This is a genomic window from Rhizorhabdus sp. GW822-FHT03C02 (assembly GCF_058801765.1).
This window is the reverse complement of record NZ_JBXANN010000009.1, coordinates 1-57671: the sequence shown is the minus strand read 5'-3', so window position 1 is coordinate 57671 and position 57671 is coordinate 1. Positions and strand designations below refer to the sequence as shown.

At 67.4% G+C, this 57671-nt stretch carries 48 protein-coding genes, 1 pseudogene and 1 riboswitch (1 of these 50 running past the window's edge); of the genes and pseudogenes, 18 read left to right on the top strand and 31 right to left on the bottom strand.

Annotated features, from left to right (window positions below; translation table 11 throughout):
- Both AC1RM6_RS20650 and AC1RM6_RS20645 read right to left on the bottom strand, forming a co-directional pair.
- On the bottom strand, positions 1–637 hold the 5' portion of the coding sequence (locus tag AC1RM6_RS20650; RefSeq protein WP_493104677.1) for a nucleoside hydrolase. Its footprint begins 380 nt before the window's first position; only the first 637 of its 1017 coding nucleotides appear in the window; it begins with the start codon at positions 635–637; its stop codon lies beyond the left edge, outside the window.
- Between the two features lie 99 nt (positions 638–736).
- A complete protein-coding gene (locus tag AC1RM6_RS20645) occupies positions 737–1657 on the bottom strand; it encodes a M14 family metallopeptidase (RefSeq protein ID WP_493104675.1) in 921 nt (306 codons plus the stop codon).
- 117 nt (positions 1658–1774) lie between these two features.
- Here AC1RM6_RS20645 and AC1RM6_RS20640 point away from each other — a divergent pair, with 117 nt between their 5' ends.
- The 3 genes from AC1RM6_RS20640 (at position 1775) to AC1RM6_RS20630 (ending at position 4934) form a co-directional block, all read left to right on the top strand.
- A complete protein-coding gene (locus AC1RM6_RS20640) occupies positions 1775–2458 on the top strand; it encodes an REP-associated tyrosine transposase (RefSeq protein ID WP_493104673.1) in 684 nt (227 codons plus the stop codon).
- A gap of 182 nt (positions 2459–2640) precedes the next feature.
- On the top strand, positions 2641–3468 hold the full coding sequence (locus AC1RM6_RS20635; protein ID WP_493104671.1) for a PEPxxWA-CTERM sorting domain-containing protein: 828 nt from the start codon (positions 2641–2643) through the stop codon (positions 3466–3468).
- Between the two features lie 317 nt (positions 3469–3785).
- Positions 3786–4934, top strand: coding sequence for a vWA domain-containing protein (locus AC1RM6_RS20630; protein WP_493104669.1), 1149 nt, complete (start codon positions 3786–3788; stop codon positions 4932–4934).
- A 118-nt stretch (positions 4935–5052) separates the two neighbouring features.
- Here AC1RM6_RS20630 and AC1RM6_RS20625 read toward each other — a convergent pair whose 3' ends face one another.
- From AC1RM6_RS20625 to AC1RM6_RS20570, 12 genes are all read right to left on the bottom strand, one after another.
- Entirely contained in the window at positions 5053–5370 is a 318-nt protein-coding gene (locus tag AC1RM6_RS20625) for a hypothetical protein (protein ID WP_493104667.1), read from the bottom strand.
- On the bottom strand, positions 5367–6362 hold the full coding sequence (locus AC1RM6_RS20620; RefSeq protein WP_493104666.1) for a chemotaxis protein CheB: 996 nt from the start codon (positions 6360–6362) through the stop codon (positions 5367–5369). The genes AC1RM6_RS20625 and AC1RM6_RS20620 overlap by 4 nt, the downstream gene beginning before the upstream one ends.
- Before the next feature lie 33 nt (positions 6363–6395).
- The gene (locus AC1RM6_RS20615) at positions 6396–6836 is read right to left on the bottom strand and encodes a chemotaxis protein CheW (RefSeq protein ID WP_493104665.1); all 441 of its coding nucleotides are present in this window, start codon (positions 6834–6836) and stop codon (positions 6396–6398) included.
- A 17-nt stretch (positions 6837–6853) separates the two neighbouring features.
- Positions 6854–7219, bottom strand: coding sequence for a response regulator (locus AC1RM6_RS20610; protein ID WP_493104663.1), 366 nt, complete (start codon positions 7217–7219; stop codon positions 6854–6856).
- A 32-nt stretch (positions 7220–7251) separates the two neighbouring features.
- The gene (locus AC1RM6_RS20605) at positions 7252–7821 is read right to left on the bottom strand and encodes a chemotaxis protein CheD (protein WP_493104661.1); all 570 of its coding nucleotides are present in this window, start codon (positions 7819–7821) and stop codon (positions 7252–7254) included.
- Complete coding sequence (locus AC1RM6_RS20600) at positions 7818–8846, bottom strand: protein-glutamate methylesterase/protein-glutamine glutaminase (protein WP_493104659.1); 1029 nt, start codon at positions 8844–8846, stop codon at positions 7818–7820. The genes AC1RM6_RS20605 and AC1RM6_RS20600 overlap by 4 nt, the downstream gene beginning before the upstream one ends.
- Positions 8846–9709: a CheR family methyltransferase gene (locus tag AC1RM6_RS20595; RefSeq protein WP_493104656.1), complete on the bottom strand. Its 864-nt coding sequence runs from the start codon at positions 9707–9709 to the stop codon at positions 8846–8848. Before AC1RM6_RS20595 ends, AC1RM6_RS20600 begins: the two co-directional genes overlap by 1 nt.
- Complete coding sequence (locus AC1RM6_RS20590; protein WP_493104655.1) at positions 9706–12018, bottom strand: chemotaxis protein CheA; 2313 nt, start codon at positions 12016–12018, stop codon at positions 9706–9708. The genes AC1RM6_RS20595 and AC1RM6_RS20590 overlap by 4 nt, the downstream gene beginning before the upstream one ends.
- A 13-nt stretch (positions 12019–12031) precedes the next feature.
- Positions 12032–12304 (bottom strand): STAS domain-containing protein, encoded by a 273-nt coding sequence (locus AC1RM6_RS20585; protein ID WP_493104653.1) that lies wholly within the window; start codon positions 12302–12304, stop codon positions 12032–12034.
- A 29-nt stretch (positions 12305–12333) separates the two neighbouring features.
- A complete protein-coding gene (locus AC1RM6_RS20580) occupies positions 12334–14244 on the bottom strand; it encodes a methyl-accepting chemotaxis protein (RefSeq protein ID WP_493104651.1) in 1911 nt (636 codons plus the stop codon).
- 57 nt (positions 14245–14301) lie between these two features.
- Positions 14302–16239 carry a methyl-accepting chemotaxis protein gene (locus AC1RM6_RS20575; protein WP_493104649.1) on the bottom strand — a complete coding sequence of 646 codons (1938 nt, stop codon included), beginning with the start codon at positions 16237–16239 and terminating at the stop codon, positions 14302–14304.
- Positions 16240–16584: 345 nt separating this feature from the next.
- Positions 16585–17709, bottom strand: coding sequence for a carbohydrate porin (locus AC1RM6_RS20570; RefSeq protein ID WP_493104648.1), 1125 nt, complete (start codon positions 17707–17709; stop codon positions 16585–16587).
- A gap of 196 nt (positions 17710–17905) precedes the next feature.
- Here AC1RM6_RS20570 and AC1RM6_RS20565 point away from each other — a divergent pair, with 196 nt between their 5' ends.
- The 5 genes from AC1RM6_RS20565 to cobJ all read left to right on the top strand — a co-directional run bounded on the left by AC1RM6_RS20565 (position 17906) and on the right by cobJ (position 23313).
- Entirely contained in the window at positions 17906–19672 is a 1767-nt protein-coding gene (locus AC1RM6_RS20565; protein WP_493104646.1) for a methyl-accepting chemotaxis protein, read from the top strand.
- A gap of 86 nt (positions 19673–19758) precedes the next feature.
- Positions 19759–19969, top strand: a riboswitch (cobalamin riboswitch).
- Between the two features lie 177 nt (positions 19970–20146).
- On the top strand, positions 20147–21229 hold the full coding sequence (locus AC1RM6_RS20560) for a ferredoxin-like domain-containing protein (RefSeq protein ID WP_493104644.1): 1083 nt from the start codon (positions 20147–20149) through the stop codon (positions 21227–21229).
- A complete protein-coding gene (locus AC1RM6_RS20555; protein ID WP_493104642.1) occupies positions 21219–21848 on the top strand; it encodes a precorrin-8X methylmutase in 630 nt (209 codons plus the stop codon). Before AC1RM6_RS20560 ends, AC1RM6_RS20555 begins: the two co-directional genes overlap by 11 nt.
- Entirely contained in the window at positions 21845–22570 is a 726-nt protein-coding gene (gene cobI, locus AC1RM6_RS20550) for a precorrin-2 C(20)-methyltransferase (protein WP_493104640.1), read from the top strand. Before AC1RM6_RS20555 ends, cobI begins: the two co-directional genes overlap by 4 nt.
- Entirely contained in the window at positions 22567–23313 is a 747-nt protein-coding gene (gene cobJ, locus AC1RM6_RS20545) for a precorrin-3B C(17)-methyltransferase (protein WP_493104638.1), read from the top strand. The genes cobI and cobJ overlap by 4 nt, the downstream gene beginning before the upstream one ends.
- Here the strand turns inward: cobJ and AC1RM6_RS20540 are convergent.
- On the bottom strand, positions 23292–24038 hold the full coding sequence (locus AC1RM6_RS20540; protein ID WP_493104636.1) for a cobalt-precorrin-6A reductase: 747 nt from the start codon (positions 24036–24038) through the stop codon (positions 23292–23294). The genes cobJ and AC1RM6_RS20540 overlap by 22 nt on opposite strands.
- Here AC1RM6_RS20540 and cbiE point away from each other — a divergent pair.
- From cbiE to AC1RM6_RS20515, 5 genes are read left to right on the top strand one after another with little or no spacing between them, the layout of a single operon-like run.
- A complete protein-coding gene (gene cbiE, locus AC1RM6_RS20535) occupies positions 24037–25245 on the top strand; it encodes a precorrin-6y C5,15-methyltransferase (decarboxylating) subunit CbiE (protein WP_493104635.1) in 1209 nt (402 codons plus the stop codon). The genes AC1RM6_RS20540 and cbiE overlap by 2 nt on opposite strands.
- Positions 25242–25598: a cobalamin biosynthesis protein gene (locus tag AC1RM6_RS20530; RefSeq protein WP_493104633.1), complete on the top strand. Its 357-nt coding sequence runs from the start codon at positions 25242–25244 to the stop codon at positions 25596–25598. Before cbiE ends, AC1RM6_RS20530 begins: the two co-directional genes overlap by 4 nt.
- Complete coding sequence (gene cobM / locus AC1RM6_RS20525; protein WP_493104631.1) at positions 25595–26380, top strand: precorrin-4 C(11)-methyltransferase; 786 nt, start codon at positions 25595–25597, stop codon at positions 26378–26380. The genes AC1RM6_RS20530 and cobM overlap by 4 nt, the downstream gene beginning before the upstream one ends.
- 4 nt (positions 26381–26384) lie before the next feature.
- Positions 26385–27161 (top strand): precorrin-6A synthase (deacetylating), encoded by a 777-nt coding sequence (gene cobF, locus AC1RM6_RS20520; RefSeq protein WP_493104630.1) that lies wholly within the window; start codon positions 26385–26387, stop codon positions 27159–27161.
- 16 nt (positions 27162–27177) lie between these two features.
- Positions 27178–27786: a hypothetical protein gene (locus AC1RM6_RS20515; RefSeq protein ID WP_493104628.1), complete on the top strand. Its 609-nt coding sequence runs from the start codon at positions 27178–27180 to the stop codon at positions 27784–27786.
- A 211-nt stretch (positions 27787–27997) separates the two neighbouring features.
- On the opposite strand, the gene AC1RM6_RS20510 is transcribed toward AC1RM6_RS20515, so the two are convergent.
- Positions 27998–29098, bottom strand: a complete 1101-nt coding sequence (locus AC1RM6_RS20510; protein ID WP_493104626.1) for a Fic family protein — start codon at positions 29096–29098, stop codon at positions 27998–28000.
- A gap of 286 nt (positions 29099–29384) precedes the next feature.
- On the opposite strand from AC1RM6_RS20510, the gene AC1RM6_RS20505 reads away from it, so the two are divergent.
- Positions 29385–31208, top strand: coding sequence for a DUF885 domain-containing protein (locus tag AC1RM6_RS20505; protein ID WP_493104624.1), 1824 nt, complete (start codon positions 29385–29387; stop codon positions 31206–31208).
- A 62-nt stretch (positions 31209–31270) separates the two neighbouring features.
- Here AC1RM6_RS20505 and AC1RM6_RS20500 read toward each other — a convergent pair whose 3' ends face one another.
- Positions 31271–32329 (bottom strand): aldo/keto reductase, encoded by a 1059-nt coding sequence (locus tag AC1RM6_RS20500; protein WP_493104622.1) that lies wholly within the window; start codon positions 32327–32329, stop codon positions 31271–31273.
- Between the two features lie 157 nt (positions 32330–32486).
- Here AC1RM6_RS20500 and AC1RM6_RS20495 point away from each other — a divergent pair, with 157 nt between their 5' ends.
- On the top strand, positions 32487–33389 hold the full coding sequence (locus AC1RM6_RS20495) for a LysR family transcriptional regulator (protein WP_493104620.1): 903 nt from the start codon (positions 32487–32489) through the stop codon (positions 33387–33389).
- 241 nt (positions 33390–33630) lie between these two features.
- A complete protein-coding gene (locus AC1RM6_RS20490) occupies positions 33631–37320 on the top strand; it encodes a M10 family metallopeptidase C-terminal domain-containing protein (RefSeq protein WP_493104619.1) in 3690 nt (1229 codons plus the stop codon).
- A 186-nt stretch (positions 37321–37506) separates the two neighbouring features.
- Here the strand turns inward: AC1RM6_RS20490 and AC1RM6_RS20485 are convergent, their stop codons facing one another.
- The 13 genes and pseudogenes from AC1RM6_RS20485 to araD1 all read right to left on the bottom strand — a co-directional run bounded on the left by AC1RM6_RS20485 (position 37507) and on the right by araD1 (position 53721).
- Entirely contained in the window at positions 37507–38577 is a 1071-nt protein-coding gene (locus AC1RM6_RS20485; RefSeq protein ID WP_493104617.1) for an alpha/beta hydrolase, read from the bottom strand.
- 151 nt (positions 38578–38728) lie between these two features.
- Positions 38729–39703, bottom strand: a complete 975-nt coding sequence (locus tag AC1RM6_RS20480; protein ID WP_493104615.1) for an alpha/beta hydrolase — start codon at positions 39701–39703, stop codon at positions 38729–38731.
- Positions 39704–39981: 278 nt separating this feature from the next.
- Positions 39982–40653: a nucleotidyl transferase AbiEii/AbiGii toxin family protein gene (locus tag AC1RM6_RS20475; protein WP_493104613.1), complete on the bottom strand. Its 672-nt coding sequence runs from the start codon at positions 40651–40653 to the stop codon at positions 39982–39984.
- 3 nt (positions 40654–40656) lie between these two features.
- Positions 40657–40923: a hypothetical protein gene (locus AC1RM6_RS20470; RefSeq protein WP_493104611.1), complete on the bottom strand. Its 267-nt coding sequence runs from the start codon at positions 40921–40923 to the stop codon at positions 40657–40659.
- A 96-nt stretch (positions 40924–41019) separates the two neighbouring features.
- Positions 41020–41331, bottom strand: coding sequence for a polyhydroxyalkanoic acid system family protein (locus AC1RM6_RS20465; protein ID WP_493104609.1), 312 nt, complete (start codon positions 41329–41331; stop codon positions 41020–41022).
- 131 nt (positions 41332–41462) lie between these two features.
- Complete coding sequence (locus AC1RM6_RS20460; RefSeq protein WP_493104608.1) at positions 41463–43454, bottom strand: MGH1-like glycoside hydrolase domain-containing protein; 1992 nt, start codon at positions 43452–43454, stop codon at positions 41463–41465.
- Between the two features lie 85 nt (positions 43455–43539).
- Complete coding sequence (locus AC1RM6_RS20455) at positions 43540–46359, bottom strand: TonB-dependent receptor (RefSeq protein ID WP_493104607.1); 2820 nt, start codon at positions 46357–46359, stop codon at positions 43540–43542.
- Between the two features lie 195 nt (positions 46360–46554).
- Positions 46555–47907: a glycoside hydrolase family 27 protein gene (locus tag AC1RM6_RS20450; RefSeq protein ID WP_493104606.1), complete on the bottom strand. Its 1353-nt coding sequence runs from the start codon at positions 47905–47907 to the stop codon at positions 46555–46557.
- Positions 47908–47909: 2 nt separating this feature from the next.
- A pseudogene (locus tag AC1RM6_RS20445) lies at positions 47910–48953 on the bottom strand (glycoside hydrolase family 43 protein); the annotation flags it as partial.
- Between the two features lie 2 nt (positions 48954–48955).
- Entirely contained in the window at positions 48956–49987 is a 1032-nt protein-coding gene (locus AC1RM6_RS20440; protein WP_493104605.1) for an arabinan endo-1,5-alpha-L-arabinosidase, read from the bottom strand.
- Between the two features lie 191 nt (positions 49988–50178).
- Positions 50179–51738 carry an alpha-N-arabinofuranosidase gene (locus tag AC1RM6_RS20435; protein ID WP_493104604.1) on the bottom strand — a complete coding sequence of 520 codons (1560 nt, stop codon included), beginning with the start codon at positions 51736–51738 and terminating at the stop codon, positions 50179–50181.
- A 58-nt stretch (positions 51739–51796) separates the two neighbouring features.
- The gene (locus tag AC1RM6_RS20430; protein ID WP_493104603.1) at positions 51797–52726 is read right to left on the bottom strand and encodes a Gfo/Idh/MocA family protein; all 930 of its coding nucleotides are present in this window, start codon (positions 52724–52726) and stop codon (positions 51797–51799) included.
- A gap of 2 nt (positions 52727–52728) precedes the next feature.
- A complete protein-coding gene (gene araD1 / locus AC1RM6_RS20425) occupies positions 52729–53721 on the bottom strand; it encodes an AraD1 family protein (protein ID WP_493104602.1) in 993 nt (330 codons plus the stop codon).
- 262 nt (positions 53722–53983) lie between these two features.
- Here araD1 and AC1RM6_RS20420 point away from each other — a divergent pair, with 262 nt between their 5' ends.
- Positions 53984–54763 (top strand): FadR/GntR family transcriptional regulator, encoded by a 780-nt coding sequence (locus AC1RM6_RS20420; protein WP_493104601.1) that lies wholly within the window; start codon positions 53984–53986, stop codon positions 54761–54763.
- 159 nt (positions 54764–54922) lie between these two features.
- Here the strand turns inward: AC1RM6_RS20420 and AC1RM6_RS20415 are convergent, their stop codons facing one another.
- Positions 54923–56236: a sugar MFS transporter gene (locus AC1RM6_RS20415; RefSeq protein ID WP_493104599.1), complete on the bottom strand. Its 1314-nt coding sequence runs from the start codon at positions 56234–56236 to the stop codon at positions 54923–54925.
- 134 nt (positions 56237–56370) lie between these two features.
- Here AC1RM6_RS20415 and AC1RM6_RS20410 point away from each other — a divergent pair, with 134 nt between their 5' ends.
- Complete coding sequence (locus AC1RM6_RS20410; RefSeq protein WP_493104598.1) at positions 56371–57519, top strand: aldose epimerase family protein; 1149 nt, start codon at positions 56371–56373, stop codon at positions 57517–57519.
- The last annotated feature ends 152 nt before the right edge of the window (positions 57520–57671 follow it).

Here is a 57671-nt window from a genome sequence, read left to right as displayed (position 1 = left end):
AGATCGGCAGTCGGCTTTCCTCGATCACATGACCCGCCGCGGCGAGATCGGTGGACAGATTATATTCCTGTCCGCCATCGGGATAAGCGGTGCCGCCGATCCAGACGAGGGTCATCCTGCCGGCGATCGATGGATCGAGCCGCAGCGCCGCGGCAATATTCGTCAGCGGCCCCCCGCAGGTCACGAACAGCGGCAACGGGTCGGCGCGACGGGCCTCGGCGACGATCGCCCGGGCCGCGGCGGACGCGGACACGGCATCGAAATCCTCGGCGCCGGCGACGATGACCGGAGCCTGAGATGGCGCCGTGACATGCCCTGCCATCGCCACGAGCTCGCGGGCAAGATCGGCCCCCGCCGCCGCGGTCCGCCCCGGCGCGATCTTCCCGACCATCTTCGCGAGCCCGGCATCGAGCGCCGATGCGGTCACCAGCACCGTCCGCGTCGTCGGCGACAGCAATTGGTGGGCCAGCGCCACCAGCCCGTCGGGATCGCCGGCGAAATCATTGTCGACGATCACCCGGGCGAACGGCGCCTGCGCGACGGGATCGGCCGCGGCCGCGAGGCCGGGCCGGGTCAGCGCATAGGCCGCCGCCATCCCCAGTCGGGCGCAAAAGCCTCGCCGCGAAACCTTGTCCATCATCCGCTCCCTCGTCCCGGCCGACCTTGTCGGCGGTCCGGCCGGGCCTGTCGAATAATGAATAGGAGGAACGCCATAGCCTCTTGCTATGGCCCAACCTCACCGATGCGCCAGCGCATGGTCCAGCGCTGCGCAGACCGCCATCACCTGGGCCCGGATACAGTCTTCGGGGGTGGTGCGTGCGCTGTCGGGATAGACCTCGGTCGTCGTCGTGTAGCGCGCGCCGGTGATCGAGGCGGCGAGCCCCAGGCGCGCCAGCGGATAGGCGATCACGCCATGAGCGATGACCGGCGATCCGATGATCTCGCCATGGCTGTCCGGCGGCGCGATGTGGGTGACCCGCTCGACCGCGGCGATGATCGCCTGCTGGAAGGCCGGCTGCGGGTTCGCGCGGTCGTCGACCAGATAGAAGCCGTCGGGAATGTCGCCGGGTTCATGGGTCTTGCCGTCGCGGGCCGCCAAGGCGGGGCCGAACTCCTGCTCGTCGCTGTCGGTGGTCTCGTGCAGATCGATGTGCAGCAGGAAATCCTCCTGCACCCCGGCGACGAGTTCGATCAGCGCGACCGCTTCGCGCGCCGGACCATCGGCGCGGAAATTGCGGTTGGGGTCGATCGCGTCATGGTTCCAGCGATTAACCCGCTCATAGGCCCATGGGCTCACACAGGGCGCCACCAGCAGGTTGACCCTGCCCGCATAGGCCGCCGCCCGCGTTTCGAGGAAGCCCAGCGCCCCCAGCACCCCGCTGGTCTCGTAGCCGTGCACCCCGCCGGTCACCAAAGCGGTCGGCAGCGCCGGGTCGAAGACCGGGTCGCGCAAGGCCAGCAGCGTGTAGCTTTCGCCGGCATAGTCGATCCGGCCATAGGCGACCTGCTCGTAGCGATCGGCCAGCGCCGCGATCCGCGGCACCACATCCTCGTCATAGCGGCGGTGTCGGATCTGCCGCGCCCGCCACAGCGCGCGCTCCTCCTCGCCCCAGGCCTTGCCGGGCTTGCCGACGGGATAGCTGCTGGTCTGTGTCATGTTCGACGATCTCGCACCCGACCGCCGCCCAGGCAATAGCCGAACCTCGGCTGTCGCTCCAATTCGGTGACAGTGCACTTTATTGACATGCCGCCGCCGCGCGGCGATGCAGGGGCCATGGCACGGCTCGCACGCATCGTCATTCCCGGGGTTCCGCACCACGTCACCCAGCGCGGCAACGGCCGCCAGCGGACCTTCTTCTCCGACGGCGATTACCGCCTTTATCTCGACCTGCTCGCCCGCCACTGCGCCGATCACCGGGTGTCGATCGACGGCTGGGTGCTGATGCCCAACCATGTCCATCTGATCCTGACGCCCGCGCATGAAGACGGCATCCGCGCGGCGATGTCGAAGGTCCATCGCAGCTATGCGGGCCATATCCACCTCCGCGAAGGCCGCACCGGCCATTTCTGGCAGGGCCGCTTCGGCTGCGTCGCGATGGACGAGGCCCATCTCGCCGCCGCGATCCGCTACATCGTCCTCAATCCGGTGCGCGCGCGGCTGGTCGCGCATGCCGTGGATTGGCGCTGGTCGAGCCTCCACGCCCATCTCGATCCGGCGCGCAGCGACGGCGTCACCGACATCGCGCTGATCGCCCAGACCGTGCCCGACGTCGCCGCGCTGGTCGCCGCCGGCGAGGACGAGGCGCTCTCGCTCGCGCTGCGCCGATCGGAGACGATCGGCCGCCCGCTCGGCGACGACGCGTTCCTCGATCGCATCGCGGCGCAGACCGGCCGCACGGTGAAGCCGGCGAGGCGCGGACGCAAGGCGGGCGCTAAAAGTGCACTGTCACCGAATTGATGGCCGAGGTCACGCCGAGTCCAAAACTAAGTGCAACAGGATCACATTGTCCTGAACCGCGATCCCGGGCTAAGGCACAGAGCCGGCCTTAGAAAGTGCTCCTACAAGACGGGAGCGGTTCGCATTTTCCTTTACATCGAGCGCAGCCCTCAAGAAATAGGGTTAACTTGCCGGGGGGCCATATGCGATTCTTTCCGATGTTTTTGGCTGCGATAACGGCGGCGATGCCGGCGCATGCAGCGTCGGTTCTCGTTCAGGCGAGGGCGCTACTGACCGACCCGGGCTATTTCATCTCGCACGACTGTTCCGGTGCAAGCTGTTCAGTCACAACCCAGGATCAGACCGAGTTTGCGACAGCGGCCGTCACTGGTTATGCGAGCGACCGGCGCCTGGAATTCTACTCTTCACATAGCGCGATCGGCGACAATCCCGGCACCGGTGGCATCGACACCGACACCATGGCGTATTTGTCCGTTGGAGACGGGCCGCTCATCTTCAGCGATCCGACGTGGGACGCGTCGAGTCCGACCCAATTCGATGTCTATTTCACCATCAAACGGGTGATTCCGGACATCGGATCGGGCTATGGTGGAGGCGCAGCGAAGTTCGGAGATTTCCTGGCGTCGGTCGCGTTCTCGAATAGCGGAGCTGTCCAGTACAGCGTGACGCAGGGAACTGTCGATGTCGCCTCGATTACCGAATTTGTTGCCCACGCCGTCTACACGATGCAAAGCGCGACCGACACGATCCCCTATTACATGACGGCGTCGGTGAGGGATGCCGTGGGCGTACACAGTTTCGGAGGCAGCTTGCGCTTTGATTTGCCGACGGGCGTCACGTTCACATCGGCGAATGGGTTTACGACCTCGAACAGCGTACCCGCCTATGGCGCCGCGCTGCCCGAGCCCAGTTCCTGGCTATTGCTTATAGTCGGGTTCGGCTTGGTCGGCGCCGCGCTGCGCTCGGGCGGCTGTCGCCCAGGCTTCAGAAGTGTCCGGCTCGGGCATTGACCCGCGGTAATCGCGCCGCTGTCGATCCTGACGGTCACACTGCGGCCCACTTCCTCGATGCGGATCCAGGAAATTCCTTACCTGATTCGGTAACAGTGCACTTTTAAGCCTGAGTCCGACGGCAACCGACACCGGCCCTGCGGCCAGGTGTCGATCGCCATAGGCCTGTCGCCCTGCGGCGCGGAACAGATCGTGCCCCGCCCGATCGGGGTGCCGCCTGCATCGACCATGGAATTACCCCAACCCGCTCTGCGCGGATCGGTCGCGGCATGTTTTGCGTTATCGCTTCACCGACGACGGGAAGAGGATCGAGGTTCATGCCGCTACGCCGGACCTGGCTTGCACTTGCGGTGGGCCTTGTCGCCCTTTCGGCATGTGGACGGGACGACAGCGAAGCTGGTCGGGCAAAGGCCGTCACTCCGGATCAGGCGCCGGGCAGCGCAGCCGCGACGTCCGCAGCGCGCGACTATGCCGCCCGGTTCATCACGGACGATCCAGACGCCTGTTTCCGGGAGGTCGGCCTGGAGCAGCCGAGGCCCGAATCGCAACCCGGAGGACCGGTGCGTTCCGGCGCTCCCGAGCGCGTCGTCATACTGATCGACGGATCGGGGTCGATGGCCGCCAGGATCGGTGGGCGCACCAAGCTCGCTTTGGCCCGCGAGGCGGCGCTGGCCTTCGTCGACGGGCTGCCGCCCAGCGTCGAAGCATCGCTGCTGGCCTTCGGGCAGCAGGGTGACAATAGCGAGGCCGGCAAGGCGCGCTCGTGCACCGGCGTCGATACGCTCGTTCCGATCACGCGCGATCGCGCGGCTCTGCGATCGGCGGTCGGCCGGCTCCGCGCGGTTGGCTGGACGCCGCTCGCTGCCGCCTTGTCGCGCGGACAGGAGGTGCTGAAGCCATCCGATGTCCGGGGCGAACAGCTCATCTACGTCGTGTCGGACGGCGAGGAGACCTGCGGCGGCGATCCGGTCGGCGTCGCAAGGCATATCAATGGCGGAACGACCCGGGCCATCGTCAACATCATCGGCTTCGGTCTGCCATCCCGCGACGCCGCGGCGTTGCAGGCGGTCGCCTCGGCCGGCGGCGGGACCTTCGTCAATCTGCAGACCGAACAGGCATTCGATCGGACACTGGCCGCGGTGCGCGAATCCAACCGCCGGGCAGCCGATATGGTTCGGGCGAGCGATGCGGCGAGCGGCAATGCGGTGCGCACGTCGGACGCCGCCAGCGACGCCGCCCTGTGCATCAGCAATATCGTGTCCAAGGAAGCGTTGCGACTGAGCGCCGATCTTTCGGCCCGTGCCAGACAGGGACGATATCCCCCATTCGCCGCGGATGCGCTGGCGCTGATGAAGCAGCGCCACGCCGATCTCACGCAACGCGAAGCCGCTTTCCGCAAGCGGCTGATGAGCGGCGAGCACAAGACGCGTGCCGAGATCGATCGCGCCAGCACGGCCGTGCGCTGACCATCCGTTCGCGTCGAAATGGGCAATAATTCGGTGACAGTGCACTTTTAGCGCGCCGCCGCGAACCGCCCCGCCCCCCAGTCTCCCCGCGCGGCGTCAGGACCGCGCGGGAAGGTTCCTACTGGACGATCCCCAGCGCTTCGCGCAGGCGGATCGCCATATCCTCGAGCGTGACCTCGTTGACCCGTTCCGCGATCGGCGCGGTCGAGCGCAGCATGTCGGCGACCGCGAGCTGGGTCTGGGTGATCCGGTCGACCGCCTGCAGGCTGCTCATATGCCGCCGCAGCGTGTCGGGGTCGCTGCCCAGCTCATAAGCGAGCTCGGACAGCGCCACGGTGAGCCCGACCAGCTCGTCGGCGAGCACATGCTCGAACGACAGCGGCTCCGCACCCTGCTCCTCGCCCAGGGCGGCCCCCACCGGCCCCATCGCGCTCATTTGCTTGCCAGCTTCAGCATGGCCGCGACGATCTTGTCGCCCGGCAGGCGCTGCTGATTGTCGCCGCGGGTCAGGGTGAAGCCGCCTTCGACCTGGGTCACGCCGATGCCGCCGGCGGCGAGCAGCGGGCGCATGCCCGGCAGGCCGTCCTCATGCTCGACCGGCAGCAGGATCGCGATCGCATCGGCCGCCGCGGTCTTCGCCAGCGACGCGTAGAGCAGCGAGATCGACGGGCGCTCGCCGCCGACCGGATCGCGCTCCATCAACCGGCACCGGCCCTGCGGCCAGGTGTCGATCACCATATGCTTGTCGCCCTGCGGCGCGAAATAGATCGTGCCCTGCTCGATCGGGGTGCCGTCGGCGGCGACCACGATCTTCGGCTGGATCTTGCCGTCCAGCCGCTCGACCAGGCTCTCGACCAGCCCCGGGCCCAGATGCTGGACGACCAGGATCGGCGGACAGTCCTTGGGCAGCGCCGCGAAGAAGTTGAACAGTTGCTGGGTGTTCGACGCCTCGGCGCCGATCGCGATCAGCCGGCCGTTCCATTCGCCGGGCATGGCGAGCGCGACCGAAGCCTGGAGCTTCTTCAGGTTGAGCCCCTTGGCCGACTTGATCCGCTTGCCCAGCCGGTCGAGCACCGCGTCGAATTCCGCCTGCGCCGCCACCTTCGGCTTCGGGAAACAGTCGATCGCACCCAGCCGCAGCGCCTCGATCGACGAGGCGGCCCCAGCCTCGGTCTTGGTCGAGAACATGATCACCGGCAACGGCGCGTTCGACATGATCTCGGCGAGATATTCGATCCCGTTGGTCACCGGCATCTCGACGTCGAGCGTCAGGACGTCGGGCTTGAGGTTGCGAACCATCTCGCGCGCCTCGGCGGCGCCGTTGGCGGCCCCGACGACATCGACATCGGGGATGCGTTCGAGAGCGCCCGAGATAAGCGCGCGCATCGTCAGAGAATCATCGACGACTAGGACCCTGGTGCTGCTCACGGGTATTTGCTCCTAAGAAAACATAGTGGGGGGTCAGGCGGCTTCAGCATGGGTGCCGGCGTCGACCAGCCGGTCCAGCGCAAGCACGAGAATCAGTCGGGAATCGATCGTCGCCAGTCCGTCGAGGAACCCCGCAGCGGGGGATTCGCCGACATCGGGCAGCGGCTGCATATCTTCGGCGGAAACCGTGACGATGTCGTTAACGGCGTCGACGATCAGGCCCTGGAGCTGATCGCCGATCCGCACGACGATGATCACATGGCGCACCGTCGGATCGGTCAGGCCCCAGCCCAGCCGATGCCGCAGGTCGAGCACCGGGAGCACCACGCCACGCAGGTTGACCACCCCGCGCACATGCGCGGGCACGTTCGGCAGCGGGGTCGCCGGCGACCAGGCGCGGATCTCGCGGATCGCCATGATGTCGACGCCCAGAAACTGGTCGCCGAGCTCGAAGGTGATGAGCTGTCGTGACATGGAGCGCTCCTGTCGGATCAGTGCATGACGCGACGGATCGCCGCGGCCAGCTTGTCCGGGTCGAACGGCTTGACGATCCAGCCGGTCGCGCCGGCATTGCGCGCCTTCTGCTTCTTCGCGTCCGAGCTTTCGGTGGTGAGCACCAGGATCGGCAAGGTGGTCAGGTCGCCCCGGCCGCGCAGCGCCTCGATCAGGCCGAACCCGTCGAGGCGCGGCATGTTGATGTCGGTGATCAGCAGATCGGGGCTATATTCGTCGATCTTCTCGAGCGCGTGGCGGCCGTCCTCGGCCTCCTTCACGACATAGCCGAGATCGGTAAGGGCGCCACGAAGCAGCATGCGCATGCTTGGTGAATCGTCCACGGTCATGATCGTCTTGCTCACGGAACCTCCTGAACTGGTTGTGAAAAGGGTCATCAAAAGAACTCCACGTCGCCGGTCGATTCCGGCACTGGTTTGGGCATCGGCCGGGGCGCGATACGGGGCGCCGCGGTCGGAACATGGGTGTCGGTCACCACCCGCGCACGGGCGAGGCCCAGCGCGGCGCGGAAGTCGACGCGGCGGGCGCCCCGCCCCCCGACATCCTCGCCGACCAGCGCGATCCGCTCGTCCTTGAGGAAGCGCCGGGCGAAGGCGGCATTGTCGCCGCCGATGTCGCGGAAGCCGTCGCGCATCGATGCGCCGCCATAGATGCGCGCCTTCAGCTGGTGGCGGCTCGCCCCCAGTTCGAGCATCGCGTTGATCAGCACTTCCATCGCATAGAGCCCGTAACGGTGCATCGACTTGGGATCGGTGTCGGTGCCCGGCTCGGCGAGCAGGAAATGGTTGAGTCCGCCGACCTTGACGATCGGATCGTAGAGACACGCCGCGATGCAGCTGCCGAGGATCGTCGTCAGCACCAGCGACGGATCGTCGGTGACGCGGGTCTCGCCCTGCAGGATGGAAACGCGGCGGGTGCCGTCGGCGGAAGGATTGCTGTGCATCATGCCTGGCACTCCTTGAGTAGTCGGGCGGCGATGCGCCCGAGCGGCAGTTGAACTTCGACCGCGCCGACCGAATGGGCGACCGCGGGCATGCCGTAGACCACCGAGCTTTCGCGATCCTGGCCGACGGTGAACGATCCGGCGTCGCGCATCGCCTTGAGGCCATGCGCGCCGTCCTGGCCCATGCCGGTCAGGATCGCGCCGACCGCGCGGCCGCCGGCGACCTTGGCGACCGAGCTGAACAGCCGGTCGACCGACGGGCGGTGGCCCGACACCTTGTCGCCCGGCACCAGCCGGCAGCGCAGTTCGCCATGGCCGACCAGCTCGAGATGATTCTCGCCGCCCGGCGCCAGATAGACATTGCCATGCTGCAGCGGCGCGCCGCTGCGCGCTTCCTGCACCTTGGGCGCCGACATCCGGTCGAGCCGCGCCGCGAAGGTCGCGGTGAAGCCCGGTGGCATATGCTGGACGATCACCGTCGGCGGGCAATTGGCCGGGAAACCCGACAGCAGCTCGATCAGCGCCTCGACCCCGCCGGTCGACGCCCCGACCGCGATCAGCGTGTCGGGCCGGGCGCGATAGGCGCTAGCCGCCGGCGCCGCGGTGCGCGCACCACGGGCCCCGGCCCGGCGGCTGCCCGCGGCGGCCTTGACGATGTCGGCCAGGGTCGGTTCGCCATGCTCGCTGGTCTCGGGGAAGCGCCCCTTGGGCTTGGCATAGCAATCGAATGCGCCGAGTTCGAACGCGTCCATCGTCGCCGCCGCACCCTTTTCGGTGAGCGACGAAACCATCACCACCGGCATCGGCCGCAGCTGCATGATCTTGGCGAGGAACGACAGGCCGTCCATCCCCGGCATTTCGACATCGAGCGTCAGCACGTCGGGGTTGAGCGCCTTGATCATCTCGCGGGCGCGGTACGGATCCTCGGCGGTGCCGACGACCTCGATCGCGGGATCGCGCGACAGGGCATGCGACACCAGGGCGCGCATCGTGGGTGAATCATCGACGACAAGGGCACGAATGGTCATCACGACACCTTCTGGAAAATGGTCCGGCCGACGCAGGTCAGCATGTGCGACAGCGAAGGCGCGACACGTTCGGAATGGCCAATGTAGAGGAAACCGCCGGGGACGAGCCGTTCGGCGAGCCGCCGCACGAGCCGTTCCTTGGTCTCTTCGTCGAAATAGATCATCACGTTGCGGCAGAAGATCGCGTCGAACTGCGTCTTGATCGGCCACTCGGTGAGCAGGTTGAGCTTCTTGAACGACACCATGTCGCGGCAGGCCGGATCGATCTCGATCTGGTCGCCGCTCTTGCGCAGCCAGGCGTTGCGCAGCGACCCGGGAATGTCGCCCGCCTGGTCGCCCGGATAACGGCCGGTGCGCGCCGCCGCCAGGATCGTGTCCGACAGGTCGGTCGCCAGGATCTTGACGTTGCTGCGCGCGATCTTGACCCCTGCCGCCTTGTCGGCGCCCAGCAGGGTCATCGCCAACGTATAGGGCTCCTCCCCGCTTGAACAGGCCGCCGACCAGAAACGCACCGCCCCGCCGCCGTTCAGCTTGCGCTGGAGCACCGGCCACAGCGTGTCGCGGACATGGTCGAAATGATGGTCCTCGCGGAAGAATTTGGTGTGGTTGGTGGTGAGCGCATCGATCGCCCGCCCCCGCTCGCCCATGTCGCTGTCGAGCAGTTCGACATATTGGGCGAAGCTTTCCAGACCGCAGGCGCGGACCCGCTTGGCCAGCCGTCCATAGACGAGCTGCGACTTGCCCGCGGGCAGCAGGATTCCCGCCTCGGCATAGGCCAGCTTGGAGATCGCCTCATGGTCGCGCGGTTCGAAGGCGAACTCCTGCGCGCGCGCCGCGGTGGCGCGAAGGGCCGAGCCGGTCATGCCGCGACGTCCAGGATCGGCCCGCCGGCACGGCCTTCACGCCGCCAGCGGTTGATCAGCCCGTCGACGTCGAGGATCAGCGCGACCCGGCCATCGCCGAGGATGGTCGCACCGGCCAGGCCGTGGATCGCCTGATAATTGGTCTCGAGGCTCTTCACGACGACCTGGCGCTGGTCCTGGATGCCGTCGACCATCAGCGCCGCCTGGCCCTTGTCGGATTCGACGACGATCAGCACCGCATTGGCCGGGTCGACCTGCGATTCCGGGATGCCCAGATGCTCGCCGACCTGGTGGACCGGCACATAGGCGCCGCGCACGTCGAGCACGGTCGCCCCCGGCCCCATGCCGCGGACCTGGGCTTCCTTGGGCCGCAGGCTCTCGACGATATGGCTGAGCGGGATGACGAACGTCTGCGCGCCGACGGTGACGATCATGCCGTCGAGCACCGCCAGCGTCAGCGGCAGGCTGAGGCTGAAGCTCGATCCCTTGCCCAGCGTCGAGGCGATGCCGATGCGGCCGCCCAGCGCCTGGACGTTTTTGCGCACCACGTCCATGCCGACGCCGCGGCCCGAGATGTTCGAGACCACCGCCGCGGTCGAGAAGCCCGGCGCGAAGATCAGATTGTCGATCTCCTCGTCGCTCAGCACCGCGTCGGCGGCGATGATGCCCTTTTCAACCGCCTTGGCGCGGACCCGGGTGCGGTCGATGCCGCGGCCGTCGTCGGCGATGGTGATCACGATCCGGCCCGACTGGTGGGCGGCGGACAGTTTGACCACGCCCTCTTCCTGCTTGCCGGCGGCGATGCGGTCGGCGGGGGATTCGATGCCATGGTCGACCGCGTTGCGGATCAGATGGGTCAGCGGCTCGCCGATACGTTCGACCACGGTCTTGTCGACCTCGGTCATCTCGCCCTCGACCTCGAGCCGGACCTTCTTGCCGGTGCCGGCCTCGAGCTCGCGGATGATCCGCGGCACCCGGCTGAACACCGTCTTCATCGGCTGCGCGCGGATCGCCATCGTGCTGTCCTGCAGCTCGCGGGTCAGATGATCGAGATCGGTCAGCTCGGACATGCCGTTCAGGCCGTTCTCCGACAGGCGCTGCGCGAGCATCGCCTGGGTGATCACCAGCTCGCCGACCAGGTTGACGAGGCGATCGAGCTTGTCGAGGTCGACGCGGATCGTCTGCGCGGCGGCGGGCGCGGGCGCCGCGGCCGGGGCGCGCGGCGGCTCGGCCGGGGCTGCGGCGGCGACCGGCTTGATCGGGGTGACCGGCGCCGGCGCGGCGGCGACCGGCGCGGCCGCCACGGATGCGGCGGCAACCGGGATCGGCGCGGCCGGAGCAGCGGCGACGGGCGCCGCGACCGCGGGTGCGCCGGACGGCAGCGTCACCGGCGCGGGCCGGATGTCGGCGGGTTCGTCGGCGCTGGTGGCGCGGTGGAGGTCGAGTTCGGCGACATCGCCGAATTCGAACACGTCGCGGATATCGGTCTCGCCGACCGTCGCCGGCAGGCTGAGCGTCCAGCCGACATAGGGCCGGCCGACGACCAGATCGTGGAGACCCGGGATCGCACCGGCATCGACCGCGACGACATGGCCGCCGAGCGTCGTCAGCTCGCGCAGGATCAGCAGCGGCTCGCCGCCATTGTCGAGGCCGCCATTGCCGGGGCGGAAGCGCACGACCCACGCCGCGGGCTCGGCCTCGGGGGCGGGCTCTTCCGATGACGGCAGGTCGTCGAAGCTGAAATCGTCGAAATCGTCCTTGGCCGCGACCGGGGCGGCCGAGGCCGCCTTGGGCGCATCGTCGAACATGCCGAGCAGATCGTCGACATCGGTGTCGATCACCGCGGCCGCCGGGGCCGGTTCGGCCGCTACGGCGACCGGTGCGGGCGCCGCCACGGGGGCCGCCACCGCCACGGGTTCGGGGGCCGCATGACCACCACCGCCCAGCGCGCCCTCGAGCCGGGCGAGCACCGCCGCGTCGTCGGGGAAGCTGCCTTCGCCGCGCGCCGCCGCGACATGGTCGGCGAGCATGTCGAACGCGCTCATGATCGTCGAGATCAGGTCGGGCGTCAGCTTGAGTTCGCCGTCGCGCACCTTGTCGAGCACGGTTTCGTAATGATGGGTGAAGGTCTGCAGCAGCTCATGGCCGAACGCGCCCGCGCCGCCCTTGATCGAGTGGACCGCCCGGAAGATCGTGTTGATCGTCTCGTCGTCGCCGCCGTCGCGCAAGGCCGCGAAATGCGACTCCATCATCGCCAGGCCTTCGTCGCACTCCTGGAAGAAGATCGCCTGAATTTCATCGAGATCCATGATGCGTCCTCCTTCAGGCGACGGGTTCGAGCAGGGTGTCGAAGCGGCCGAGCGCGACCATGCGGCGCAGCGGCTCGCTCGGCGCCTCGAGCGCGAAGCTCAGGCCGGCCGCCGATGCGGTCGCCCGGGCGCTGGCCAGCACCTGCAGGCAGGCGAGACCGGCACGCTCGACGGCGGCGCCGTCGATGCGCAGCGGGGTGCGCTGGTCGATCCGGGCGAGGAGCGCTGCATGCAGCGGCTCCGCGGCGGCGGTGTCGAGCACCGGGGGAAGCGAGTGAGACGTCATGTCTTTATCCTTGTCGCAAGGTCGATCGGTCAGAATTCCGACCAGTCGTCGTCACTGGGCGCCATCGCGACCGCGGCGCCGCCACGGGACGCGCGAGCGCTCCGGGCGAGGTCGCGGCCGGCCCGGGCCGCCCTCTCCTGTAATTCGTGAACCGGGGTGGCCGCGCGGCTCGGTGCCGAACGCACCGGAGCCGAACGGGCCGGGGCGGAGCGGCTGTTCGCCGCCAGTGCCGGACCGCCGAGCTTGAAGCGCGCGACTTCCTGCGCCAGCGCGTCGGATTCGACCGCCAGGCTGCGCGCCGCGGCGGTGGCCTGCTCGACCATCGCGGCATTCTGCTGGGTGACATTGTCCATCTCGGACACCGCGGTGTTGACCTGCTGCAGGCCGGTCGCCTGCTGCTCGGCCGAAGCGGCGATTTCCGACACCAACGTGCTGATCTCGGCGATGCGGCCGATGATCCGCTGCAGCGACTTGCCGGTCTCGCTGACCAGCGCGACCCCGGCATGGACCTGCTCGCCGCTCGCCATGATCCGCGCCTTGACGTCCTTGGCGGCGTCGGCCGAACGCTGGGCCAGCGCGCGCACTTCGGAGGCGACCACCGCGAAGCCCTTGCCCGCATCGCCGGCGCGCGCCGCTTCGACGCCCGCGTTGAGCGCGAGCAGGTTGGTCTGGAAAGCGATGCCGTCGATCACCGCGATGATCTCGCTGATCTCGGCCGAGGTCCGCTCGATCCCGCCCATCGCATCGACCGCGCGGCGGACGATCTCGCCCGATTCCTCGGCCTCGGTGCGGGTCACCCCGACGATCGAGTTGGCGCGGTTGGCGCCGTCGGCCGTCTGGCGGACGGTCGAGGTGATCTCGTCCATCGCCGCGGCGGTCTCCTCCAGGCTCGCGGCCTGCTGCTCGGTGCGGTGCGACAGGTCGTCCGAGGCCTGGCGGATGTCGCCGGCGCCCGAATTGATCCCGCTGGTCGCCTGGGCGACGTTCGACATCGCCGATCCGAGCTCGTTCATCGCATTGTTGAAATCGGTCTTCAGCTTGGCGAACGGCCCGGTCAGGTTGGCGTCGACGCGGGCGGTGAGATCGCCCTGCGACAGCGCGGCGAGGCCGGTGCCGATGCTGTCGACGATCAGCACCGTCTGTTCGGTCTTCGACCGTTCGGCGGCGTTGAGCTGGTCGCGCAGCCCGGTCATCGCGCCGACCAGGTCGCCAATCTCGTCGCGGCGATCGTCGGCCGCCACGACGACGTCCATCCTGCCGGTCGACAGCGCGCTCAGCGCGCCGGTGACGGTCGCGATCGGGCTGGCGATCGATCGCACCAGCATCGTCAGCAGCCCGACCAGCAGGCCGGCGACCGCCAGCGTCAGCAGGATCACGAGCAGCCGCGCCGAGGCATAGGTGTCGAGCGCCTCGGTCATCTTGGTCTTGGCGTTCTTGCTCTGCGCCTTGGCGAGTTCGACGGCATCGCCATTGGCGCGGTCGAACACGCCCTTTTCGGCGCTGAAGCTGGCGAGCGCTGGGGCGTCGAGGCCCTGTTCGGACAGCGCCTTGGTCTTGGCCGAGCGTGCGACCATCGTTGCCCAGTCGGCCTGGAAGGTCTCCAGCGCAGCGCGCGAGCCCTTCGACTTCAGCCCCTTGTCGAGCATGTCGACATTGTCATTGATGATGCCGAGCTGCCGGTCCATCTCGGTCGCGGCGGCCTGCATGTCCTGCGGCGTGCTCGACAGGATGTGGACCGCCTGGAACACGCGGAAATCCGAAGTCCCGGCCTTGATCGCATCGATCGCCGACAATTTGTCGCGCTGGTCGGTGCCCATATATTCGACCCGCTCGGCGAGCACGCCCAGCTTCTGGATCGAAAAGGCCCCCAGGCCGAGCAGAGCGGCGATCGCGACCCCAAACGCGATCGACAGCTTCACCCTGATCTTCAGATTTTTCATCAACCACACTCCACGCAAATGCTCGGGTCGGCGGCGCCCCACGCACCGCCGGCGGGATCAGAATTCGGACCAGTCGTCGTCGGCAGGCGCCACCGCCACCGCGGCGCCACCCCGCGACGAGCGGGCGCTGCGGGCCAGCTCGCGGCCGGCCTGCGCAGCGCGCTCCTGCATTTCATGCACCGCGGTCGGCGCGCGCGCGGGCGCGGCATAGGACGGCGCCGGCGACGGGCGGCTCTGCGCCGCCGCGCGGCCATTGCCGACCAGCTTGAAGCGGGCGACCTCGTTGGCGAGCGCATCGGCTTCGACCGCGAGGCTGCGCGCGGCCGCCGTCGCCTGCTCGACCATCGCGGCGTTCTGCTGGGTCACCCCATCCATCTCGGACACCGCGGTGTTGACCTGCTGGAGGCCGGTCGCCTGCTGTTCGGCCGACGAGGCGATGTCGGAGACGAGCGTGCTGATCTCGGCGATGCGGCCGATGATCCGCTGCAACGACTTGCCGGTCTCGCTGACCAGCGCCACCCCGGCGTCGACCTGCTGGCCACTCGCGGTCACCCGCGCCTTGACGTCCTTGGCGGCGTCGGCCGAGCGCTGCGCCAGCGCGCGCACTTCGGAGGCGACCACCGCGAAGCCCTTGCCGGCGTCGCCGGCGCGTGCCGCTTCGACGCCCGCGTTGAGCGCGAGCAGGTTGGTCTGGAAGGCGATGCCGTCGATCACGCTGATGATCTCGGAGATTTCCGACGAGGTCCGCTCGATCCCGCCCATCGCCTCGACCGCGCGGCGGACGACTTCGCCCGATTCCTCGGCTTCGGTACGGGTGATGCCGACGATGCTGTTGGCGCGATTGGCGCCCTCGGCGGTCTGGCGGACGGTCGAGGTGATCTCGTCCATCGCGGCGGCAGTCTCTTCGAGGCTGGCCGCCTGCTGTTCGGTGCGGCGCGACAGATCGTCGGAGGCCTGGCGGATGTCGCCGGCGCCGTTGGTGATGCCGGTGGCGGTGGTCGACACCGACGTCATCGCCTGCGACACCGCGTCCATCGCCTTGTTGAAATCGGTCTTGAGCTTGGCGAACGGCCCGGTCAGGTTGGCGTCGACCCGCGCGGTCAGGTCGCCCTGCGCCAGCGCGTCGAGCCCGTTGCCGATGCTGTCGACGATCAGCATCGCCTGCTCCTGCTTGGCGCGCTCGGCCCCGGCGAGTTGATCGCGCAGCCCCTTCATCGCGATGGCGAGGTCGCCGATCTCGTCGCGACGGTCGGACACCGGCACCTCGACATCGACCCGGCCACCGGCGAGGTCGGTCAGGCCCTTGGTCATCAGGCCGAGCGGGCGGGCGATGCCGCGCACCAGCACCACCAGCATCGCCAGGATGAGCCCACCGACCAGCAGCGTGACGATGATCGTCAGGTTGCGGCCCGATTCGTAGATGCCCTGGGCCTCGGCGGCGACGCCGTTCATCACCTCGGACTGCGCCTTGAGCATGCCATCGGCATCCCCGCTCGCCTTTTCGAATTGCTGATCGTTTGCACGAAAACGCGCAAGCGCGGCCTCGTTCTGCTGGGCGCGCGACAGCGTCTTCATCGCCTCCGAGCGCTCCTGATAATCGCGCCAGTCGTCCTTGAAGGTGTTGAGCGCCGCACGCGTGTCGGGCTTGCTGGTGCGCGGATCGAGATAGGCGAGCTTGTCGGCGATGAGCGCGGTCTGCGTCTTCAGCGCCTCTTCGGCCCTCTCCATATGCGCCGGCTCGGTCGACAGGACATGGTTCGCTTCGGCGATCCGGTAATCGGACATCGCGGTGTTGATCGCGGCAACGGCCTCGAGCTTCAGCCGCCGGTCGATCGCCAGTTCCTGCGCCGAGGCGCTGAGCTTGCTCTGATTGTAGAGCGCGAGCCCGCCGACCGCGAGGAGTGCCGCGAACAGCAGTGCGAAGCATGCCGAAAGTTTGCCGCTGATCCGGAGATTGTCCATTGCGTAACCGATTCGCCCAAAATTGATCTTCATTCTTCGACTTAGGGCGAAATGCTTAACGAGTTGTTTGCGGCGATTTTAAACCATGACGGTGAGGCCATGGGCCGGCGGGAACTGGCGGAAATGCGCGAATTTTGGCGGGGTGCGTTAAGGACGTTGCGGCGGCGCGGTGGCCCTTGAAGATGCGTCGCATCCAAACATGCGCGGCGCATGAACGCACAGCGCATACCCCACCCTCGTCATCCTGAACTTGTTTCAGGATCCACCGTGCGGCGGGGGAACGTTCCCATGTGGAAGAGTGGATGCTGAAACAAGTTCAGCATGACGGATTTGGTTATCGAACTTAGCCCAGCAGCAACCGATCCGGTTAGCCCGCCCCTACCGCTCGTAGCGCAGCCGCAGGCTCACCACCTTGGCGCTTCGCCGCCCGCGCTCGCCGGCCGGATCGAAGATCAACTGGAAATCGGGCTGCACCGTGAAGCCCGGCAGCAGCTGGTCGGCATAGGTCAGTTCGATCGCGCTCTCGGCATGTTTGGGCGCAATGCCCGCGTCGCGCAGATTGGCACGGTAGCGGTTCGACAGATAGGCCTGGTTGGCGCCGAACGAGAGCTGCGCGTCGGGGCGGCCGGGCACGAAGCGCGCAACCTGAACGCCCGCCTGCCAGCCGCCACGGAACGCGGTGGTCTTGCCGTCGGAGACACCGACCCGGACGAAACCGTCGAGCTTCGGCCCCGCCCCGCGCCTGAGCGGCGCCTGGACGATCGCATAGGCGCCGTGCGCGCCGCGGCGGCGCGGGGTCAGGTCGGGGGCCAGATCGCGCAGATCGTCCTGGCGCTTGGTATAGCTCCACACGCCGGCGGCGACCTTGGTGCGCTTCTCGAACCCGGCCTCGCCGATCACCAGCGCGCCATGGTCGAAGCTGAAATCGACCCCATGCGCGTCGCCGATCGTGCTGGCATTGGCGTTGAGCACCGCCGCGCGCGCATAGACATTGCCCGACAGCTTCGTGTCGAAGCGGATCGCGAGCGCGCTCGACGGGAAGATCGACGGGCCGTTGGTGCCGGTCGCGGCGATCTCCGATCCGACCCCGAACGCCGGCGCGATCAGCAGCCCGGCGGCCTCGTTCGAATAGAATTCGCTGTTGAGGTCGTAGAGCCCGACCCGCAGGCTCGACCGGCTGCCGATCGCCTGTTCGACCCACGCCTCGAACACCCGCAGCCGCTGGCTCGCGACCTCGATATTGTCGACGCCCTGGAGGGTGCCCGCGCCGTCGTTCGGCATGCCGCCGAGATTGTTGAGCAGATGGACATGGCCGGTGCCGCCCGACCAGCCGAGCAGCCGCGCGAAATCGAGATCGGCGGTGACGTCGAGATTGTCGAGATAATAGCTCTTGTCGCGGGCGTCGCTCGGCATCGCCCGCACCAGATCGGCGACATAGCCAATATGCAGGTCGACCGGGGGCGGCGTCGCCGCCTCCTCGGCCCGGGCCGGGGCGGTCGCCATTGCAGCCGCCGAAAATGCAATCGTTGCAAAAGCTTGTTTACGCATGACACTACACCACTCGATTATTTCCTCCAGACTATCGCCAAAAGACTAATATTTTGCGGTTCGCGGAAATCCGCCAATTCCATCGATTCGCCCGATTCATCCTTATTTTACGGGCTACCATTACTGTCGTGGATCGAACGGAGAGCGACCCATGACTTCATCCCTGAATCGCATGACGATGGCGGCAATCGGACTGATCCTGCTGCTGATGCTCGGCGCCGGCGGGGTGAGCATCTGGGTCAGCCGCGAACAGGCGGCATCCCTCGTGCGGATCAGCGAGGCGTCGCAGCTGCTGCGCAACCATATGACCGCCGACATGATGCACGACGCGATCCGCGCCGACGGCCTGGCGCTGCTCCAGGCCGCCGCCGACGGCGGTGCCGGCCTCGCCGAGGCCGGCAAGGCGCTCGACGAACATGCCAAGACGCTGCGCGACGATATCGCGATCGACAAGACCACCCCGGCCTCGGCGACGGTGCGCGATGCCGCCGGCGCGATCGACGCCGAGGTCAACGACTATATCGACATGGCCGGGCAGATCCGCAGCGCGGCGCAGACCGATCCGGCGAAGGCGCGTGCGCTGCTGCCGCGCTTCATCGAGCGCTTCGAGGCGCTCGAGGGCAAGATGAGCGGCGTGTCCGACGCGATCGAGGCGCATGTCGAGATGGTGCGCGCGGCGTCGGTGCGCGCCTCCGACACCGCCGAGATCGCGATCATGACCGCGATGGGGCTGTCGCTGCTGATGGTCGCGCTGCTCGGCCTGTTGTGCCGCCGCCATGTCGTCGCGCCGCTGACGACGCTGGTCGCGGCGATCCGGCGGATGACCACGGGCGACTTCGACGTCCAGGTGCCGGCGACCGGCCGCCGCGACGAACTCGGCCAGCTCGCCTCGGCGACCCTCCAGTTCCGCGACCAGCTCGCCGCGGCGGGCCGCGCGACCAGCGAGCAGGCCGACATGCTGGTGTCGAGCGTCGGCGAGGCGCTGTCGCGGCTGGCGCAGGGCGACCTGGTGTCGCGGATCGACGCCGATCTGACCGGGCCGTTCGCGCGGCTCAAGACCGATTTCAACGGCGCGCTCGACGCGCTCCAGCTCACCATCACCGAGGTCACCGCCGCCGCGCGCGAGATCACCAACGGCGCCGGCGACATCAGCCAGGCCTCCGACGACCTGTCGCGCCGCACCGAGCAGCAGGCGGCTTCGCTCGAGGAGACCGCCGCCGCGCTCGACGAGATCAGCGGCACCGTGCGCCGCACCGCCGAGGATGCGCTGCGTGCCCGCGCCACCGTCGCCAAGGCGCGCAGCGAGGCCGAGCATTCGGGCGAGATCGTCGCCCGCGCGGTCGAAGCGATGGGCGGGATCGAACGGTCTTCGAACGAGATCTCGGAGATCATCGCGGTGATCGACGGCATCGCCTTCCAGACCAATCTGCTCGCGCTCAACGCCGGGGTCGAGGCGGCCCGCGCCGGGGATGCCGGCCGCGGCTTTGCTGTGGTCGCCTCGGAGGTGCGTGCGCTCGCCCAGCGCTCGGCCGACGCCGCCAAGGACGTCAAGGCGCGGGTGACCGCGAGCGGCCAGCAGGTCGGCGCCGGGGTCAGCCTGGTCGGCGAGACCGGCGACGCGCTGCGCCGGATCGTCACCCAGATCGTCGAGGCCAACCAGATCGTCGAGGCGATCGCCTCGGCCGCCGAGCAGCAGGCCTCGGGCCTCCAGCAGGTCAACGCCGCGGTCGGCGAGATGGACGGGGTCACCCAGCAGAATGCGGCGATGGTCGAGGAAGCCACCGCATCCGCGCGCGGCCTCGCCAGCGAGGCCGACGGATTGAACCGCCAGGTCGCCCGCTTCCGCATCAGCTCCGTGCAAGATCCTGATATCGCGCCACAATATCGCACCGCACCCGCTCACCGCCTCGCGGCCTGATTTTCCCGAAAATATGCCGAATTTCGCACCTGCCCCGATATCGCAGGCGCGACATGGACAAAGCCCGGCCGCCCGCTTATGCGCGCTGCAGATCGCGCCGGTGCCCCGCAAGGGGCTTCAATGGGAATGCGGTGCGGGGATTTCCCCAAATCCGCGGCTGTCCCTGCAACTGTAAGCGGCGAGTGCGATGCGCATCGCTCCCCTGACACGGGAGCAGCCACTGGCAGGTTGCTGGGAAGGCCGCGCATCATGCTTTGACCCGCGAGCCAGGAGACCTGCCGGCGCACCGGTCGCTCTTGCCTTGGTCCAGGGGATGGTCATGGCACGGTCCCTCTCCGTCTGAGCGACGAACCTGTGCGGCTGGGGCCGCATCGGTGCGCGCCGACGGGTCTCCACGCCCGCCCGTCGTCGTGCCCGACCGGCCTTCGCGCCGGCACGCCCCGCCGTCTTCGCCCGGGCGTCGATGGAGTTGCCGTGCCCCCTTCCCCGCGTCCTGCCGTCCGCGGCTGGTGCCCGACCGCCTGGCGGCCGATGCGCGCGGGCGACGGGCTGCTGGTGCGGGTGCGGCCGCGCCTCGCGCGGATCGACGCCGCCCAGCTGGCCGGGCTGTGCGACGCCGCGATCCGGTTCGGCAGCGGCCTGATCGACGCCACCAGCCGCGCCAACCTCCAGATCCGCGGCGTCGCCGAAGCCGGCTGGCCGGCGCTGGTCGAACGGCTGGTCGAACTCGGCCTGGTCGATCCCGACCCGGTTCGCGAGGCGCGCCGGGCGATCATGGTCGCCCCCGACTGGCAGCCCGGCGACGACAGCGCGGGCATCGCCGAGGCGCTCGCCGCGCGGCTCGACGAACTGCCCGACCTCCCCGCCAAGATCGGCTTCGCGATCGACGCCGGCCCCGCGCCGGTGCTGGCCCATGATCCCGCCGATTTCCGGATCGAGCGCGCAAGCGACGGCGGCCTGATCCTGCGCGCCGACGGCCGCGCGACCGGCCTGGCGGTCACCCGCGCCGACGCCGTCGATGCGCTGATCGCGCTCGCCCACTGGTTCGCCGCAAGCGGCACCGGGCGGATGGCGCGGCACCCCGCCCCTCTCGCCCCGTCGCTGACCGGATCGCAGTGCCCGGCGCCGCCACGCATCTGGGCCGGTCGCGGCATCAGCCTGCCGTTCGGCCGGATCGACGCGGCGAAGCCCGGCGTGACCGGCGCAATTCGGGTGACGCCCTGGCGGATCCTGATCGCCGAAGACGATGCCCCCCTGGTCGACCGCACCGATCCGTCGATGCGGGTCGACGCCTGCCCCGGCGCGCCGGCCTGCCCGCAGGCGACGGTCGAGACCCGGGCGCTCGCGACCCGGCTCGCGCCTTATGTCGCCGGGCGGCTGCATGTCTCTGGCTGCGCCAAGGGCTGCGCGCGATCCGCGCCCGCCGATGTCATGATCACCGGACGCGACGGCCGCTACGATCTCGCTTATGCCGCCCGCGCCGGCGATCCCGCCATTTTGTCCAGCCTGAGCGTCGGCGACATCGCCGCGCATTTCGGAGTGCCCGATGCCGCATGACTATCAGAAGGACGGCGCCGCGATCTACCGCCAGTCCTTCGCGACGATCCGCGCCGAAGCCGACCTCGCGCGCTTCGCCGGGGGCGAGGAGCGGGTCGCGGTGCGGATGATCCACGCCGCCGGTCTCGTCGAGCTCGCCGCGCACATCCGCTTCTCCCCCGACTTCGCGGCCGCCGCGAGCGACGCGCTGAAGGCGGGCGCGCCGATATTGTGCGACGCGCGGATGGTGAGCGAGGGCGTGACCCGCGCCCGGCTGCCCGCCGCCAATGCGGTGATCTGCACCCTTCACGATCCTGCTGTGCCCGAACTGGCGCGGACGATGGCGAACACCCGATCGGCCGCCGCGCTCGAACTGTGGCGGCCGCATCTCGCCGGCGCGCTGGTCGCGATCGGCAACGCCCCGACCGCTTTGTTCCATCTGCTCAACATGCTCGAGGACCCCGCCTGCCCCCGGCCGGCGGCGATCATCGGCTGCCCGGTCGGCTTCGTCGGCGCGCTCGAATCCAAGGCGGCTTTGTGGGCCGAGCAGCCGGTACCGTGCTGCATCGTCGAGGGCCGGATGGGCGGCAGCGCGATCAGCGTCGCGGCGATCAACGCGCTGGCGAGCCCGATCGAATGACGATCGGCACCGTCCATGGCGTCGGCCTGGGCCCGGGTGCGCAGGACCTGATGAGCGTGCGCGCCGACCGGCTGGTGCGCGGCGCGCGCCATGTCGCCTTCTTCCGCAAGGCCGGCAAGCCCGGCCAGGCGCGCAAGATCGTCGAGGGGATGCTGCGCGCCGATGTCGTCGAATATCCGATGGAATATCCGGTCACCACCGAGATTGCGCTGTCCGATCCGCGCTACAATGAGAGCCTGTCGGCCTTCTATGCCGACTGCACCCGCCACCTCGCCGCGCTGACCGCGGCCGGCGAGGATGTCGTGGTGCTGTGCGAGGGCGACCCCTTTTTCTATGGATCGTTCATGCACCTCTACACCCGTCTGGCGGGAGTCGCGCCGGTCAGGGTCGTGCCCGGGATCACCGGCATGTCGGGGGCGTGGACCGCGAGCGGGCTGCCGATCAGCTGGGGCGACGACGTGCTGACGGTGCTGATGGCGACCCTGCCCGAGGAGGATCTTGCCCGCCGCATCCGCGACACCGACGCGCTGGTGGTGATGAAGATCGGCCGCAACCTCGCCAAGCTGCGCCGCGCGGTCGCCGCCGCCGGCCGCGACGAATCCGCCTGGCTGGTCGAATACGCAGCGATGGCCGACCAGAAGGTGACCCGGCTGTGCGACGCCGAAGCGGTCACCCCCTATTTCTCGATCCTGCTGATCCATGGCCAGGGAAGAAGACCGTGAACGGCTGGGTCGCGGTCGCCGGCATGGGCCCCGGCGACGAGGCGCTGATCACCCCGCAGGTGAGCGCGGCGCTAGCCGAGGCGACCGACATCGTCGGCTATGGCCCCTATGTCGCGCGGGTGCGCCCACGCGCCGGCCTCACCCTGCACGCGACCGACAACCGGGTCGAACTCGAACGCGCCGCCCATGCGCTGGCGATGGCCGCCGAGGGCCGACGGGTGGTGGTGGTGTCGTCGGGCGACCCGGGGGTGTTCGCGATGGCGGCGGCTTTGTTCGAAGCGCTCGAGGCGGGGCCGGCCGATTGGCGCGACATCCGGATCGACATCCTCCCCGGGATCACCGCGATGCTCGCCGCGAGCGCGCGGGCGGGTGCGCCGCTGGGGCATGATTTCTGCGCGATCAACCTGTCGGACAATCTCAAGCCCTGGGCGCTGATCGAGCGCCGGCTGCGGCTGGCGGCCGAGGCCGATTTCGCGATGGCCTTCTACAATCCGCGGTCGAAGGCGCGCCCCGAAGGCTTCGCCCGCGCACTCGATATCCTGCGCGAGGCCTGTCCCGACGACCGGCTGGTGCTGTTCGCGCGGGCGGTGACCACCCCCGACGAGCAACTGCGGATCGTCAGGCTGAGCGAGGCGCGGCCCGACATGGCCGACATGCGGACGATGGTGATCGTCGGGTCGAGCCAGACCCGGCTGATCGAGCGGACCGGCGCGCCGATCCTCTACACACCGAGATCCGCATGACCGAGCCAGCGCAGCACTGTAGCGAGGTCATGCGCCTCGTCGCGCGGCAGCAGCGCCGGGCGGTCGATCATGATCAGATCCAGTCCGAGCGCGCGCGCGGCGATCAGCTTGGCCTCGGCGCCGCGGCCGCCGGCATTCTTGCAGACGACGAGATCGATCCGATGCTCGCGCATCAGCCGCGCGTCGCCCTCGGCATCGAACGGCCCGCGATCGACGACGATGTCGTGATGCGGCAGGATCGGCGCGACCGCTGGGACATCGACGAAGCGCAGCAGATAATGATGCTGGCCCTGCGCGGCGAAGGCATCGGCGTGCATCCGGCCGAGCGCGAGCATCACCCGGCGCGGTGGCCCGGCAAGCGCGGCGATCGCGCCGTCGAGATCGGCGACATGCCGCCAGCGATCGCCCGCGACCGGCGCCCAGGCCGGGCGGGTGAAGGCGAGATGCGCGACCCCCGCCGCCCCCGCGGCCGCCACCGCATGCGCGCTCATCGTCGCGGCGAAGGGATGGGTCGCGTCGACCAGATGGGTGACCGCATGCTCGCGCAGCCAGGCCTCCAGCCCCGCGGTGCCGCCGAAGCCGCCGACCCGCACCGGCAACGGCTGCGGCCGCGGTTTGTCGACGCGGCCGGCATAGCTCAACGTCGCGGTCGCGCCGCGATCGGCGAGCGCGCGGGCGAGCGCGCTCGCTTCGAGGGTGCCGCCGAGGATCAGGATGTTCGACATGGCTGACGCCCCCCTTGCGGCCTGGCTGACGATCGTCGGGATCGGCGAGGACGGCCCCGACGGGCTGTCGGCCGCGAGCCGCGACGCGCTGGCGCGGGCCGATCTGGTCGTCGGATCGTCCCGCCACCTGGCGTTGCTGCCCGCTCTTAGTTGCGAGACCCGGAGCTGGCCAGTGCCGTTCGAGGCCGGCATCGCCCTCTTGCTCGCCGAGCGCGGGCGGCGGGTGGTAATGCTCGCCTCGGGCGATCCCTTCTGGTTCGGCGCGGGATCGGTGATCGCGCGCCACCTCGATCCCATCGAATGGATCGCGCATCCCGCACCTTCGAGCTTCGCGCTCGCCGCCGCCCGGCTCGGCTGGCCGATCGACGACATCGCCTGCCTCGGCCTTCACGCCGCACCCTTCGCCCGGCTGCGCCCGCTGATCGCGCCCGGGCGGCGGGCGCTGGTGCTGGTGCGCGACGGTGCGGCGGCCGGCGCGCTCGCGGCCTATCTGTGCGAGCAAGGCTTCGGCGCGTCGAAGCTGCATATCCTCGAAGCGCTCGGTGGCCCGCGCGAACGCATCCGCCATGCCACCGCCGCGACGCTCGACTTCGAAGATATCACCCATCCGGTCGCGGTCGGGATCGGCTTTGCCGGCGACGGCGTCACCCTGCCCTCGGTTGCCGGCCGGCCCGACGACTGGTTCGACCATGACGGCCAGATCAGCAAGCGCCCAGTCCGCGCGCTGACCCTGTCGGCGCTGGCGCCGCGCGCTGGCGAGACTTTGTGGGACATCGGCACCGGATCGGGATCGATCGCGATCGAATGGCTGCTCGCCCACCCCGCCAACCAGGCGATCGGGTTCGAGGCCGATCCGGTCCGCGCCGCCCGCGCCCGCGCCAACGCCGCCCGGCTCGGGGTCGAGCGGCTGCGGGTGATCGAGGGCCGCGCGCCCGATGGCCTCGACGGCCATGCCGCGCCGCACGCGGTGTTCGTCGGCGGCGGCCTGTCGCAGGCTTTGCTCGAAACCCTCTGGTCGCGCCTGCCCACGGCCACGCGGCTGGTCGCCAATGCGGTGACGCTCGAATCCGAGGCGCTGCTCGCGCAGTGGCATCAGGCGAAGGGCGGGACGCTGCTGCGGATCGAACTCGCCGAGGCCGCTTCGATCGGGCCGCGGCGCGGCTGGAAGGCGAGCTATCCGATCGTCCAGTGGAGCGTCACCCTATGATCGTCGCCGGCTTCGGCTATCGCAGCGGCGCCGACACCGCCGCGCTGCGCGCCGCGCTGGCGCTCGCGGCCGGGGATCGGCCGGTCGATGCGCTGGCGGCGCCGCACGACAAGGCGGCTTTGCTCGAAAGCCTGGGCCTCGGCCTGCCCGTCATCGCGATCGACCCCGTCGCGCTTGTCGCCGCCGAGACGCTCACCCGCTCGCCCGCCAGCCTCGCCGCGCGCGGCACCGGCAGCGTCGCCGAGGCGTCGGCGCTCGCCGCCGCCGGCCCCGGCGCGCGGCTGCTCGGCGCCCGCCGGCTTTCCCCCGACCGCATGGCGAGCTGCGCCATCGCCCAAGGAGCTTCGTCATGACCGTCCATTTCATCGGCGCCGGCCCGGGCGCGCCCGACCTGCTGACCCTGCGTGGCCGCGACCTGATCGCGGCGAGCCCGGTATGCCTCTATGCCGGGTCGCTGGTGCCGGCGGCGATCCTCGACCATTGTCCGCCGGGTGCGCAGATCGTCAACACCGCGTCGATGGCGCTCGACGACATCATCGCTACGATCGAGGCCGCGCACGCCGCCGGCCACGATGTCGCCCGGCTCCATTCGGGCGACCTGTCGGTGTGGTCGGCGATGGGCGAGCAGTTGCGCCGGCTGCGCGCGCTCGACATCCCGTTCACGGTGACGCCCGGAGTCCCCGCCTTCGCCGCCGCCGCCGCCGCGCTCGAGGCCGAGCTGACGCTGCCGCGGGTCGCGCAGTCGCTGATCCTCACCCGCACCCCCGGCCGCGCCAGCGCGATGCCCGCCGACGAGAGCCTGACCAACTTCGCCGCGACCGGCGCGACGCTGGCGATCCATCTGTCGATCCACAATCTGGCGCAGGTGGTCGCCGACCTCACCCCCGCTTATGGCGGCGACTGCCCGGTCGCGGTGGTGTGGCGCGCGAGCTGGCCCGACGAGCGGGTGGTGCGCGCGACGCTGGCGACGGTCGAGGCCGCGGTCGCGGGCAGCATGGAGCGGACCGCGCTGATCCTGGTCGGGCAAGTGCTGGCCCCCGAGGATTTCGGCGAGAGCAGCCTCTACGCCGCCGGTTACGACCGCCGCTTCCGCCCGCAATCGGCGGACTCGCGCTTCGCCAACGGCGTGGACTGAGCGCATGATCGCGCTCAGGCTGATCGGCATCGGCACCGGCCATATCGACCATCTGACGCTGGCGGCGGCGAAGGCGATGAACGGCGCCGACCTGATCCTGCTGCCGCGCAAGGGCGACGCCAAATCCGACCTGATCGACCTGCGCCGCGCAATCTGCGCGCAGATCCTGACCGGACCGACCCGGGTGGTCGAGTTCGACCTGCCGGTGCGATCGGCCGAGGCGCCCTATCTCGACGCGGTCCATGACTGGCACGACGCGATCGCCGCCGCCTGGACCGCGCAGATCGCCGCGCTCCTGCCCGATGGCGGGACGGTGGCGCTGCTCGTCTGGGGCGACCCCTCGCTCTACGACAGCAGCCTGCGCATCGCCGAGCGGCTGCGGGCGAACGGCATGGCGATCGCGATCGAGGTCGTCCCCGGCATCACCAGCCTCCAGGCGCTGACCGCAGCCCATGCGATCCCGCTCAACCGGCTCGCCGAACCGGTGACGATCACCACCGGCCGCCAACTGCGCGACCATGGCTGGCCGGCGGGCGTCGACAGCCTGGTGGTGATGCTCGACGGCGGTTGCGCGTTCGAGACGCTGGCGCCGGAGGGGATCGCAATCTGGTGGGGCGCCTATCTGGGGATGGCCCACGAAGCGCTGATCGCCGGCCCGCTCGCCGAGGTCGGTGCGGCGATCGTCGAACGCCGCGCGGCGCTGCGCGCGGAGCATGGCTGGATCATGGACGTCTATCTGATGCGGCGGACGGTGGATGCGGCTATCGGTGGAGCGCCCTGACCCAAGCGAGGTGATCATGTTGCTGAGCGTCCTGCCGTTGCTGCTCGCCGGCGCCCAGGTGGCGACCGATGTCGCCCCGGACCCCGATCCCTATCTCGGCCCTTCATCGGCACTGCCCTGTGCCGCCGCTACGGCCGACATCGATGCCGCCGAAAAGGCGCCGGCGGAGGGACCGCTGGTCGGCGCGACGATCGTCACCGTAACCGAGCCCTGGTGCCATGGATGGACCGTCGTCACCATCTACAGGAGACTCGGCAATCGCCAGCATTGGTATATGCGGCGGGCAACCGGCAGCGGCGTACCGCGCGTCCTGTCCACCACAAGCTGGGCGGATTCGCGGCACTGCCCGCAGATGCTCGCCATACTCGATGCGCTGCAGGCGCTACCGATCGGATTCGGGATCGGACGACCAAGCAAGTCAGGGGCGCTGCTGCTCACATTGGGGCCGCCGCCGTTACACCAGACCTCCTATAGAATCCGCAGCAATTCCGGGGTCATCCAACCCGGCGGCGGGTACGCGGCCCTCGATCTGTCGGCGATGGACGGTGAGGTCGCGGATTGGGGCGCGGACATGGTGCGCACGATGGCGCCCTGCTGGAAAGACCATGCACCCGATCCCGATTGAGGCAGCATCGCCTGGCGACTCCGTCGACAATCACCGCTCCGCCGAGATGAAGCATCGGTAACGATCGTCATCCCGCATCGCCCGCACCAGGTCGGCAGCGTCCTGGCGCTGTGGCGGCATGGTTGACGTCAGCGCCCGGAACTAATCGGGATGCGGCGGGCAATGGGTGCGGGATCGCTGGCAGCCTATATGATCCAGCCACCCATCTTCGTCATGCCAACGCATTTTCACGCTCGGTAAAAAGCGCAACCAGAGGCTGGTTGATATAGTAATTGTTTCGTCCCGCGCGGTGCTTGATCAACAGTCCGCTATCGGCCAGTTCATCGAGATATTTCGCCGCGGTCGGGCGCGACACGCCGAGTTCCTGCTGAACAAACTCGATCCGCGTGTAAGGATGCCGGAACAGGTTGTTCAGAAGATCCTGCGAATAAAGCTTTGGATGATCCTTGCGCAATCGGATTTTGGTATCCGCCATCAACACACGTATCGCCTCGACAAGATGCAGTGTCTCGATCGCGGTTTTTTCAACCCCTTTGAGCATATAGAGCAGCCAGGGTTCCCATTCGCCGGTGTCGCGTACAGCCTGTAGCAGCCGATAATAATCCGGCTTGTTCAGAGTGATGTAGCGGCTGAGATAGAGGATCGGAATATCCAGCAAACCGCACCTGGTCAGGAACAGGATGTTGACGATCCGTCCCAATCGCCCATTGCCGTCCGGGAAAGGATGGATGCTCTCGAACTGATGGTGGATGATCGCCATTCGGGTGAGCGGGTCGAGATCGCTTTCGCTATCCTCGATATTGATGAAACGCTCCAGCGCGCTCATCAGATCACGCACCTCGTTGCCGTCCTGGGGCGGGACATATACCAGCGCACCCGTCGCTTCGTTCTTCAATGCCGTACCGGGCATTTCGCGAAATCCGCTGTCGGTTCGCTTGAGGATACGAAACATGGCAATGATCATGTTGTTCGTGAGCAACCCGCCCAGCCGCCGTTGCTCGTCAAAGCCGTGATGAAGCGCATCGCGATAACGAGCCACTTCCTTGGCGGTAGGCGAACCGGGGTTTTCCGGAAAGGCGCTGAGCTGAAACAATTCGTCCTGGGTCGTGACGATGTTCTCGATTTCCGAGCTGGCCTTTGCTTCCTGAAGCGACAATGTGTCGATCAATATCCCCTGATTGGGGATGGTCGCCGCGCGCCCTTTGAGCTCCGCAAGAAATCTATGGGCACGGGCCAGCGCTTTCAGCACGGGACCGGTTTCAGCCAGCTGCGATGGAGGCAGATCGGGCAGATCATAGTTGGTCTTGAGCACCGGGATCGCCTCATGAAACGATATCGACGATTTCTTAGCAGGTCATCGAAACATATAAAGATATTTCGATTTTCTTTACATGTTTTTGGCGAAACATACCATCTGGAGGGACCGCTGAGGAAACGATCTGCTCTATGAAACGCCGGTTATCCTGCAAAATCCCGGATTCCCGATTGTGCACGATAACAAGGCGAATACAGCCCCGACCGCAGCTCACCTCGCACCGGTGGCACAGCGCCGCAAATCCTGCTTAGATCGCGTCATCCCCCTATCGGAGCTTCCCCAGATGATCCTCGATCGCCGTAATTTCATGCTGTCGACCGCCGCCGCCGGGCTGGTCGCCGCCGCGCGTCCCGCCTTCGCCGCGATCGAGCCGCGGCTCGCCGCGGTGCTCGACGCGATCGCCAACGACACGCTCGACACCTCGCCCGAGACGCTGAGCTATCTCGGGCTCGACAGCGGCAAGCGCGCCGCCGCGCGCGGCCAGTTGTCCGACCGGTCGGCGGCGGCGCGGGCGCGTACGCTCGGCGACACCGCCCGCTACCAGAAGATGCTGGCAAGCGTCGGCGAGGCCGGGCTGACCGGGCATGACCGCATCCTCTATCGATCGGTCGCCTATGAGCTGGCCAATGGCGCGGCCGGCGGGCGCTTCGCCTATGGCGGGGTCGGCAGCTTCGGCGGCGGCAACCCTTATGTGATCAGCCAGCAGGACGGCGCCTATCAGGGCGTTCCCGAATTTCTCGACTCGGTGCACCGGGTCGAGAGCAAGGCCGATGCCGAGGCCTATCTGGCGCGGCTCGCGGCCTTCGCGACCGCGCTCGACCAGGAGACCGCGCAGGCGAAGCATGACGCCGGGCTCGGGGTGATCGCACCCGACTTCATCCTCGACACCGCGCTCGGCCAGATGCGCGAGCTGCGCGCGGTGCCGGCGGCCTCGTCGCGGATGGTGCTGTCGCTGAGCCGGCGTACCACCGAGAAGGCGATCGCCGGCGACTGGGCCGCGCGGGCAACCAAGATCGTCAGCGGTGCGGTCTATCCGGCGCTCGATCGGCAGATCGCGGCGATGACCGCGATCCGCGCCAAGGCGACCGCCGACGCCGGCGCGTGGAAGCTGCCGCAGGGCGGCGACTATTATGCCTGGCTGCTGCAATATGCGACGAGCACCGACCTGTCGCCCGAGGCGATCCACCAGATGGGGCTCGATCAGGGCGCCGAGCTCGATGCGCGGATGGATGCGGTGCTGAAATCGCAGGGACTTACCCAGGGCAGCGTCGGCGAGCGGCTCGCCGCGCTGACCAAGGATCCCAAGCAGCTCTTCGCGAACGACGACACCGGCCGCGCCGAGGCGATCGCCTATGTGAACAGCAAAATCACCGAGCTGCGCGCGCTGCTGCCGCAGGTCTCGAACATGAAGATGCGTGCCGACCTCACCGTCAAGCGGGTACCGCCCGACATCGAGTCCGGCGCGGCGCTCGGCTATATGAACTTCGCCTCGCTCGATGGGTCGCGGCCGGCCATCTATTATATCAACCTCAAGGACACCGCGAACTGGCCGCGCTTCACGATCCCGTCGCTGTCGGCGCATGAGGGGATTCCCGGCCATACCTGGCAGGGCGCCTATGTCGCCGAGCATCGCGACGACGTGCCGCTGATCGGGTCGCTGATGGGGTTCAACGCCTATACCGAAGGCTGGGCGCTCTATTCGGAGCAGCTGGTCGACGAGCTCGGCTTCTACAAGGACGATCCGTTCGGGCAGATCGGCATGTACCAGGCGCTGCGCTTCCGCGCGTCGCGGCTGGTCACCGACACCGGGCTGCACGCCAAGAAGTGGAGCCGGACCCAGGCGATCGACTATCTGACCAGCAGCACCGGCCGCTCGCGCGCCGCCTGCACCAGCGAGGTCGACCGCTATTGCGCGTCGCCGGGCCAGGCCTGCGGCTACAAGGTCGGGCATAGCGAGATCGTCCGGCTGCGCGAGAAGGCGAAGGCGGCGCTGGGTACCGGCTTCGACGTGCGCGACTTCAACGATGCGGTGCTGCAGGCGGGCGCGGTGCCGCTGACGGTGCTGGCGACCGCGATCGACGATTATGTCGCAGCGAAGAAGGGATGAGATTTCCCCGCAGGCCGTGATCGCCGGCAAAGCGCGCCGCCCATCGGGGCGGCGCGCCGCGCTTATCGCGGATCGACGGTGGTCGTGCCGAAGATCAGTTGACGGAGCATCGGCCGGTCGAGGAAGCGCGCCGGGAAGATCGGCGCCGGCGCGCTCGCGGCATCAAGCCGTGCGACATGATCGTCGGCCAGCGCGAGGTCGAGCGCGCCGAGATTGTCCTCCAGCTGGGCGAGGGTGCGCGCGCCGACGATCGGCGCGGTGACGCCCGGACGGCCGAGCAGCCAGGCCAGCGCGACCCGGGCGGGGCTGGCGCCGACCTCCCCGGCGATCTCGCGCACGATCTCGCCCAGCGCGATCGCCGCCTCGCCGAGATGGCCCGACGACGCGATCACGCCCTTGCGGGTCTGCGCGACGTCGGCCTGCGCATCGCCCGAGGCATCGGCCCGGCTATATTTGCCGGTGAGCACGCCGCCACCGAGCGGCGACCAGGGCAGCACGCCGAGACCGAGCGCCTGCGCCATCGGCACGAGTTCATGCTCGACGGTGCGTTCGACGAGGCTCCATTCGATCTGAAGCGCGACCAGCGGCGACCAGCCGCGAAGATCGGCGAGCGTCTGCATCTGGGCGATGCGCCAGGCGGGGGTGTTGCAGATGCCGAGATAGCCGACCTTGCCGCTGCGCACGAGATCGTCGAGCCCGCGCATGACCTCGTCCACTCCGGTCGTCATGTCCCAGCCGTGCAGATAGAGAAGGTCGATGCGATCGGTGCGGAGCTGCCGCAGGCTCTGTTCGACCGAGCGCAGCATGTTGAGGCGATGATTGCCGCCGGCATTGGGATCGGTCGGGTCGCGCGACATGGTGAACTTGGTCGCCAGCACGATCCGATCGCGCTTGTCGGCGAGAAAGTCGCCGAGGATCCGTTCCGACGCGCCATTGGTGTAGTTGACGGCGGTATCGACGAAGTTGCCGCCGCGATCGACGTAAAGGTCGAACATGCGTCGCGCCTCGCCGCCGTCGGCGCCCCAGCCCCAGTCGGCGCCGAAGGTCATCGTGCCGAGCGCGAGCGGCGAGATGCGCAGGCCGGAACGGCCGAGCAGGCGATAGTCGTTCAACCGGGTCATGATGTCATTCTCCATGGATGGCCCGTGCGGCGGGCGGATGCGGCCGGTCCGGTCGCGATCGACGATCGGCGAGCGCCCGTGCCGAGACCCGATAAGCCTGGCAGATCGGTCGGATAATCCACTGGATGTCGACCGCGCTGGTTATTAAAACTGACCAATGGCAATCGATCTGAACGGCCTCGCGATCTTCCTCGCCGTGGCGGAGGCCCGAAGCTTCCGCCGCGCCGCCGAGCGGCTGGGCGTGACCCACTCGGCGGTCAGCCAGGCGCTGCGCAAGCTGGAAGACCGGCTCGGGGTCGCGCTGGTCCGGCGCACCACGCGCAGCGTCAGCCTGACCGAGTCCGGCGAGCGGCTCTACGCGCGGACGTCACCGGCGGTCGCGGAGGTCGACGCGGCGCTGAACGAGGCGGCGGATCGCGATGCCGCCCCGAGCGGCCGGTTGCGGATCGCGGTTTCGTCGATCGCCGAATGGTTTCTGGCGGGTCGGTTGTTCGCGACCTTCATCGATCGCCATCCCGGGGTGACGCTGGACGTCACCGTCACCGACGAAGAGTTCGACATCGTCGCCGCGGGCTATGATGCCGGGGTGCGGCTGGGCGAAGTCGTCGAGCAGGACATGATCGCCATTCCCGTATCGGGCGACCAGCGGCAGATGGTCGTCGGCGCGCCATCCTATCTGCAGCGCTTCGGGGCACCGGGCCATCCCCGCGATCTCGTCGGGCATCGCTGTATCGGCTGGCGGCCCGCGCCCGATGTGGCGCCCTATCGCTGGGAGTTCGAGGAGGATGGCCGCGACTTCGCCGTCGCGCTCGAGCCGCAGATCGCGACCAACGACATGCGGGTGATGCTGCGCACCGCATGCGCCGGCGGCGGCCTGACCTTCGGGATGGAGGAGACGTTTCGGGACCATCTCGACCGGGGCGAGCTGGTCGCCATGCTCGAGGATTTCTGCCCGCGCTTTCCGGGCTTCTACCTGTATTTTCCGAACCGGCGGAATGTCGCGGCCAAGCTGCGGGCCTTTGTCGACCATGTGAAGCTGGAGCGCAGGCAGGCGCGGTAACGGCGGCGGGTGCGAGGCCGTCCGTCAAACCGCGGCCGACGTGCGGGCGGCGTCCCGGATGGGGATGGCAGGCCGCCCCGTCACCACCTCTACCGTCAATAATGCCATGTTTACATGACAATAACATGCCCAACATGACCGCCCTTCAAATATAAAATATCATGTTACAAATCGAGAAATCACTAGCCCCCCTGCATATCATTCTTAATATTGCGTTTCAGTATGCGATTCGGGGGATTTCATGGCGACGCTGACCGGCAATTCGAGCAACAATGTCATCACCAGCGACGCCGCAAGTGATACGCTGATCGGCCTCGGCGGAAACGACCAACTGACGGGCGGTGGCGGCAACGATATTTTTGCCTATACCGACCGCCGGTTCGACCAGGACATGATCCTCGACTTTACCCAAGGACAGGACAAGATCGACCTGTCGTCGTTGGGCATCGCCGACCTCGCGACACTGCAACCGTTCATCGCGCAGTCGGGCGGCGACACCGTCATCAGCTTCTATTACGGCGGCAGCACCGAGAGCATCACGATCAAGAATATCCTGCCGGGGCAGCTGACGGCATCGGACTTTCTGTTCAACAGCTCGAGCAGTTCGCTGTCGGTCGGCGGCACCAGCAGCGCGGATGTGCTATTCGGCGGGCTGGGCGCCGACACGATCGTCGGGGGTTTCGGAAACGACATACTGACCGGCGGCGGCGGCAACGACACGCTGATCGGCAGCGAGGACAACGACCAGCTCAGGGGCGCCGCGGGCAACGATCTCTTCACCTACACCGCCCGCCGGTTCGGCCAGGACACCATCCTCGACTTCACCCAGGGACAGGACAGGATCGACCTGTCGTCGCTCGGCATCGCCGATTTCACGACGCTGCAGCCGTTCATCACCCAGTCGGGCAGCGACAGCGTCATCAGCTTCTATTATGGCGGCAACACCGAGAGCATCACGGTCAAGGGGATCCTGCCGGGCCAACTGACCGCGGCGGATTTCCTGTTCAACAGCTCAACCGGCGCGCTGTCGGTCGGCGGCACCAGCAGCGCCGACCTGCTGTTCGGCGGGCTGGGCGCCGACACGATCGTCGGCGGTTACGGCAATGACGTCCTGACCGGTGGCGGCGGCAACGACATCCTGATCGGCAGCGAGGACAACGACCAGCTCAGGGGCGCGGCGGGCAACGACTTCTTCACCTACACCGACCGCCGCTTCGGTGCGGACACGATCCTCGACTTCACCCAGGGTCAGGACAAGATCGACCTGTCCTCGCTCGGCATCGCCGACCTCGCGACGCTGCAGCCGTTCATCGGCCAGTCGGGCAGCGACACCGTCATCAGCTTCTATTATGGCGGCAATACCGAGAGCATAACGATCAAGGGGATTCTGCCGGGCCAACTGACCGCGGCGGATTTCCTGTTCAACGGCTCGACCGGCGCACTGTCGGTCGGCGGCACCAGCAGCGCCGACGTGCTGTTCGGCGGGCTGGGCTCCGACACGATCGTCGGCGGTTACGGGAACGACGTCCTGACCGGCGGCGGCGGCAACGACACGCTGATCGGCAGCGAGGACAACGACCAGCTCAGGGGCGCGGCGGGCAACGACCTCTTCACCTACACCGACCGTCGCTTCGGTCAGGACACCATCCTCGATTTCGCCCAGGGACAGGACAGGATCGACCTGTCGGCGCTGGGCATCGCCGACCTCGCGACGCTGCAGCCGTTCATCACCCAGTCGGGCAGCGACAGCATCATCAGCTTCTATTATGGCGGCAACACCGAAAGCATCACCATCAAGGGGATCCTGCCGGGCCAACTGACCGCGGCCGATTTCCTGTTCAACGGTTCGACCGGCGCGCTTTCGGTCGGCGGGACCAGCAGTGCCGACGTGCTGTTCGGCGGCCCCGGCGCCGACACGATCGTCGGCGGTTACGGAAACGACATACTGACCGGCGGCGCCGGCAACGACACGCTGATCGGCAGCGAGGACAACGACCAGCTCAGGGGCGCCGCGGGCAACGACCTCTTCACCTACACCGCCCGCCGCTTCGGCCAGGACACGATCCTCGACTTCACCCAGGGGCAGGACAAGATCGACCTGTCGGCGCTGGGCATCGCCGACCTCGCGACGCTGCAGCCGTTCATCATCCAGTCGGGCAACGACAGCGTCATCAGCTTCTATTACGGCGGCAACACCGAAAGCATCACCATCAAGGGGATCCTCCCGGGCCAACTGACCGCGGCGGATTTCCTGTTCAACGGCTCGACCACCGCGCTGGCGGTCAGCGGCACCAGCAGCGCCGACGTGCTGTTCGGCGGCCCCGGCGCCGACACGATCGTCGGCGGTTACGGAAACGACATATTGACCGGCGGTGGCGGCAACGACACCCTGATCGGTGGCGAGGACAATGACCAGCTGAGGGGCGCCGCGGGCAACGACATCTTCGCCTACACCGACCGTCGGTTCGGTCAGGATACGATCCTCGACTTCACCCAGGGACAGGACAAGATCGACCTGTCGTTGCTGGGCATCGCCGACCTCGCGACGGTGCAGCCGTTCATCTCGCAGTCGGGCAGCGACAGCGTCATCACCTTCATCTTCGGCAGCTCCACCGAGAGCATCACGATCAAGAACATCCTGCCGGGGCAGCTGACCGCTTCGGACTTCCTGTTCAACAGCTCGACCACCGCCTTGTCGCTCGTCGGCACCGGCAGTTCGGACGTGCTGTTCGGCGGAGCGGGCAACGACATGCTCAGCGGCGGTTCGGGCAACGACATATTGACCGGTGGCAGCGGCAACGACACGCTGAACGGCGGCAGCGACAACGACCAGTTGATCGGTGGCGCCGGTGACGATGTGCTCGACGGCGGGACCGGTTCGGACATCATCGACGGCGGGGCGGGCAATGATCGGATCATCTATGATGCGGCCGACACTGCCACCAACATCTTCGGCGGGAGCGGGTTCGACACGCTCGTCATCGGCAGCACCATGCCGACGGGTTTCAATCTGGCAGCACAGGGGTTCGAACGCGCCGAGCAGACGCTGACCGACACCGGCAGCAACCCCTGGAACATGATCCAGAACATCTACACCAATGATGGACGGCTGCTGCAGCAGACGACCTTCAACGACAATGGCACGCGGGTGGTGGTGGCGATCGACCTGTCCAACGACACGCCCAACTCGTCCGAGATCAGCTATTACGATGCCCAGGGCCGGCTCGATTATGTCGACCAGAACAAGGACAATGGCACCCGGGTGCTGATCGACTTCGACCAGGCCAACACCCAGACCTTCACGTCCCAGCTCACTTATTACGACGCGCAGGGCCGGATCGATTTCTACGACATCAACAACGACAACGGCACCCGCACGGTCATCGATATCGATCAGGCCGGCAATCAGTCGTTCACGTCGCAATCGACCTATTACGATGCCCAGGGCCGCATCGATTTCTACGACATCAACAACGATAACGGCCTGCGGACGATCGTCGATATCGATCAGGCCAACAACCAGTCATTCACGTCGCAGCTCACCTATTTCGACGCCCAGGGGCGCGTCGATTTCTACGACATCAACAACGACAACGGTTTGCGGACGATCGTCGACATCGATCAGGCCAACAACCAGTCGTTCACGTCGCAGCTCACCTATTTCGACGCCCAGGGGCGGGTCGATTTCTACGACATCAATGGCGATAACGGCCTGCGCACGGTCGTCGATGTCGACCAGGCCGGCAACCAGTCGTTCACGTCACAGCTTACTTATTATGACGCGCTGGGCCGCATCGACTTCTACGACATCAACAACGACAACGGCACCCGGACGATCATCGACATCGACCAGGCCAATACACAGCCGTGGGAACAGCATGTCACGCTGTTCGCCACGAACGGTTCGGTCCTGCAGGACTATTTCCTGTAATCGCCGACGGGCGGGCGCGGCGCGCCGAAGCCGGACCGGATCCGCTGCGGATCGAATGGTCTCCGGTCTGAACGGGTTTTGGTTTCCGTGATTTTGAGGCCGCCGGGTGCTTTCACCCGATAGGCGATCTCGAAGATGCCGGCGCGTCCTCGATCGATTTGCCCGAGCGCCGTACGGGCTCCGGTATCAGCCGCCCTGCGCCGGCTGACCGAAGGCCAGGCGCAAGGCGTCGAGCTTCGCGGCGTTGAAACGCCGGGCGACCGCCGTCGTCGCGGCGATGCCGTCAAAGCCGTGGAAGGCGCCGGGCACGACGATGGTCTCGGCGGCGATGCCGCTGTCGATCAGGCGGCGGGCATAATCGAGATCCTCGTCGACGAAGAGATCGATCGAACCGACGCCGATGAAGGCGGGCGGCAGCCCCTTGAGGCTGGCCTGCCGGGCGGGGACCGCGCGCGCCGGGACCCCGGCGGTGCCCGGGGCCTGGCCGAGGAAACATTCCCAGCCGAAGCGGTTCTTCGACGGGGTCCACAGGATCGTGCCGATCGGCGCCGCGGGGGTGGTGACGGTGCCGGTGCGATCGTCGAGCATCGGATAGATCAGCACCTGCAGGACCAGCGGCACCTCGCCGCGGTCGCGCGCGGCGATCGCGAGCAGCGCGGCATGGCCGCCGCCGGCGCTCTCGCCCATCACCGCGATCCGGCTGCGATCGACACCGAGTTCCTCGGCATGGTCGTGGACCCATTTGAGCCCGGCATAATTGTCGTCGATCGAACCCGCGAAGCCGGTTTCGGGCGCCAGCCGATAGTCGATCGTGACGATCACGCAGTCGAGCGCGGCCGCGGTCGCCTGGAGCGGCGCGATCATGCTGGCGGCGGTGCCGGTGATGAAGCCGCCGCCATGGATATGGACGATCGCCGGCCGGTGCGCGCCCGGCTGGGCATTGACGACATAGACGGCGACGTCGGGGGCGCCGGCCAGCCCTTTGATCATCTGGCGGCGATAGGCGGGCGCGGGCAGCGGCGGCGGCAGCATGTTCGCCATCATCGCCCGCGCCGCCGGGAGGGTGGCGCGGGTCGGATCGGGGAACGCCGCGGCCTGGTTGAGCATCATTGCCGCAAAGGGACGCAATTCGGGATGGACGAAGGCCAGGTCTGGCGGCGCCTCCGCGCCGGCCCGCCGGGCGATCGCCCCGGTCGCGAGGCCCGCAGCGCCGAGCGCCAGGCCGTTGATGACGGTGCGCCGTGTCGGCTTGTCCATGGTGCGATCCTCCCTATGTGCAGGCTAGGGATGCGGCCGGGCGCTGACCAATATCGGTTTTTGGGATGGCCATAGCGGCAGGCTATGCCCGCGCCGGGGCCGGCGGATCGGCGAATGGCGCCTAAAAGTGCACTGTCACCGATTTAGGGTGTCACTGCGGATTCAGGACGGCGATTTCTTTCAGCCAGTTTTCGACCAGCGCCGGCCACAACGTAATCGGATGCCCGCCGGGTCGCAGGCCGAAGGCATGGCCGCCCTTGGCGAACAGGTGGACCTCGGTCGAAACCCCGGCATCGTCGAGCGCACGTGCATAGACCGTGCTGTTGCAGATATCGTCGACGGGATCGTCCCAGGCCTGCAGCAGGAAGGTCGGCGTCGTCTTCCTGGTGACGTGGAGGCCGGGGTCGAGCGTGGCACCCTCGCGGCATAGATGGCCGGGATAGAGCGCGATCGCGAAATCGGGGCGGCTGCTGAGCGTGTCGACCGCATCGACCGGCTTGTAGACGGGATCGAACATGTTGCTGGTCTGCGCGACCAGATAGCCGCCCGCAGAGGCGCCGATCACCCCGATTCTGTTCGGATCGATGCCCAGTTCGCCTGCGCGGGACCGGACGAGCCTGATCGTGCGCTGGGCGTCCTGGAGGGCGCGCGGGACCTTGGGGGTGACGTGGCAGTCGCAGCTTTTGTCATAATGGTGCGCGCTGCCGGGGACGCGATATTTCAGCAGGACGCAGGTGATGCCCCTGGCAGTCATCCAGTCGCAGATCTCGGTCCCTTCGAGATCCATGGCGAGGATCTGAAATCCGCCGCCGGGAAAGACGATCATCGCGGCGCCGCTGTTGCGCCCCTTGGGTGGAAAGACCGTCATGGTCGGCGCGGTCACGTCGAAGGCCGCTTTCCAGGGGCGACCCGCGACAAGATTGGTTTTCGTCTCGACCCGCTCCGCCGGTTGCGCGACCCCGTCCATATCCGGCGCGCCGTGCGGCCAGATCGGGGTCTGCTTGGTCCCCGAAGGCGGCTGCCAGGCCGTCGCGGGCGGCCCTGCCGCGGCCGGCCCGCCGATGGCGGAACCGACCAGTTGCAACAACATCGCATAGGCCATCATCATCCGGCTTCGGTGCAGCATCAGGTCCTCCTGAGCACAGGCTAGGACGGGCGCCGATGGGCGACAAAGGATGATTGTTAGGGCCTGCCCGGAGCTTTTCTCATGGCGTGCCGATCACCCCTTCGACAGCATCTTGTCGGCGCTGACCTTGATGAACATCGAATTCCGGTGAGCGTTTTCGTGCAGTTCGAAAGCCTCTGGGTTCGCGCGCCCCACTGGCAGGATTGCGCCAGCTTCCCCGACGCCCCACCGTCACCCAAACAGGCGGGCCAGAGCGGTGCGTTGCTCAGCCGAGGGAATCACGCCAAGGCCTTTTCCAGCAGGATCCTGCTGACATGCTGCGCCTGACCGATCAAATGGCGGTGCGCCGCGCGGACCATCAATTGGGCGTTGATCGATTGCACGAAGGCGGGCGCAGCCTTGGCCACGACTCCGAGCGCTTTCTCGCAGGCATTTCGACCTGCCTGTGCAAGCGCGGCAACCGCATAGTCTTGTCCATGGTACTCGGCGACCGCTGCGAGATCGAACATGTCGCGAGGCTGAAAACCCCAGCCGCGATAATAGACCTTTTTCGCGATGATCTCGGCGGGGGTCTCGACCGCTATGCTATGTCCGCACACATTCTGCGTGCCGCTTGGCCGATCGGTGATGTCGGCGCAGACGATGAAGTCGATTTCGCCGATATCCTGATAGGCAAGTTTCAGGACGCTGGTTCCCTCGACGCTATAGCTGTCGGGGCGTCGATCGAGCTTGATCCTCTGGGTCTCCGGATTGAGGAATGGCAGTAGCTGCGGATCGTCGAGGAAGAGATCGATGTCGTGGCTCTCGCGGTGGTCGATCTGCAACATCAGCGCCGTGCCCCCGCCGAAGCTCCACGAAGGTTTGAAGCCTATCTGGTTTTCGGCATGGCGAAGTATCCGGATGGCAATGTCGAACAGGACCGGCCATTCGGTCGGCCGTCCCTGCGACATCGTTCAGGCAGCCAGTGGCAGTTGATAGCCCGCCAGGCCGGAAAACTCGCCTGCAAGCCGGCTGGCCTTGACCGCATCGACACCCATGTCCGCCATGAATTGCCGCTGCACGGACAGCGATATCTCGGAGAAGAAGGAAAAGACCGACGCAATGCAATCGCCGGCGCTTTTCGGATCGACGATCAACGCGGCGAGTTGGTGCGCGGAGAGGTTCGTCCCGTAAGGGGCGTTGACCGTCGCCAGCACTTGTATCGCCACATTCATCTTCATCGTCCCAGCGGGCATCGCCCGATAACCGTCACTTATGTAACGCCGCGCCATTGCCGAAACAAGGATGGCCCGCTTTACGTTCCCCGATCGCGCCGATCACGCCTTCGACAGCATCTTGTCGGCGCTGACCTTGATGAAGTCGCCGATCTGACCGGAGAAGAAGCCCGACAGCATCGCCGGGACCGCGACGGTGCCGGTGATCGCGGCGTCGCCGACGTCGAGCTGGGCGGCGACCTTCTGGCCCATCAGCGAAATGACCAGTTCGAGACGGTCGTCGGTCCAGGTCGACGAGGATATCGCACCGCCGAGCGGGATATGCTGGGCCATGGCGGGCAGGCCGGCGATCACCCGGCGCTTCGCTTCGGCCTTGCCGAGGCTGTGGGGGATATCGAAGGCGACGGTCGACATGGATATTTCCTGCGGTTCGGAAGATTGGGGTTCGGTCCGCCATAGCGGGGGGACGGGGCGTTTGTCGAACGGCAAGCGCCGCGCAAAAGCTTCGCTAAAAGTGCACTGTCACCGAATTAAATGGCACCGAATTAGAAGAGTTTGAGTTCGACGAGGCGGACCTGGGTGGCGGGGCGTTTGTCGATCAGCAGGCGGAAGCGGGTCGCGGCGATTTCGGGCCAGGTCAGGGTGACGACGCCGTTGGCGGGGGCCTGCGCGTGCGCCGGCAGGTCCACCCACCGCCCCTTCGTCCTATATTGCAGAGTGAAGCGCTCGGGTGGCTGGACCGCGCCGTTCGCGGCGAAGGACAGTTCGGCCGAGCGCGCGGTGATCGGGCGGGCGAAGTCGAGCGCGAACCATTCGGTGTTCGCGGGCGATGCCGAGAGCCAGCCATTGGGGAGTTCGGGGAAGAACCAGACCCGGCCGTCGATCGCATCGTGGAGATTTTCGGGGTCGGTGCCGCTCGAGGCGCTGGGCCGCGGCGCGCCCGAGCGGACGAGGGCGACCGCCTGGTCGATCGGGCGGGCGATCGCAGGGTTGGCGCGCCGCGCGACCGGCACGTCGAGACGGCCGAGATCGCCGCGCTCGGCGGCGAGATCGCCGTCGACATAGACGCGCAGGCCGGCGCCGCGATGATAGCGGCTGCCGTCCTCGTCGTAGATCACCGACACCAGCCGGCCATGATAGGGCACGTCCTGGACCGCGAAATAGCGGATGCGGTCGGCGGCCGAGCGGTCGCCGGGAAGCAGCGGATCGACGACGAGATCGTCGCCCGCCGATGGCTGGAGCCCGGCGAGCCCGGTCAGGATCAGGTCGTTGAAGCCGCTGTGGAAATAATGATGGCTGCGGGCGAGGCCGACGATCGGCTTGCCGGTCTCGGGATCATAATCCTCCTCGAGATCGAGCCGGTCGCCCTGATAGTGAAGCGCGGCATATTGGCGCAGCAGCCGCAGGTAATCGGCGCGGCCAATGGGAGTATCGCCCCCCTTCCCCGGCGTGCTCGCGTGGAGCAGATGTTCGAGCCCGGTCAGCACCTGCGTGGTCTGGAACGGCCAGATCGGGCCGTTCCACTGGCATTCGCGCAAGCCCGTCGCCGCTTCGTAGCGATATTGGCGCATATAATATGGATAGGAGGGCTCGACGGTGCGCATCCCCGCCGCGCCCATCAGCCCGGCCGGCGACAGCAGATGCGCCCAGGCGCCGGTGTAGCGCGGATCGTCCTGCACGAGGCCGAAGGTCCAGGGCAGATAGCCGACCAGTTCGCGTGCGCGGATCGGCTCCCAGTAGCGGACAAATTCGTTGTGGATGCGGTAGCGGTCGATGAAATGGCCGAGCTTGTCGCTCCACAGGTCGGCCAGAACATGGTCGCGCAGTGCATCGGCGCGCGCGGCATAGTCGGCGGCGGCGGCCGGGTCGCCCGCCAGCGCCGACAGCCGGGCGATCGCGCGGGCATTGGCGACCATATAGGCGTTGATCGACGGGCGGAAGGCATGGCCGCCGGTGAAGCCGTCCTTGCCGCCCGACGCGTCGATCGACGACACGGTATATTCGGTGGCGTCGAGCAGCGGCTCGATCCAGTAGAGCCCCTTGTCGAAATCGAAATGATCGTCCCACAGCCCGTAGATGTGGCGCAGCGTCGGCAGATGCCGGGTCGCCACGGGGGCGTCATGATCGACCAGATAGCGCGACCAGACCGCGTCGGCGATCGCCTCGCTGAAATGGCGATCGTTGCCGCCGTCCTGATGGAGAAAGTTGATATAATCGTCGGCGTAGCGCCGGTCGCGCAGCCAGCGTCCCTCGGCGAGGTGGAAGCCGGTGGCGTCGTTGAGGCTGGCATAAGGCTCGCGCTGCCAGGGCACGTCGTCGAGAAATTCAGTGCTGATATAGCCCTTGGCGCCGAGATCGCGCTGGTGGGCGCGGAAGACCGACCAGCGATAATAATAGACCGCATCGAGCCGCGGATCCGAGCTTTCGAACAGCGGGATATTGTCGCGATACCAGGCGGCGTCGTTGCCGAAGCGCTGGCCGAGAATCTGCGCCTGGTCGAGCGGCGGCGCGACCGGTGCCCCCCAAACCGGCGACACCGAGGCGGCCAGCAATGAAGCGAAAAGCCCCACGCACCGGAGAGAGGCACGCAGGGCTTTTGCGATCGTCATGGAGGGCTGACGATTACTTGAAGGTGTAGCGCGCGCCGATCGCGAAGGTCCGCGCGAGCAGGGTCGTGCCGAGATTATAGCGCTCGGGGCCGCCGACATCGCCGAACTTGTAATAGGTCTGCTGGGTGGCCTTGGTCAGGTTGACCGCGTCGAAGGTCACGCCGATGCGATCGTTGACGTTCCAGGTGAGCTGGAGGTCGAGGCTCTTTTCCGGGGTGCGCCACACGCCGATCGGGTTGGCGAACAGCCGCGCCTCGTTGTTGGCGAGGAATTCCTTGCGCCAGATATAGGACAGGCGCGCACCGACCGGCCCCCGCTGATAGGCCAGGGTGGCGTTATAGGAGAGCTTCGACACGCCGAAGAAGGCCGAGGTCGTCTCGCCGGTGATGTTGCCGGCGGCATCGGTCTGCGGAATCGTCTGCTTGGAATCGAGGATGGTCATGCTGCCGGTGAAGCCCAGGCCATCGAGGATGCTCGGCAGATAATGCGGGAAATAGGTGAGGCCGAGTTCGACGCCCTTGAGGACACCGTTCGAGGCGTTGATCGGACGGGTGATCGCGAAGGTGTTGGTGGCACCGGCGACGATGCCGTTGTTGAGGATGGTTTCCTGCACGGTCAGGGGCACGACCAGGCCGTCGACCTCACGACGGAAGCCGGTCACGTAGATCGCGCTGTCGCGGTCGAAATACCATTCGACGGCAAGGTCGAAATTCTTCGAATGGGTCGGCTTGAGCGTCGCGGTACCCGCGGTGCCGCTGCCATAGCCGACATTGGTGAGATCGCCGGTCAGCGAGTAGTTCGGGTTGATGTCGCTGAAGTTCGGCCGGCGCAGGGTCTCGCCATAGTTGAAGCGCACCCGCAGCTTGTTGGTGACCTCGTAGCGCGCGGTGAAGCTCGGCAGCCAGCGCGACGAGCCGCTCGACACCCGGGTCTCGGCGAAGCCATTGTACCGATCGAAGAAGTTGTAATCGGTATCGACCGTCACGAAGCGGACGCCGGCCTGCAGCTTGAGCGGGCGGCCGAAGATCGAGATCTCGCCATCGGCCTGGATATAGGCGGCCATGGTGTTCTCATCGATCGCGAAGACCTTGCCGAGCGAGAGCTGGTCCGAGGTCTTCAGGCCGTAGAGGCTGCGCACCTTGTCGGCATTGTCATAGAGCCAATAGCCGTTGGCCAGAACCCAGCTGGTCGGCACGTCGGCGCGGCCGTCGAAGAAGCCCTTGTTGGTGAACTGCGCGTCGGTGCCGAGCGACGCCAGCGACACGCCGAGATTGCCGGCATCCTGCGAGCGGACCGAGGTCGACGCCTTGCGGTCGTCGATGCGGATACCGGCCTTCAGGCGGCGCAGCAACCCTTCGTCCCAGGTATAATAGCCGTCGAGGGTGCCGGTCAGCGCGCTGCCATGGTCGCGGTTGGCATTGTCGTAGAGCTGGGCGACGTTCCAGACGCTCGGATCGGCGAGCAGCGCATCATTGTCGAAATGATAGGACGGGATGCCGCCGCCGGCGTTGAAGTCGACATTGATCTGGTTGGCGACGCGATCGGTGCGCATGGCGATGAACGAGGTCTTCACCGTGCTGTTCTGATAGGCGATGTCGCCGACGATCTTGCCGCGATCGCCGAGATCCCATTTGCCGTTCAGCGCATAGACGAAGCTGTCGGTCTTGGTCTTGGTGAAGTCGCCGCTGTTGAAGCCGTAGACGCTGTTCGCGGTGCGCGACTTGACGATGTTGGTGCCGTCATAGAGCTCGACCGGCTGCGGGTTCGCCCAATAGTCGACGAAGCTGAACTGGAGGCTGTTGAAGGTCTCGCCGCGGAAACCCGAATAGAAGACCTCGGCGGTGTAGACCGAGCTGCTGTTCGGGGCCCACTGCATCGCGACGTTGAACGAGGGCCGGGTGCGCTTGCCGTAGAGATCCGAGCTGAACGCGGCGTCGCGCGACAGATAATAAGGCACCTTGACGCCGTTGACGGTCAGCGTCGAACCTGGGGTGGTCGACAGGCCGCTGTCGAGACCCGGGGTCCAGTTGACGTTCTTGTCGCCGGGGAAGATGCGCTCGAGCGGGGCAAGCCCCGAACCCGCGGTCGGATTTTCGGTCGCGAACGGCACGAAGGCGCCGGCGGTGACCGTCATGTCGCGATATTTGGTGCGGCTGTAGCTGCCGTTGACCAGGATGCCGATGTCGCCGATGCCGGTTTCCCAGCGGTCGCTGATCAGCAGCGCGGCGTTGGGGTTATAGCTGTCGGCCTGCTCGTTGTAGATGCCGCGGACGAGACCCGAGATCGCAAAACCGTCGAAATCGAACGGGCGGCGGGTGGCGACGTCGACCTGGCCGGCGAGGCCGGTCTCGAGCTGCTCGGCCGAGCGGGTCTTGAACACGTCGATCTGCTTGACGAGGTTCGCCGAGATGTCCTGGAGCTGGAAGCCCTGGCCGGCGGCGGTGAAGATGTTGCGGCCGTTGAGGGTGGTGACCGCGTCGGGGAGACCGCGGATCGAGATGCCGGCGGCCTCGCCGCCCGAGCGGTTGGTGACCTGGACGCCCGAGATGCGCTGCAGCGCTTCGATAACATTGTTGTCCGGGAGCTTGCCGACATCCTCGGCGACGACCGAGTCGACGATCTGGATCTGCTGCTTGCGGACGTTCATCGCGCCGACGATCGAGGCGCGGACACCGGTGACGATGATGTCTTCGGCGGAACCGTCGGTCGCGGCATCGGCCTGCGGCGCGGCGTCAGCCGGCGCGGGCGCCGGGGCAGCCTGGGCATGCGCGGTCCCGGCGATCACCAGCGAGAGGATCGAAGCCGAGCACAGGATTACCGGTTTGAATGCCATTTCAGATTCCCCTTTTTCAGACCGTCGGCATGCGGTCATTAGTCCTACCAGAAAATTCGCTCTAATCTTTCCGACGACGGCGTCAAGCGGCAAAAATACGACAAAATTTGAACAATGATACCGGTATCACCTCGCCGCATTCGCATCGAACGCGGCGAGGCTCTCAGGGCATCAAGTCGGACTTAAAAAAGCGTATCAGGCCAGCCGGAACAGTGCCGACCCATGCGGCGCAAGCTGCGTTTCGATCTTGGCCGATGCCGAACCGATGTCCTGGCGCGCCCAGAGATCGCGGACGGCGACCGGACCGTCGATGCCGATCGCGCGCAGCGGCAGCGAAACCTGCCGCGACTCGGGCTTCATGTTGAACAGCGCGAGATAGCGGCCACCCTGCCCCGACTCGGGCCGGGCGGACCAGATCCGCAGGCCGTCCTCGAGGAAATGCGGACGGTTGTCGCGGCTCGCCTGGTTGACCGCGATCACTTCGGGGTTGGTGAGCAAAGCGCGGGTGGCGGCGTCGAGATGGCGCAGGTCGCCGCCCATGATCAGCGGCGAGCGCGCGATCGACCAGAGCGTCATCAGCGTGCGCTGTTCGGCCGGAGTGAAGCGGGTATCGCGCGAACCCATCGCGATCCGGCCGAGCGGCAGCATGTCGGCATCGGGCCAGCGTCCGTCGCCCATATGGGAGTTCCAGTTCTCCAACCGGGTGAACTGGGCCTCGAGCATCGCCCAGTCGTCCCAGAAATCGTCGGAGATGCGCCACATCTCGGCATGGCCGCGGACATGGGCGGCGCGCGAGACCGGGGTCTCGCCCGGCGACAGGCTGAGGATCATCGGCCGGCCACTGCGGCGGATCGCCAGCGCGATCGCCTCGATCTCCGCCTGGTGCGCGTCATAAGGACGGCTCATATCGTCGACCTTGACGAAGTCGACGCCCCAGCGGGCATATTCGGCGAAGACGCCGTCATAATAGGGCTGCGCACCGGGCTTGCGCATGTCGACGCCATACATGTCGACATTCCACGAACAGATGCTGGTCGTGTCGGCGATGTCGCGGGCGCGATAGGCGGTGCCGAAGATCGGCAGATTGGCCTCGACCGCGGCGCGCGGAATGCCGCGCATGCGGTGGATGCCGAAGCTGAGGCCGAGCGCATGGACCTCGGCAGCGATCGGTGCGAAGCCCTTGCCGCCGGCCGCCGACGGGAAGCGCACCGGATCGGGCTGGCAGCGGCCATAGCCGTCCATCACCGGCTTGATGTCGCTATTATAGTCGTAGCCCTTGGCGCGCGGATCATACCATTGATGGTCGATGGTGAAGACCGAATAGCCGGCGGGCAGCAGGTCGCGCGCCATGATCCGTGCGGTCTCGCGCGCCTGGTCCTCGGTGAGGGTGACCGCGAAGCTGTTCCAGCTGTTCCAGCCCATCGGCGGGGCCGGCGCGAGCGACGGCTTCGCCACCGGGGCAACCGATCGCGCCTCCGTGGCGACCGCCGGCAGCAGCGCCGCGCCGCCGGCGACGGTGAGCAGGGTCCGGCGGTCGAGTCCGCTCATCGCAGCGGGCCGTTGGCGACCGGCTCGCCGAAGTCGGGGGTGCCGTCGGCGCGCCAGGCGATCGGCTGGACGCGGGTGTGGCGGTTGGGATCGAACAGCGGGTCGCCGACGATCTCCTTATAGTCGCGGCCATGGTAGACGAGCATGTCGCGGCCGCGTTCGTCGGTGGTGAAACTGTTGTGCCCCGGGCCCCAGACCTTGTTCTTCGGCGAGGATTTGAACACGGGCACCGGCGATTTCGACCAGGAGGCCGGGTCCATGATGTCGGCGTCGTCGCGCGCGGTGAGCATCCCCATGCAGTAGCGCGCGTCGGTGGCGCTGGCCGAATAGGTCAGGAACAGGCGGCCGTTCCTGGCGAGCAGCGCGGGCGCCTCGGCGACCTTGTAGCCCTGGATCTCCCAATCGAGGGTCGGCACCGTCAGCCGGGCGGGCTTGGCCGCCAGCGTCAGCGGGGTGGCCAGCGGCGCCAGATAGAGGTTCGAATTGGTGTCGATCCCGGGTTCGCGCTGCGCCCAGCACAGATAACGGACGCCGCGATGGACGAAGCTGGTCGAATCGAGGGTGAAGCTGTCCCAGGCGGTTTCGAGCTGGCCGAGCACCGACCAGTTGCCGGTCATCGGATCGGGTCCGTCGCACACCACCGCATAAGTGCGGATGCGGAACACATCCTCACCGCCGCCGCTCGGGCCCGCGGCGAAATACATGATCCAGCGGCCGTCGATCAGATGGAGTTCGGGCGCCCAGATGAAGCCCGACATCGGCCCGGTCGCGAGATGGCGCCACAGCACCCGTTCTTCGGCGGTCGCCAGACCGGCGATCGTCGGCGAGCGGCGCAGCACCAGCCGGTCATATTCGGGCACCGACCCGGTCATATAATAGCTGCCGTCGGTGTGGCGGAAGACCTGGGCGTCGGCGCGCTGCTTGACCAGCGGATTGACGATCGATGCCGGCGACGAGGCGGCCTTGGCCTTGCGCGCGAAGGCGGGAACCGCGGCGAGCGCGGCGGCGGCGCCGACGAAACCCCGGCGAGTGAGACTGTTCAGCATGTTCAATACTCCGCGTGCGGCCAGCCGTCCGCATCCCAGCGGATCGGCGCGATGCGCAAGGTTGGGGTGCCCTGGTTGGTCTTGTCGTAGGCGTGATAGACGACGTAATCGGTGCCGTCCTTGTCGTGCAGGACGCCGGCATGGCCGGGTCCGCGAAAGCGGTCCTGCTCGGGCAGGTCGGCGCGGAGGAAGACGGTGCCGCCGCCCTGCATCATCGCGCTGCCATCCTTGCCGAGATAGGGCCCGGTGATCGCCTTCGACCGGCCGATCACGGTATAATAGGTGCTCTGCGCGCCCTTGCAGCAATAGTCGTAGGAGGCGATCAGCCAGTAATAGCCGCCATGATCGATGACGAACGGCGCCTCGATCGGCGCGGGGGCCCCGGCAGGTGCCGGGCGCCGCGCGATCGAGACCGGCTTCGCCCTGGGATCGGCGGGCTTGCCGGTCTTCGGATCGAGCGCGAACAGCTTGATCCCGGTCCAGAAGCTGCCGAGCGCGAGCCATTGGCGGCCGTCGCGATCGACGATCAGGTTGGGATCGATCGCGTTGAAATCGCTGTCATGGGTCGACATCACCACCAGCCCCTCGTCGCGCCAGCCATAGCCGGGCGCGGCCGGATCGAGGGTCGGGCTGGTGAACAGGCCGATCGCCGAGCGGTTCGACCCGAAGGTCGACACCGAATAATAGAGCCGCCAGCGGCCGTTCACGAAGCTGATGTCGGGCGCCCACATGTCCTTGGCGCCGGGCACCGCCTGCAGCGCCCAGTCGGGCATCCTGTCGATCAGCGGCTTGCCGAGCGTCCAGTGGACGAGATCGGGCGAGGTCCGCGAAACGATGTAGCGGCCGCCGGTGCTGAACACATGATAGGTCCCGCCCTCGCGCGCGATCACCGGATCATGGGTGGGGGTGAGGTCGCCGGCGAGGCGATCGTTGAGGGTCGGGGCCCTGGCGGGGGTCTGGGCGGTGGCGGGGGTGGCGGTGAGGAGAGCCGCGCCGGTAAGCGTCAGGGCCGCAAAGCGCAGCAGCTTGGTCATCGAACCGCCTTCCTCCGTCGCCCCGGACTTGTTGCGGGGTCCATGGCTGTCGACATATGAGCCACCGCCGAGGATCGAACGCAGCTTCCCCGCTCGTTCTCCTCCAGCCTTCCCGCACGACGCACCAGCCATGGCCCCCGCAACAAGTGCGGGGCGACGGGCTGGAGGAGCGCCTATCGAAACGCCCCCGCTCATTTGAGATCGAGCATGACGACCGACTTGGGCGGCAGCGTCACCGTCAGGGTGCCGCCGTCGATGCGGGCGCCGTCGAACGCCTGCGGGGCGACCGCATTCGGGGCCTCGAAGGTGTTGAGCGCGGTCATCGCCGGCGCGGTCAGGACCTTGCCGCTGACGCTGGTGGCGGTCACCCCGGTCAGGGTGGTCGTCACCGTCATCGGCCGGTTCGGATCGAGATTGGCGAGGCCGACATGGACCTGGCCGGCCTTGTCGCGGACCGCCGAGGCGCTGACCGCGGGCATCGTCCACTTGTCCTTGTTGTACCAGGGCGAGTTGAGCTCGATCGGCAGCACGGTCGCGTCCATATACGGCTTGTACATCGCGAACACATGATAGGTCGGGGTCAGCAGCATCCTGGCGCCGTCGGTCAGCACCATCGCCTGGAGCACGTTCACCATCTGGGCGATCGCGGTCATCTTCACCCGGTCGGCATGTTTGGCGAAGATGTTGAGGTTGATCGCGGCGACCAACGCGTCGCGCAGCGTGTTCTGCTGGCGCAGGAAGCCGGGGTTGGTGCCGGGATCGCCCGCGAACCAGGTGCCCCATTCGTCGACCGCGAGGAAGACCTTCTTGGCCGGATCATATTTGTCCATGATCGCGCTGTGCTTGGTGATCAGATCGTCCATCCGCAGCGTCTCGGACAGGGTCTCGGCCCAGCCGGCCTCGTCGAAGACGGTCGCCGAGGCGCGCGGCGGCCAGCCGCCCGGGATGGTGTAATAATGGAGCGACAGCGCGTCGACCTGACCCGCGGTCTCGCGGATCATCGTCTCGGTCCATTTATAGTCGTCGACATTGGCGCCCGAGGCGATCTTGAGGATCGTCGTGCCCGACGGCGCCTTGATGAAGGTCGCGTAGCGGCGGGTCTCGTCGGCGGCGAATTCGGCGCGCATATTGCCGCCGCAGCCCCACAGCTCGTTGCCGACCCCGAAATAGGGGACCTTCCACGGCGCCTTGTGGCCGTTGGCGGCGCGCTCGTCGGCCAGGCTGCCGGCGGGCGAGGTCATATACTCGACCCATTCGGCCATTTCGCGGGCGGTGCCGTTGCCGACATTGCCGGCGATATAGGGCTCGGCGCCGAGCTGTTCGGTCAGGTCCATGAACTCATGGGTGCCGACGCTGTTGGGTTCGGTGACGCCGCCCCAATGGGTGTTGATCTTGACCGGGCGCTTGGCCTGGGCGCCGATCCCCTCGCGCCAGTGATATTCGTCGGCGAAGCACCCGCCCGGCCAGCGCACGACCGGCACCCCCAGCGTCTTCAAGGCGCCGACGACGTCGTTGCGGAAGCCGCGGGTGTTGGGGATCTTCGATTTCGGACCGACCCACAGGCCGCCATAGATGCCGTTGCCGAGATGCTCGGCGAACTGGGTGAAGATGCGGCGGTCATAGACCGGGCCCGGGGTCTCGGCATGGAGCGTCGCGGTCGCGGTGGTGGGCGCCGCCGGGGTCTGGGCGATGGCCGCATTGGCCGTCGCCGCGAGCAAGGCGCAGGCGATCGGCTTCCAGAATTTGGTCATCTTCTTCTCCCTTGATCTTCCAAGGACCTGGTCTGCGACCGGCCCGGTCTTGACTCTTCTAGTCGTGGAACGGCTCGACGATTTCCCGCTTCGCGCGGAGGAAGGCGTCGGCGACCAGCCTGAGCGGGCTGGTGTCGACATCGCTGCGGCCGGTGCGGATCAGCGTGCCGAAGCGGGCGTAGAGCCCGGCATATTCGCGGTCCTCGCTATGTTCGGTGCCGCTCGGCAGGGTCAGCACCGCGCCGCCGCGCGACAGCTTGCAGGTGCCGGCGTCGGTTTCGACGATGATGTCCCAGCTTTGCGGACCGGTCTGGCGCCAGTCGAGATCCATATGGATCGGCGCGCCGGCGGTGTCGCAGAACAGCAGATCGGCGGCGATCGGCGCGGCGCGGTTGGCCGGCCGTTCGAGCGTGCCCTTCCGCAGGAAGAAGGGCCGCGGCAGGATATGGGTGACGATCGACAGCGCGTTGATCCCGGGATCGAACACGCCGAGGCCGCCCGGTTCCCAGATCCACGCCTGGCCCGGGTGCCAGACGCGCACGTCCTCGCGCCAGACGATCGACACCTTTTCGATCCGGCGATCGGCGAGCCAGGCGCGCGCCGGGGCGACCCCGGCGGCGAAGCGCGAATGCCAGGCGGCGAAAAGGGTCGCGCCGACCCGGTCGGCGCGCGCCTCGAGCGCGTCGACCTCGGACAGGGTCGCGCCAGGCGGCTTTTCGAGGAAGACATGGATGCCGAGCTTGAGCGCCTGCGTGGCGAGGTCGTAACGGACCTGCGGCGGGGTGCACAGCGCCACCGCCTCGACCGCCGGGCCTTCGGCGAGCAGCGCGTCGAGGCTGGCGAGATGGGGAACGCCCTCGACTCCCTGGCCGGCGATCGGGCTGACCGTCGCCGCCAGGCTGAAGCCGGCATCGCCGGCGATCGCCGGCAGATGCTGGTCGACGGCGATCTTGCCCATGCCGACCACCGCGATGCGGATCGGATCCATGATCAGAGCGCCCGAACGACGACCTGGGCCTCCTCGGCGCGCGCCAGCGGGTTGCGCAGCGGCAGGGTGAAGGGCGCCGCCTCGATCTCGAACACGTCGCCAACCTGGGTCTGGATGCCGTCGGTGAACGACAGGGTCGCGGTGCCGAAGAAATGGACATGGATGTCGCCGGGACGACGGAACACGCCATATTTGAAATTATGATGTTCGAGATTGGCGATGCTGTGCGACATGTTCGCCTCGCCCGACAGGAACGGCTTTTCCCAGATCACCGCGCCGTCGCGCAGGATGCGGCTGGCGCCCTCGACATGGTCGGGCAATGCTCCGACCAGCAATTCGGGGCCGAGCGCCGCCTGGCGCAGCTTCGAATGCGCCAGCCAAAGATAATTGTGGCGTTCGGTGACATGGTCGCTGAACTCGTTGGCGAGGCAGATGCCGAGGCGGAACGGGGTGCCGTCGGGGCCGATCAGGTAGATTCCCGCCAGTTCGGGCTCCTCGCCGCCATCCTGGGCGAAGGCCGGCATCGTCAGCGGGGCGCCCGGCGCGACCAGCTGCGAACCGTCGCCCTTGTAGAACCATTCGGGCTGCTGCCCGACGGTGCCGGCGGCCGGCTTGCCGCCCTCGACCCCTTCGAGGAACATCCGCATCGAATCGGTCTTGGCCTCCGACGCGGCAGCGGCGCGGTGCATCTTGTCGCGGCCCTCGGCGGAGCCGAGATGGGTCAGGCCGGTGCCCGCCATCACCAGGTGGGCGGGATCGACATGGTCGATCGGCGAGATGATGGTGCCGGCGGCGAATTCGGCGGCGAGATCGACCGCGGCGCCCTCGCCGATCGCGGCGATGGTGGCGGCAAGATCGCGGTTTTCCGCGATCGCGCGGGTGGCGAGCGCGAGCACGGTGTCGACGCCGGGGACGAAGAAGGCGCGATCGTCGATCGCGGCGATGACCGCGCGAGCGCCGGCCGAATTACGATGTTGCAACAGGCGCACGGCCATGATCCCTCTCCCTTTGCCGGCGCCCGTCCGGGCGGCGGCCACGTCATCCGATTCGCCATCCGCCCCTGCCCCGGCATCGGGCCAAGGCTCTGGACGGAAAGCCCCACACACAGCATAGCGCGACGTCCGACCGCATTTCGATGCGGGTGGATCAGCCGTTGCACTCTGCAATTACTCCGACTTAATAGAGCGGAGAAGATAACGCAATCTCTCGTTCCACCGTCGCGCAACGGCTGGTAGCGATGCGTTGGGGAGAATCTGAATGAAGGACAGCAGCAACGAGCCGGGTGTGGGACCGGACGGCGTTGGCGAGACGGAGAGCGGCAGCAAGGAACGGACGCCGCGTGGCACCGGCCGCCGGCTGCACGGGGCGATCGTCCACAAGCTGGGTACCGCGATCATGTCCGGGGCGTTCGCGCCCGGCGACACGCTGTCGAGCGAGGTCGCCTTTTCCGAGGCGCTCGACGTGTCGCGCGGCGCCTATCGCGAGGCGGTGCAGGTGCTGACCGCCAAGGGGCTGGTCGAGAGCCGCCCCAAGGCCGGCACCCGGGTGCTGCCACGCAACCGCTGGAACCTGCTCGATCCCGACGTGCTCGCCTGGGCCTTCGCCGGCGAGCCCGACGTCGAATTCGTGCGCAACCTGTTCGAACTGCGCGCGGTGGTCGAGCCCGCGGCGGCGCGATTCGCCGCCGAGCGGCGCGACCGCGACGACATCAAGGCGATGAAGGACGCGCTGGCGGCGATGCGCCGCCACACGCTGGCGACCGAGGCCGGGCGCATCGCCGACCGCGATTTCCACGACGCGATCCTGCGCGCGACCCGCAACGACGCGATGCGGGTGCTGAGCGCGAGCATCGGCGCGGCGGTCAACTGGACGACGCTCTACAAGCAGCGCTCGCGCGCGCTGCCGCGCAACCCGATCCCCGACCATGCCAAGGTCTATGACGCGATCGCCGCCGGCGACGGCGAGGCCGCGAGCGCGGCGATGCGGATATTGGTGGATCTGGCGCTCGAGGATACCAAGAGCGCGATGGAGCCTTGATCTAACTTAGATCCTCCCCATCGCAGATGGGGAGGGGGACCGCGCAGCGGTGGAGGGGTTCTTCCGTCCGCGAGCGCGAATGCCTGACGAACGCAGAACCCCTCCACCATCCTGCGGATGGTCCCCCTCCCCACGCTACGCGTGGGGAGGATCTAGAAACTACCCCACCACTTCCGGCGCGGGGAGTTCGGCGGTCGGCTTCGAGCCCCACAGCGCGTAGAACAGGATGTAGAGCTCGCAGCTCGCGGTCAGCAGGAACGACCATTGCAGGCCGTAGCTGTCGGCGATCCAGCCCTGGACGATCACCAGCGCGCCGCCGGCGATCGCCATCACCAGCAGGCCCGAGCCTTCCTCGGTCAGTGGCCCCAGGCCGCGGATCGCGAGGGTGAAGATCGTCGGGAACATGATCGAGTGGAACAGCCCGACCGAGATCAGCGCCCACATCGCGACATGACCGGTGGCGAAGGTCGCGACCAGCATCACCGCGCAGGCGCAGATGCTGGCGAAACCGAGCACCTTTTCGGGGGCGACCGCCTGCATCAGGAAGCTGCCGACGAAGCGGCCGACCATCATCCCGCCCCACAGCAGGAACAGATAATGTGAGGCCTGTTCATGGGTGGTGTCGCCGATATTGGGCTGCGACACGAAGTTGATGAACAGGTTCGACACCCCGATCTCGGCGATCAGATAGATGAAGATCGCCGGGATGCCGAGGACGAGATTGCGGTGCTTCCAGATCGACAGGCCCTGACGTTCGGCCTTGGCCGAGCGCTGGGTGGCGGTGCCGAGCGCGGGCAGCGGGAAGCGGGCGATGACGATCGCGAGCAGCACCAGCACGATCGCGACGATCAGATAGGGAAGCTGCACCGACTGGGCGTCGGCGAGCCGTTCGGCCGGGGTGAGCGCCGCCGCCCCTGCCCCGCGCGTCCCCGACATCGAGCGGCCGAGGATCAGGTAACCGCCGAACAAGGGCGCGAGCGTGGTGCCGAGCGAGTTGAACGCCTGGACCAGGTTGAGCCGCGACGAGGCGGTCTCGGGCGATCCGACCACCGCGACATAGGGGTTGGCCGCGACCTGGAGCAAAGTGATGCCACTGGCGATGATGAACAAAGCGGTGAGCGTCACCCCATAAGACGGGATGCGCGCGGCGAGGATCATCAGCAGCGCGCCGGCGGCCATGATGCCGAGGCCGGCGACCATCGCCCGCTGATAGCCGATTCGCTCGATCAGTTTCGCCGACGGGATCGAGGCGAAGAAATAGGCGATGAACCAGGTCGATTCGATCAGGGTGGTCTGGGTGTAGCTGAGGTCGAACACGCTGCGCAGATGCGGCAGCAGCGTGTTGTTGATGACGGTGATGAAGCCCCACATGAAGAAGAGGCTGGCGAGCAGGGTCAAGGCCGGGCGGTAGCTGACCCCCGCCGGAGGGGCGTCGCGGAGGACCGCCGCCGAACTGTTCACTGGTCCCGCCATTTCTATCTTCTCCTCGCCCGATCGATCGGCGATATGCGCCGCGCGCACATCGAACGGCTTGCCCGCCGCTAAATTGTCCGACTATATAACCGCCGAATGTGCGTCAACGGCATAGAATTTCGAAGGGCAGAGGCATGCGGAAAGTGATGCGGACGAGTTTGATCGCGACGGCAATGGCGGCGTTGATCGCGGGATCGGGCGCCGCCCGCGCCGCCGATGCGAAGCGCGCGCCGGCGGGCCAGCTCAGCGACGGCAGCGCGATCGAGGCGATCACCCTGACCAACGGCCATGGCGTGTCGGCGCGGGTGCTGACCTATGGCGCGACGCTGCAGGCGCTGATCGGCCCCGGCCGCGACGGCAAGCCCGCCGACGTCATCCTCGGCTATGACGATCTCGCCTCCTACGAGAAGCATCCCAATTATTTCGGGGTGACCGTCGGCCGCTATGCCAACCGCATCGCCGGCGGCCGCTTCACCCTCGACGGCAAAGACTATCAGCTGCCGCTCAACGACAAGGTCAATTCGCTGCACGGCGGCGGCAAGGGCTTCGACAAGCAGGTCTGGTCGGTGGTCTCGGTCAAGAGCGGCCCGGTGGCGAGCGTGGTGCTCGCGCACAGCAGCCCCGACGGCGATCTCGGCTATCCCGGCGCGCTCGACGTGACGGTGACCTACACGCTCGACGAGAGCGGCGCGCTCGGCATCGCCTTCGACGCGAAGACGACCAAGCCGACCGTGATCAACATGACCAACCATGCGATCTTCAACCTCGACGGCGAGGGATCGCCCGAGGGCGCAACCTTCCACAAGCTGACGATTCCGGCCAAGGCCTATACCCCGGTCAACGCCGCGCTGATCCCGACCGGCGAGCGCCGCCCGGTCGCGGGCACGGTGTTCGATTTCCGTGAGCCCCGGATCGTCGCCGACGGCATCCGCGACGGCCGCGACCAGCAGATCCGCTTCGGCCAGGGCTACGACCATAATTTCGCGCTCGACAAGGGCGTGACCGCGACCCCACAGCTGGCCGCCAAGCTCGAGGATCCGAAGTCCGGCCGGGTGCTCGAGGTGCTGTCGACCGAGCCCGGCGTGCAATTCTACACCGGCAATTTCCTCGACGGCACCTTCGTCGGCAAAAGCGGGCATCTCTACCGGATGGGCGACGGCATCGCGCTCGAACCGCAGAAATTCCCCGATGCGCCGAACCAGCCGGGCTTCGTCTCGGCGCGGGTCGATCCGGGCAAGCCCTATCATCATGCGATGATCTACAAGCTTTCGGTCGCGAAATAGGGCGGGTCGGTCCGGCCAGTCCTCCCCGCGCGACGACATCCGCCTGCATGGTTGGCATCGCGCGAACCAAACCACCGTCGCCCCGGCGGAGGTGTTTAGACCGGGTACAAGGTAGACGGCGTTCGGGGACATGGTGAACGGGTCATGCCACC

What these genes read in the sequence shown, in the direction of transcription:
- AC1RM6_RS20415 (WP_493104599.1), bottom strand. Translation starts at nt 56,236, where the DNA reads ATGGCGGGACCAGTGAACAGTTCGGCGGCGGTCCTCCGCGACGCCCCT.
- AC1RM6_RS20635 (WP_493104671.1), top strand. Translation starts at nt 2,641, where the DNA reads ATGCGATTCTTTCCGATGTTTTTGGCTGCGATAACGGCGGCGATGCCG.
- cobM (WP_493104631.1), top strand. Translation starts at nt 25,595, where the DNA reads ATGACCGTCCATTTCATCGGCGCCGGCCCGGGCGCGCCCGACCTGCTG.
- AC1RM6_RS20575 (WP_493104649.1), bottom strand. Translation starts at nt 16,239, where the DNA reads ATGAAGATCAATTTTGGGCGAATCGGTTACGCAATGGACAATCTCCGG.
- AC1RM6_RS20580 (WP_493104651.1), bottom strand. Translation starts at nt 14,244, where the DNA reads ATGAAAAATCTGAAGATCAGGGTGAAGCTGTCGATCGCGTTTGGGGTC.
- AC1RM6_RS20490 (WP_493104619.1), top strand. Translation starts at nt 33,631, where the DNA reads ATGGCGACGCTGACCGGCAATTCGAGCAACAATGTCATCACCAGCGAC.
- AC1RM6_RS20495 (WP_493104620.1), top strand. Translation starts at nt 32,487, where the DNA reads ATGGCAATCGATCTGAACGGCCTCGCGATCTTCCTCGCCGTGGCGGAG.
- cobI (WP_493104640.1), top strand. Translation starts at nt 21,845, where the DNA reads ATGACGATCGGCACCGTCCATGGCGTCGGCCTGGGCCCGGGTGCGCAG.
- AC1RM6_RS20420 (WP_493104601.1), top strand. Translation starts at nt 53,984, where the DNA reads ATGAAGGACAGCAGCAACGAGCCGGGTGTGGGACCGGACGGCGTTGGC.
- AC1RM6_RS20435 (WP_493104604.1), bottom strand. Translation starts at nt 51,738, where the DNA reads ATGACCAAATTCTGGAAGCCGATCGCCTGCGCCTTGCTCGCGGCGACG.
- AC1RM6_RS20480 (WP_493104615.1), bottom strand. Translation starts at nt 39,703, where the DNA reads ATGCTGCACCGAAGCCGGATGATGATGGCCTATGCGATGTTGTTGCAA.
- AC1RM6_RS20440 (WP_493104605.1), bottom strand. Translation starts at nt 49,987, where the DNA reads ATGACCAAGCTGCTGCGCTTTGCGGCCCTGACGCTTACCGGCGCGGCT.
- AC1RM6_RS20540 (WP_493104636.1), bottom strand. Translation starts at nt 24,038, where the DNA reads ATGTCGAACATCCTGATCCTCGGCGGCACCCTCGAAGCGAGCGCGCTC.
- AC1RM6_RS20485 (WP_493104617.1), bottom strand. Translation starts at nt 38,577, where the DNA reads ATGGACAAGCCGACACGGCGCACCGTCATCAACGGCCTGGCGCTCGGC.
- AC1RM6_RS20430 (WP_493104603.1), bottom strand. Translation starts at nt 52,726, where the DNA reads ATGGATCCGATCCGCATCGCGGTGGTCGGCATGGGCAAGATCGCCGTC.
- cbiE (WP_493104635.1), top strand. Translation starts at nt 24,037, where the DNA reads ATGGCTGACGCCCCCCTTGCGGCCTGGCTGACGATCGTCGGGATCGGC.
- AC1RM6_RS20410 (WP_493104598.1), top strand. Translation starts at nt 56,371, where the DNA reads ATGCGGAAAGTGATGCGGACGAGTTTGATCGCGACGGCAATGGCGGCG.
- AC1RM6_RS20600 (WP_493104659.1), bottom strand. Translation starts at nt 8,846, where the DNA reads ATGACCATTCGTGCCCTTGTCGTCGATGATTCACCCACGATGCGCGCC.
- AC1RM6_RS20505 (WP_493104624.1), top strand. Translation starts at nt 29,385, where the DNA reads ATGATCCTCGATCGCCGTAATTTCATGCTGTCGACCGCCGCCGCCGGG.
- AC1RM6_RS20605 (WP_493104661.1), bottom strand. Translation starts at nt 7,821, where the DNA reads ATGATGCACAGCAATCCTTCCGCCGACGGCACCCGCCGCGTTTCCATC.
- AC1RM6_RS20500 (WP_493104622.1), bottom strand. Translation starts at nt 32,329, where the DNA reads ATGACCCGGTTGAACGACTATCGCCTGCTCGGCCGTTCCGGCCTGCGC.
- cobF (WP_493104630.1), top strand. Translation starts at nt 26,385, where the DNA reads ATGATCGCGCTCAGGCTGATCGGCATCGGCACCGGCCATATCGACCAT.
- AC1RM6_RS20515 (WP_493104628.1), top strand. Translation starts at nt 27,178, where the DNA reads ATGTTGCTGAGCGTCCTGCCGTTGCTGCTCGCCGGCGCCCAGGTGGCG.
- AC1RM6_RS20630 (WP_493104669.1), top strand. Translation starts at nt 3,786, where the DNA reads ATGCCGCTACGCCGGACCTGGCTTGCACTTGCGGTGGGCCTTGTCGCC.
- AC1RM6_RS20640 (WP_493104673.1), top strand. Translation starts at nt 1,775, where the DNA reads ATGGCACGGCTCGCACGCATCGTCATTCCCGGGGTTCCGCACCACGTC.
- AC1RM6_RS20565 (WP_493104646.1), top strand. Translation starts at nt 17,906, where the DNA reads ATGACTTCATCCCTGAATCGCATGACGATGGCGGCAATCGGACTGATC.
- AC1RM6_RS20595 (WP_493104656.1), bottom strand. Translation starts at nt 9,709, where the DNA reads ATGACCGGCTCGGCCCTTCGCGCCACCGCGGCGCGCGCGCAGGAGTTC.
- AC1RM6_RS20470 (WP_493104611.1), bottom strand. Translation starts at nt 40,923, where the DNA reads ATGAAGATGAATGTGGCGATACAAGTGCTGGCGACGGTCAACGCCCCT.
- AC1RM6_RS20570 (WP_493104648.1), bottom strand. Translation starts at nt 17,709, where the DNA reads ATGGCGACCGCCCCGGCCCGGGCCGAGGAGGCGGCGACGCCGCCCCCG.
- AC1RM6_RS20530 (WP_493104633.1), top strand. Translation starts at nt 25,242, where the DNA reads ATGATCGTCGCCGGCTTCGGCTATCGCAGCGGCGCCGACACCGCCGCG.
- AC1RM6_RS20475 (WP_493104613.1), bottom strand. Translation starts at nt 40,653, where the DNA reads ATGTCGCAGGGACGGCCGACCGAATGGCCGGTCCTGTTCGACATTGCC.
- araD1 (WP_493104602.1), bottom strand. Translation starts at nt 53,721, where the DNA reads ATGGCCGTGCGCCTGTTGCAACATCGTAATTCGGCCGGCGCTCGCGCG.
- AC1RM6_RS20590 (WP_493104655.1), bottom strand. Translation starts at nt 12,018, where the DNA reads ATGGATCTCGATGAAATTCAGGCGATCTTCTTCCAGGAGTGCGACGAA.
- AC1RM6_RS20585 (WP_493104653.1), bottom strand. Translation starts at nt 12,304, where the DNA reads ATGACGTCTCACTCGCTTCCCCCGGTGCTCGACACCGCCGCCGCGGAG.
- AC1RM6_RS20615 (WP_493104665.1), bottom strand. Translation starts at nt 6,836, where the DNA reads ATGTCACGACAGCTCATCACCTTCGAGCTCGGCGACCAGTTTCTGGGC.
- AC1RM6_RS20645 (WP_493104675.1), bottom strand. Translation starts at nt 1,657, where the DNA reads ATGACACAGACCAGCAGCTATCCCGTCGGCAAGCCCGGCAAGGCCTGG.
- AC1RM6_RS20450 (WP_493104606.1), bottom strand. Translation starts at nt 47,907, where the DNA reads ATGAGCGGACTCGACCGCCGGACCCTGCTCACCGTCGCCGGCGGCGCG.
- AC1RM6_RS20625 (WP_493104667.1), bottom strand. Translation starts at nt 5,370, where the DNA reads ATGAGCGCGATGGGGCCGGTGGGGGCCGCCCTGGGCGAGGAGCAGGGT.
- AC1RM6_RS20465 (WP_493104609.1), bottom strand. Translation starts at nt 41,331, where the DNA reads ATGTCGACCGTCGCCTTCGATATCCCCCACAGCCTCGGCAAGGCCGAA.
- AC1RM6_RS20455 (WP_493104607.1), bottom strand. Translation starts at nt 46,359, where the DNA reads ATGGCATTCAAACCGGTAATCCTGTGCTCGGCTTCGATCCTCTCGCTG.
- AC1RM6_RS20555 (WP_493104642.1), top strand. Translation starts at nt 21,219, where the DNA reads ATGCCGCATGACTATCAGAAGGACGGCGCCGCGATCTACCGCCAGTCC.